We start from the raw sequence: 56,048 nt of genomic DNA, 5'->3' as shown, positions 1-56,048 counted from the left end.
TCGTTCGACCGAATGGTTCGGCTCGGCCGACAAGAACGGCTTCATGTACCGAAGCTGGATGAAGAACCAGGGCATTCCGGACCACGAGTTCGATGGCCGGCCGATCATCGGCATCTGCAACACCTGGTCGGAGCTCACGCCGTGCAACGCCCACTTCCGCAAGATCGCCGAGCACGTGAAGCGCGGCATCTCGGAGGCGGGCGGTTTCCCGGTCGAATTCCCGGTGTTCTCCAACGGCGAATCGAACCTGCGGCCCACCGCGATGCTCACGCGCAATCTTGCGAGCATGGACGTGGAAGAGGCCATCCGCGGCAACCCGGTCGATGCGGTGGTGCTGCTCACGGGCTGCGACAAGACCACGCCCGCGCTGCTGATGGGCGCGGCGAGCTGCGACATCCCGGCCATCGTGGTCACGGGCGGGCCGATGCTCAACGGCAAGCTCGACGGCAAGAACATCGGCTCTGGCACGGCCGTATGGCAGCTGCACGAATCGCTGAAGGCGGGCGAGATCAACCTGCACCAGTTCCTCTCGGCCGAAGGCGGCATGTCGCGCTCGGCAGGCACCTGCAACACCATGGGCACGGCTTCGACCATGGCCTGCATGGCCGAGGCGCTGGGCACTTCGCTGCCGCACAACGCAGCCATTCCGGCGGTCGATGCGCGGCGCTATGTGCTCGCGCAGATGTCGGGCATGCGCGCCGTGCAGATGGCGAAAGAAGGGCTCACGCTGTCGAAGATCCTCACGCGCGAGGCTTTCGAGAACGCGATTCGCGTGAATGCGGCCATCGGCGGATCGACCAATGCGGTGATTCACCTGAAGGCAATCGCGGGGCGCATCGGCGTCGATCTGGAGCTGGAAGACTGGACGCGCATCGGCAGCAACACGCCGACCATCGTCGACCTGATGCCTTCGGGGCGCTTCCTGATGGAGGAGTTCTACTACGCCGGCGGGTTGCCGGCTGTGCTGCGCCGGCTCGGCGAGAACGGTCTGCTGCCGCACCCCGATGCGCTGACCGTCAACGGCCATTCGATCTGGGACAACGTGCGCGATGCACCCAGCCTCGACGACGAAGTGATCCGCCCGCTGAGCAACCCGCTGATCGCCGATGGCGGCATCCGCATCCTGCGCGGCAACCTGTCGCCGCGCGGTGCGGTGCTCAAGCCCTCGGCCGCGTCGCCGGAGCTGCTGAAGCACCGCGGCAAGGCGGTGGTGTTCGAGAACCTGGAGCACTACAAGGCGCGCATCGTCGATGAAAACCTCGACGTCGATGCCAGCTCGGTGATGGTGCTGAAGAACTGCGGCCCCAAGGGCTACCCCGGCATGGCCGAGGTGGGCAACATGGGACTGCCGCCGAAGCTGCTGCGCCAGGGCGTGAAGGACATGGTGCGCATCTCGGATGCGCGCATGAGCGGCACGGCATATGGCACCGTGGTGCTGCACGTCGCGCCCGAGGCAGCGGATGGCGGACCGCTCGCGGCGGTGCGCGACGGCGACTGGATCGAGCTCGATTGCGATGCGGGGCGTTTGCATCTCGATATCAGCGACGAAGAGCTGGCGTCGCGCCTGGCGTCGCTGACCGCCTCCGACGCACAGCCGATGAGCACGCGCGGCGGCGGCTACCAGAAGCTCTACGTCAACCACGTGCTGCAGGCCGACGAAGGCTGCGATTTCGATTTTCTGGTCGGCTGCAGAGGCTCGGCCGTTCCCCGCCATTCACACTGATTCACCATGACACCCAGATACCGCGGCATCTTCCCGGTGGTGCCCACCACCTTCACCGAACAGGGCGCGCTCGACATCGAGAGCCAGAAGCGTTGCGTCGATTTCATGATCGATGCGGGCTCGGACGGCCTGTGCATCCTGGCGAACTTCTCGGAGCAGTTCGTGCTGTCCGACGAAGAGCGCGAGGTTCTGACGCGCACGATCCTCGAACACGTGAAAGGTCGCGTGCCGGTGATCGTGACCACCACGCACTACAGCACCAAGGTGTGTGCCGAACGCAGCCGCCGCGCGCAGGACATGGGCGCCGCGATGCTGATGGTGATGCCGCCGTACCACGGTGCGACTTTCCGCGTGCCCGAGCCGCAGATCTTCGAGTTCTATGCGCGGCTGTCGGACGCTGTGGGCATTCCGATCATGATCCAGGACGCGCCGGCCAGCGGCACGGTGCTGTCGGCGCCGTTCCTCGCGCGCATGGCCAAGGAGATCGAGCACGTCGCGTATTTCAAGATCGAAACCGCCGGCGCGGCCGCGAAGCTGCGCGAGCTGATTCGCCTGGGCGGCGACGCCATCGAAGGCCCGTGGGACGGCGAAGAGGCGATCACACTGATGCCCGACCTCGACGCCGGCGCGACCGGGTCGATGACCGGCGGCGGCTACCCGGACGGCATCCGGCCGATCATCGAGGCGCACCGATCAGGCGACCGCGACAAGGCCTTCGCGCTGTACCAGCAATGGCTGCCGCTGATCAACTACGAAAACCGGCAGGCGGGCCTGCTGGCTTGCAAATCGCTGATGAAGGAGGGCGGGGTGATCGCCTGCGAAGCGCCGCGTCACCCGTTGCCGGCGATGCACCACGACACGCGTGCCGGCCTGATCGAAACCGCAAAGCGGCTCGATCCGATGGTGTTGCGCTGGGGGAAGTAGGGACGGGGAAAGAGGCCGCTCAGGCCTCGGGGGTGCTGTTCTTTTCGAGTTCGCTGACCTGCAGCGACAGATCGAACAGCTTGGACTTGCTGGCGTAGTAGCGGTCGAGCCGCCATTCCTTCAGGATGTCCATTGCAAGCTGGAAGCTCTTGTAGTCGAGGTTGTAAAGCGTGACCAGTTCGAAGCTGCGTTCGGACTCTAGAGCCAACACGAGTTGGGCCAGGATCTTGGCCGATTCGTTGGCCGGGTCCGTTTCGATGAATCGGCGAGCGACCTTGATGGCATTCATGGGAAAGGATTCCTCGGTAGGCAGGGACCGAGAACTATAGCTAGCGTGCAACTGCCTTTTGTGACAGTAATGTGACAGTAGGGGCATCGCCAGCCCACTGAGTGGGCCTGGCGACACCTCGGGGGCAAAGCTCAATCAGCGCAGGGGCGCGGGCATCGGGCGAGGCATCGGCCGAGGCATGGGCATCGGCTCCGGTGCCATGGCCGGCGCGGGCATCACGATGGTGGTGACCGACTCGCGGATCACACCACCGCCCATCACGCTGCCGTCGACATTGGCCTGGGTGTTGCCGTTGCTGCCGAGCACGCGAGCCTCGCAGGCGGCGCGGTCGTCCGGTTGCTGCTGCAGGCCGCAGCGCGCGAGCGCATTGGCGCGGTAGTCAGGTGCGCTGGTCAGGCCGCCCTGGGCGGCTGCCTGGCGCGCGGCACCGGCTTCACGGATACAGGCGGCGCGGTCTTGCTGGTTGTGGCCGCAGACGGCCAGTTCCTGCTGGTAGATGCCGGGCGCTTCACCGCGGCGCGGCGATGCGGCCGAGACAGCGGTGGAGGCCGCCAGCGCGCCAACGGCGAGCACGGCGAAGAGCATTGAACGAGTGTTGCGAGTAGTGCTTTTCATGGATGACTCCTTGAAGCGAGCTGAAAAACCAGGGAAATGTTCGGCCTCCCATAGGAGGACAGGAGGCCGGGTTCGGTCAACGTGCCGGCAGGGTCTGCGGCGGCAGGGGCGTCACGGTTTCGCGGATCACGCCGCCGCCCATCACGCTGCCTTCGGTGGTGGTGCGTGCTCCGCCCTTGATGCGGGCTTCGCAGTCAGGCTGTTCGACGGCAGGCAATTCGCTGCAGCGGGCGAGGGCGTTGACCTGCTCGCGGGCTGGGCTGGGGCTGGTGAGACCGCTGCGTCCGGCTTCCTGACGGGCTGCGCCGGCTTCGCGCAGGCATGCGGCGCGGTCTTGCTGCACGCCGTCGCAGGTGGCGCGTTCCTTTTGCATGCGGGCGTCGGAGCCCGGTGCCTGTGCGCTGGCCGTCTGTGCGCCGAAAACGATGAAACCACTGGCGGCGAAGAGGGCCGTGGCAGAGAGGATCGAACGAACTGTTGTTGTCATGCGGGCTCCTGGTGAAGCCACGCCCTCCGGGAGGTGCGTGACCGGAGCCACAGTCTGGTGTCGGTCGGGGCCTGCGGTCTGTGGGACAGCCGCACCCATGAACTGGGCCGGACGCGCCCCTGCATGTGGGACGTGTCCGGCAAGCGGAGCTTCAGCCCGCTGCGATGCGCTGTGCGAGGTGAGCGAGCGCTTCCTCGACCTGATCGACAAGGATCAAAGACAGGTCGCCGGGCTGCAGACGGGCCAACGCCGTGTCGATGGCGACGAATTCGCCGCGGATCTCGTCGATATAGCGCGTGCGCGCTGCGCCCTGCAGGCCCTGACGCAGCAATGCCATGACCTCGCCGTCAGCGCGGCCGCGTTGCGCCGCATCCTGATAAAGGATCACGTCGTCGAAGGCCTGGCCGAGGATGGCCGTCTGGTCGCGGATGTCCGAATCGCGCCGGTCGCCTGCGCCGCTGATCACCACCGAGCGCTTCTTCGCCGGCATCGTGTCCACGGCAGACACCAGTGCGCGCATGGCGTCGGTGTTGTGGCCGTAGTCGGCGATCACGGTGGCACCGCGGTAGTCCATGACGTTGAAGCGTCCGGGTACGCCGGCCGCGTCGTTCATAAAGCTCGCGAGGCCGCTGCGGATGGTGTCCCAGTCCAGGCCCACGGCCCAGGCTGCGGCGACCGAGGCCATGACGTTGTCGACCTGGAAGCCGATGGTGCCGCCGCGCGTGATGGGCACGTCGCGCAGCGCGATGCGTTCGCGCCACGAGCCTTCGGCCGCGACCAGCGTGTCCTGGTCGACGTACACGGTGCGCTTGCCTTGCGCGCGGTGCGTGGCCATCACCGGGTGCATGCGGTCTGCGGTGAAGAAGATCACGTGGCCGGGGCAACCTGCTGCCATGGCCGCGACGTTCGGGTCGGCTGCGTTGAGCACCGCGTAGCCGTCGGCCGCCACGTTGCGCACGATCACGCGCTTGAGCACCGCGAGGTCTTCGACGGTGGTGATGTAGTTCAGGCCCAGGTGGTCGCCGCTGCCGATGTTGGTGACCACGGCCACCTGGCAGCGGTCGAAGCCGAGGCCTTCGCGCAGCACGCCGCCGCGGGCCACTTCGAACACGGCCGCATCCACGTCGGGGTGCATCAGCACGTTGCGCGCGCTCTTGGGGCCGCTGCAGTCGCCGCTGTCGGTCTGGCGGCCGTCGACGTACACGCCGTCGGTGTTGGTCATGCCGGTGCGCAGGCCGCTCGACGCGAGCAGGTGGTTGATGAGGCGCGCGGTGGTGGTCTTGCCGTTGGTGCCGGTCACGGCAACCACGGGAATGCGACCGTCGTCGCCATGGGCGAAGAGGGTGTCCATCACGGCTTCGCCGACTGCGCGGCCGCGGCCGAACGAGGGCGAGATGTGCATGCGCAGGCCGGGCGCGGCATTCACTTCGACCACGCCGCCGTGCTGCTCTTCGAGTGGGCGCAGCACGTTCTCGCAGACCATGTCGACGCCGCAGATGTGCAGGCCGACCATCTGCGCCGCATCGACAGCGCGCGCAGCCACTTCGGGGTGCACGGTGTCGGTCACGTCGGTGGCAGTGCCACCGGTGGAAAGGTTCGCGTTGTTGCGCAGCACCACGCGCTGGCCGCGTGCGGGCACGCTGTCGGGCGCGAGGCCCTGGGCTTCGAGCCGGCCGATGGCGATGTCGTCGAGGCGGATCTTGGTGAGCGAGGTGGCATGGCCCTCGCCGCGGCGCGGGTCGAGGTTCACGGTATCGACCAGCTGGCGCACCGTGGAGCTGCCGTCGCCGATCACCTGCGGCGGGTCGCGCCGCGCGGCGGCCACGAGGCGGTCGCCCACCACCAGCAGGCGGAAGTCGAAACCGGGGAGAAACTTCTCGACCATCACCTCGCCGTAAGCGGCGGCCGAGTCGTAGGCCGCGAACAGTTCTTCGCGCGAGTTGATGTTGACCGTGACGCCCTTGCCCTGGTTGCCGTCCTGCGGCTTCACCACCACCGGCAGGCCGATCTCATTGGCGGCGGCCCAGCCGTCTTCGGCGCTGCTGACGGGGCGGCCCAGCGGCACGGGCACGCCTGCGGCGTTGAGCAGCTGCTTGGTCAGTTCCTTGTCTTGTGCGATCGATTCGGCCACGCCGCTGGTGCTGTCGACTTCGGCGGCCTGGATGCGGCGCTGTTTCGAACCCCAGCCAAATTGCACGAGGCTGCCGCTGGTGAGTCGGCGGTACGGAATGCCGCGTGCCACGGCGGCATCGACGATGGAGCCGGTGCTCGGACCCAGGCGCTCGGATTCGTCGAGGTCGCGCAGCTCGGTGATGGCGGCGTTGGCGTCGAAGGCGGTGTCGGCCAGGGCGGCGGCGATGAGCTGCTCGGCCACTTCGATCGCGCGGCGGCCGACGGCTTCTTCGCTGTACTGGAACACGACCTGGTAGACGCCGTCTTCCACGGTGGGCGAGGTGTGGCCGAAGTTGACGGCGCAGCCGGCCTGGGCCTGCAGCGCCACCGCGGCGTTCTCGAGCACGTGGGCCAGCGCCAGCGGCTGGCCCAGCACCATCGGGTGCAGCTCGCCGATGGTGGGGAAGCGCGCGCGCAGGCGTGCCTCGAAGCCGGCCAGCTTGCTGATGGCGTTCTCGTCGCCTTCGCAGGCCACGACTGCCTCGATGGCGGTGTGGCGGCTCCAGAGATTGGGCCCGCGAAGGGCTCGGATGCGGGTGACTTTCATGGGGCGGCGAGGGCTACGGTCTTGTCGAGGCGATACGGAGCGATGCGATGCAAGGCTCAGTCAGGCGAATTGGGGTTGGGGTTGGAGCGGCTGGGTCTGCGACAGCTGCAGCGAGGCCAGCGCCGCCTGCAGGTCGGCCTCGAAGGCCTCCACGCCGGCGCCGATCAGGTTCAGCGGAATGCCCATGGCCCAGGCCGCGGCCACGGCGGCCAGCAGGCTTTCGAGGCTCACGCCGGCATGGGTGGCGCGCCACACGGTCAGCCGGCCGAGGCCCGGCAGGAACGATTCGCTGCTGCCGTTGGCCAGCACCACGCGGTCTTGCCGCACCAGTACTGCCTTGCCGCCAGCGGTCTGGTGCGCGGTGAGGTCGGCGGCCTGCGAGTCGGCCGAATACAGGATGACTGCGCCATCGCACAGCGGCGCAAGGCCGGCCACGCGCGGATCAGCCGCGTTCAGCACGGCGGTGCCTTCGGACAGCACCACGTCGACCTGCGTGCGCAGCACCTTGACCATCTGGTCGCTCTCGGTGATGTCGTAGTCGGCCAGCGCTTCAGAGCCGTCGAGGTCGGTGACGATGCCGACTTCGCAGCGGTCGTAGGAAAGGCCGTCGCGCAGGATGGTCTCGGCGCCGTTCTCGATCACCACTGCCTGCACGGCGCGGTTCACGAGCAGGCGGTGGCCGGCGTCCCAGTTGGCACTGTCGCGCGCATCGACGCGGCGGCGTTCGAGGAAAAGGCCGTCGCGGCAGGCGAGGCCGGTGTGGCGACCACCCAGGCCGATCAGCCAGGCCACGAGGCGCGCCAGCACGGCGGTGTCGCGCGAGCCGGCCACGCCGACCACGGGAATGCGCCCGGGCGCGTCGTTGGGGAACAGGTGGTCGCAGATGGCGCGGCCCACCGGGCGCGGCGAACCGACAGCCGGCTTCAGGTGCATCAGCAGGCCGGGGCCGGCGTTGACTTCGACGATTGCGCCGCGCTGCGGGCCCAGCGGCTTGGAAATATCTTGCGCCACAAGGTCGATGCCGGCGATGTCGAGGCCCACCACGCGCGCGGCCAGCACGGCGGCATGCGCGACTTCGGGGTGGACCTGGTCGGTGCAGTCGTTGGCCATGTTGCCGTTGCGCTGGATCGTGACCACGCGGCCGGCAGCCGGCACGGCGTCGGCGTCCAGCTCCTGGCGCTTGAGTTCGAGCTGCAGCTTGGCGTCGGTGTCGATCACGATCACGTCGAGCGGAAACTCTTCCTCGGCGCCGCGGCGCGGGTCGCTGTTGAGTTGCTTGTCGATGAGGTCGCGCACACTGCTCTGGCCGTCGCCGGTCACGGTGATGATCTCGCCGCGCGCGGCCGCCACCACCTCGCCGCCTACCACCAGCAGGCGGTGTTCGTGGCCGCGGATGAAGCGCTCGACCATCACGTCGCTGCCTTCGGGCTCGGCGACCGCGAAGGCGGCAAAGACTTCTTCGCGCGTCGTCAGCTCGAGCGACACACCGCGGCCGTGGTTGGCGTCAGAGGGTTTCACGACCACCGGCAGGCCGATGTCCTCGGCGGCTTCCCAGGCTTCTTCGGCATTGGCGACCACCTGGCCTTCGGGCACGGGCACGCCGCAGCTCGCGAGCAGGGACTTGGTCAGTTCCTTGTCGCTGGCGATCGATTCGCCGATGGCGCTGGTGTAGTCGGTCTCGGCGGTCCAGATGCGCTGCTGGTTGGCGCCGTAGCCCAGCTGCACCAGGTTGCCGCTGTTCAGGCGCATGTGCGGAATGCCGCGGTCGGTGGCGGCGGCCACGATGGCGGCGGTGCTCGGGCCGAGGTAGCAGTCTTCGACCTTGGCCTTGACCGCGTCGACGGCCTTCTGCACGTCTGCGGCGGTGAACGGGTCGTTGTTGATGGCGGCCATCAGCAACTTGTGGCCCTCGGCCAGCGCCACGCGGGCGACCTGCTCGTCACGCGCGCGGAAAACCATGCGGTAGACGCCGTGCTCCGAGGTGCTGCGGGTTTGCCCGAAGCCGGTCGGCATGCCGGCCAGGTTCAGCAGCTCGATGACGACGTGTTCGAGCACGTGGCCCGACCAGGTGCCTTCGGTCAGGCGCTGGATGAACCCGCCGCGCTCGCCCACGCCGCAGTGGTGCTCGATGAGCGCCGGCAGCAGGCCGGTCAGGCGGTCGGTGAAACCGTCGATCTTGTTGGAGGGGTAATCTTCCAGTTGGCCCAGATCGAGCCAGACTTCGAGCACCGGACGGTAGGTCCAGAGGTTGGGACCGCGCAAATAGTTGATGCGCAGCAGTTGGATGTCGTCGAAACGGGTCATGCAAACGTTCGATGTGCTTTGGCCGAGCACCACGGCGCCTTCAAGCGCGCCCATGGCGATCAGTCAGAATCGGCGCCCGACGAAGGGCGCCATGACGCGGTCCATGCGGCCCGCGACGGGCAAGAGTCAAAGAAACACAATGCAACATCACGATCCAGTCGGCACCCGGGAGGGCGAAACAGAGGCGGCTTCAGACGCGCTGAAAAACCGGCTCGCAGTCGCGGAAAACGTTCTGGTAATACTGTCGGTTGACCTCGACGACCAACTTCGCTTCGCTTCCGGCCTAGTGGCCCTGACTGACCAGAGGCTGATCGCCCTCGATCCGGGTGGCGAATGGCGTGAGTGGCCACTAACAGACGCGGCCCTCGAACTGCGCCTGTCCGACCACTCCGGCGTCGGAACCCTAGATTTGACGGGGCCTGCGGGCCGGTTGGGCCGCTGGCGCTACACCCTGGCCGGGCAGGCCGCGGCCCTGCGGCTGCTCAAGCTTTTCGGCCAGCGCATGGCTGGTGTCGCTAAGGAGACACCCGAAGTCATCGAAGTTGCCGATGGCGACGAACCGGGCGACACCGAGCTCCAGACCCCACCCTCGACCTGGGTGCTGCTGCGCCTGGGCCGCTTCGCCAAGCCCTATCGCAAGCAGCTGATTGCAGGGTTTCTGCTGACCCTGATCTCCACCGCCGCCACCCTGGTGCCGCCGTACCTGACCATCCCGCTGATGGACGACATCCTGATCCCGTTCCAGAACGGGCAGAAGATCGACACCATGCGCGTGGGCGTGTACCTGGGCGGCCTGCTGATCGCGGCGCTGGTCGGCTGGGGGCTGGGCTGGGCGCGCACCTACCTGCTCGCGCTGGTGTCCGAGCGCATCGGTGCCGACCTGCGCACCACCACCTACGAACACCTGCTGACCCTGCCGCTGGACTATTTCGGCGGCAAGCGCACCGGCGATCTGATGGCGCGCATCGGCTCAGAGACCGACCGCATCAACGTTTTCCTGTCGTTGCATGCGCTCGATTTCGCCAACGACGTGCTGATGATCGTGATGACCGCGGTCATCCTGTTTTCCATCAACCCGCTGCTGGCCGTGGTCACGCTGGTGCCGCTGCCCTTCATCGCCTGGATGATCCACGTGGTGCGCGACCGCCTGCGCACCGGCTTCGAGAAGATCGACCGCGTCTGGTCCGAGGTGACCAACGTGCTGGCCGACACCATTCCCGGCATCCGCGTGGTCAAGGCCTTTGCGCAGGAACGCCGCGAAGCCGAGCGCTTCCGCATCGCCAACGTCTACAACCTGCAGGTCAACGACAAGCTCAACCGCACCTGGTCGCTGTTCACGCCGACCGTGTCGCTGCTGACCGAAATCGGCCTGCTCGTGGTCTGGGCCTTCGGCATCTGGCAGGTGGCGCGCGGCAGCATCACGGTGGGTGTGCTCACCGCCTTCATCGCCTACATCGGCCGCTTCTATACGCGGCTCGACTCGATGAGCCGCATCGTCTCGGTCACGCAGAAGGCGGCGGCCGGCGCCAAGCGCATCTTCGACATCCTCGACCATGTGAGCAACGTGCCCGAGCCGGCCAATCCGGTGAAGGTGGAGCGCGTGCAGGGCCGCATCGAGATGAGCGGGCTGGGCTTCCGCTATGGCTCGCGCGCCGTGATCCATGACCTCGACCTGGTGATCGAGCCCGGCGAGATGATCGGCCTCGTGGGCCACAGCGGCTCGGGCAAGAGCACGCTGGTCAACCTCATCTGCCGCTTCTACGACGTGACCGACGGCGCCATCAAGGTCGACGGCACCGACATCCGCCGCTTCGCAGTGGCCGACTACCGGCGCCACGTGGGGCTGGTGCTGCAGGAGCCTTTCCTCTTCTTCGGCACCATCGCGCAGAACATCGCCTACGGCAAGCCCGACGCCACGCGCGAAGAAATCGTCGCCGCGGCCCGCGCAGCCCACGCACACGACTTCATCCTGCGGCTGCAGCACGGCTACGACTCGCTGGTGGGCGAGCGAGGGCAGGGCCTCTCGGGTGGCGAGCGCCAGCGCATCAGCATTGCGCGCGCGCTGCTGATCGACCCGCGCATCCTGATCCTCGACGAGGCCACCTCGGCGGTGGACACCGAGACCGAGAAGGAAATCCAGAAGGCGCTCGACAACCTCGTGCAGGGCCGCACCACCATCGCCATCGCGCACCGCCTGTCGACGCTGCGCAAGGCCGACCGGCTCGTGGTCATGGACCGCGGCGAAGTGGTCGAAGTGGGGCCGCACGATGCCTTGATGGCGAAGCAGGGCGCTTACTGGCGGCTTTACCAGGCGCAACTGCGCCAGGGCGACGACGATGCGAGCGAAGGTGCTGCCGACGAGCGCGCCAACGCGCAGGCGCCGCTGGCCATCAGCCACGCAGCTCATCCGGCGGGGGAAGCATGACCGAGCACAACACCCCATCTTTTGAACTTGAACGCGATGCCTTCGGCCGCCTGGTGCTGGCCGACGCGCAGGGCGAGCGCCATGTGGGCGTCGTGCCCGTGCGGGCCTTTCCGCTGAGCGCGCCTGGCCACGGCATTTCGCTGGTCGGCAGCGAAGGGCGCGAACTGGTCTGGATCGACAGCGTCGACCAACTGCCGGCGCAAGCCAAGGCGCTGCTTGAGGAAGAACTTGCAGTGCGCGATTTCGCGCCCACGCTGCTGCGCCTGCACGGCGTGTCGAGCTTCGGCGTGCCCAGCACCTGGACCATCAGCACCGACCGCGGCGACACCACCTTCGTGCTCAAGGCCGAGGAAGACATCCGCCGGCTCGAAGGCGGTGCGCTGCTGATTGCGAGCGCGCACGGTGTGCAGTTCCGCATTCCCGACGTGAAGACGCTCGACCGGGCTTCGCGCAAGCTGCTCGAGCGCTTCCTCTGAGGCGCCCGGCCCGGTTCGATCAGTCCAGCAGGTCGGAGTACTCGCCGCGCTCGTAGGCGTCGGCCGTTTGCCACGGCAGCGTCTTCGGCGCCGGGATGGCCGAAGCCGTCATCACATTGAGCGAGGTGCCGTGCGCATTGCGCTGCTCGATCTTGCGGGCGTAGCGGCCTGCCACGTCCCAGTCGATGCGCAGAGTGCTCTCGCCCTGCTGCACCTCGTAGCGCTGCACGCCCTTGTTGCCGGCCGTGCCCAGCGCCTTCATGTGCGGCAGGCTGGCGGGGTCGACGAGCCAGTAGGCATTGGCCCAAGAGCCGCCGTAGCCCACGTTGCCGTAGTTGGCCTTGTCGACCTCGATCAGCTTGCGCTGCTGGCGCAGCACCATGCCCACCTGCACCTTGCCGGCCGCATCGCGGCGCAGCCACAGTGGCGCGGCGGTGTTGTCGGCGTGCGAGTGGCCGATGTGCACCTTGCCTTCGCTGGCCTCGTGGTCGTGGTCGGCGCGCAGTGCGGGCGGTAGCTCGCGCTCGATCCACACCGTGCCCGCGCGGCGGAACATCAGGTCGGCGTAGCGGCTTTCGCGCTGAACGCCGTCCTTGCCGATCGTCAGCACATGGTGCTGGATGCGCAGGTTCTGGTCGGGCGCCGCGGCGTCACCCGCGGCGCTGGCTGCCAGCGGAAGCGCTGCGAGGGCCGTAGCCGCCAGCAGCGTCTTGAGTGTCGAGGGAACGCTCACAGGCCGGCCGCCTCTTTGACTTTGTTGAACACCTTGATGTTCTCCACGGTGCCCTTGAAGATCTTCGAGCCCGCGCCGCCGGCGAACAGCATCACGTCGCCGCCGCCATGGGTTTCCGCGCCGGGCGTGCCGAGGTTGATGCCGACTTCCTGCAGGAAGTTATCGTCCTCGGTATCCATCGCGGTCTGGTCGTCGCGCGAAGCCGCGCGTGCCGGTGCGATCCACGGCTTGTTGCCGTCTTCCGCATTGACCTGGCTGGAGCCCGTCGCGTTAGGCCGGCCGCCGTTGCCGAACACCAGCGTGGTGTAGGGCTTGCCATCGGTCGCCTTTGCCAGCTTGCCGTCGGAGTAGCTGTTGACCTTGCCGAGGATCGGGTTGCCGATCTTCGGATAGCCGTTGAAGGCGATCGCATGGTCATGGTCGGCCGTGACCACCACCAGCGTGTTCTTCAAGCCCGGGTCCTTCTTCTCCATGTAGTCGAGCGCGGTCTGGATGGCCGCGTCGAAGGCCAGCGTGTCTTCCAGCGCGCGCTTGGCATTGGTGCCGTGCAACGCGTGGTCGATGCGGCCGCCTTCCACCATCAGGAAGAAGCCCTTGTCGTTCTTGCTGAGCACGCCGAGCGCCTTCTCGGTCATGTCCGACAGGCTGGGCTGGTCGAGGCTCTGCTTCACGCGGTCGAGTTCGTAGGCCATTTCGCTCTGCGAGAACAGGCCCAGCAGCTTGCCGGTGGCAGCCGTGTCGACGGTCTTGAGCTTGGTGCCGGTGTCGACGTAGGTGTAGCCCTTGGCCTTCATCGCGGCCACCAGGTCGGCGCCGTCGGTGCGCTTGCTGCTGGGGTTGGTCGCGACTGGCAGGTAGTTGCGCTGGCCGCCGCCCATCAGCACGTCGATGCCGTCGAGCAGCTTGGGGTTGTAGTTGGCATGGCCCGGCACGCTCTGCTCGGCGATGGTGTTGTAGCCATTGCGATTGCAGATGTGCGAGTAGGTGGTGGCCGGCGTGGCATGGCCGACGCGCGTGGTCGACACCGCACCCACCGCGCGGCCCTTGGCCTTGGCGAGTTCGAGCAGCGTGTCGACGGCCTTGCCGTTGGTCGGCTGGCAGGTCGTGTCCTCGCCGTTGATGTACTGCTTGCCGGTGCTGTCGACGGCGGTGGTGTCGCCCGACATCGAGATCACCTCGTTGCGCATCTTCACGCCGGTCATGTAGGCGGCCATGGAGGGCGCACTGTCGGTGGTCTGGCCGTCGAGCGAGAAGGTCTTCACGCGCGCCGCGTACGGCAGCGACTGCATGACGAGGTTGGCGCGCTCGGGGCTCACCAGCGAGCCGGGCTTGGCGGCCAGCTGCTTCTCGCCCTTGTAGATGCGCGCGGCGGTCACCGTGACGGGACCCATGCCGTCGCCGAGGAAGAAGATGACGTTCTTGGCTTCGCCGGCGGCGTGGGCGGTGCCGGCGAGCGCGGCGAGGGTGCCTGCTGCAGCGCAGACAAGGGCGGCGGCCAGGCGGGTCTTCGGGGTCTTGCGGATGGTGCGGTTCATGGTCGTGTTCATGGTTGTGTGCGTCCTGGAGCGATGGCCGCCCCTCACAGGCCGACCGCCTTCTTGATGAGGGCGAACACGTCGGTGTTGGTGATCACGCCGGCGAAGTTGTCGGCGCCCAGGCCTTGCGCGCCGAGGAATACGTCGGCGCCGCCATGGGTTTCGGAGTCGCTGGCCGCATCCATCGGTACCACGGCTTCCTGTTTGTAATCGGCGTTTTCCACGTCGGCGTCGGCGATCGGGCCGCGCGTGGGGAGACGGCGCGGGCCGTTGCCGAAGCCGATGATGGTGTACGGGTTGCCGTCCACGTCCTTGCTGGTCTTGCTGGTGTCGACATAGTCCTTCACCAGGCCGAGCACGCCCGGCTTGCCGGCCTCGGTCTTGCCGGTGCGCGCGGCATAGCCGTTGAGCTGCAGCGTGTGGTCGTGGTCGGCCGTGACCACAACCAGCGTGTTCTTCAGGCCTGGATCGATGGCCTGCATCTTGTCGAGTGCGAGCTTGATGGCGTCGTCGAAGGCGCCGGTGTCCTGCAGTGCGCGGCGTGCATTGGTGGCGTGCAGCGCATGGTCGATGCGCCCGCCTTCCACCATCAGGAAGAAGCCCTTCTTGCGCGCGGCCAGCGCGTCGATGGCCTTGCCGGTCATCTCGGCCAGGCTCGGCTCCTTGGAGGCGACACGGTCGAGGTCGTAGGCCATGTGGCTCTTGGTGAAAAGGCCGGCGATCTTGGTGGTGCCGTCGGCCGGCAGCTTGTCGAACTCGGCCTTGTCGGCGGCGAAGCTGTATTTGGCGGTCTTCAGTTCGGCGATCAGGTCGCGCTTGTCGTTGCGCTTGCCGCCGGCTTCTTTGGCGATGAAGTAATCGGTGCCGCCGCCGAAGAACACGTCGACGCCGTCGCCCAGTTTGCCGTTGTAGCCGGCGCCGCCCGGCACGAGCGCGGCGGCGATGGTGTTTTCGGCGTCGCGGTGGCACACGTGCGAGTACGTGGCGGCGGGCGTGGCGTGCGTGATGCGGGTGGTGGTTACCACGCCGGTTGCGTAGCCCTTGGCCTTGCTCTGCTCCAGCAGTGTTTCAACGGCCTGGCCGTTGCCCGAGGGGCAGGTGCTGTCGAAGTTGACCTGGTAGGCCTTGCCCGCGGCGTCGGCGGCCTTGGTTTCGGGGCTCATCGAGATGACTTCGTTGTTCATCTTCACGCCGGTCATGTAGGCCGACATCGAAGGGGCGCTGTCGGTCACCTGCGCGTCGTTCGAATAGGTGTGGACGAAGGCCGTCTCGGGCAGCGTGTCCATCGTGAGGTCGCCGTCTTCGCCGACCTTGTAGATGCGTGCGGCGGTCATGGTGGTGATGCCCATGCCGTCGCCGAGGAAGAACAGGACATTCTTGGGTGCCTGCGCGGCCGGCGGCGGGGTCGTCGTCGGCGGAATGAACGGCAACACGACGCCGTTGTTGTTGCTGCCGCCGCAAGCGGACAGCAGTAATGAGACGCCCAGCAGCGCTGGGGCAATGAAGCGTTGGGTCATGCAAATCCCTCGGGTGGTTATTCGAGAGGTGCGCGCACCGCGCACCATTTCTGGAGATGCAATCTAAAGACGTCGAATGACCCGGCCGTGACGAGTTGAAAGCAGATTGAAAGTTCAGCTTTCCTCTTGAAATAAATACGCGATCTGTCTTCGGCGTGTCATGCACTCCGGGCTAGCGGAGGCGACTCAGCGCGACGCGAACCAGCGCAGCGTTACCGCGCCCGCTGCAGCCGCCACGCCGCTCACCAGCGTGCCCCACGCGATGTCGATGAACGACAGCGCCAGCGGCCAGTTGCGGATGACGGCCAGGTTGGTCAGGTCGTAGGTGGCGTAGCAGAAGAGGCCGAACAGGCCGCCCAGCAGCGCGGCCCGCATCACACCCTGCGCCTTCAGCCCCGGCACGATCGCGAACACCAGCAGGCCGATGGGGTACATTAGGTAGAAGAGGGCCGCGAAGCCCAGACGCGGGTTGGGCGACATCAGCTCGCCCATCGCCTCCTGGTACATGCCCTTGGCAACGACACCGAGCCAGGTCATGTCGACCACCAGCAGCACCACGAAGGTGACGGCCCATGCAGCCAGGTGTTTAGCGCTCATGCGTGGGATCGTATCCGCGGCTCTGCCCGGCCTGCGAAAATCGCACATTTGGACTACAGCGGCCCCGCCGTTGACGGATATGCCCCTGCACACCACCGCCCTCGTTCTGTTTTCCGGCGGCCAGGACTCGACCACCTGCCTTGCCGATGCGCTCTCGAAGTACCAGCGCGTCGAAACCCTGGGCTTCGACTACGGGCAGCGCCACCGCGTCGAGCTCGACGTGCGCGGCACCATCCTCTTGAAGATGCGCGAGCGCTTCCCTGATTGGGCGCCGCGCCTGGGCGAAGACCATGTGCTCACGCTCGCCGCGCTGGCGCAGCTCGGCGGCTCGTCGCTCACCGAAGAGGTCGCCTTCGCCATGCAGGCCGACGGCCTGCCCAACACCTTCGTGCCCGGGCGCAACCTGCTGTTTCTCACGCTGGCCGGGGCGTTGGCCTACCGGCGCGGGCTGCAGGTGATCGTCACCGGCGTCTGCGAAACCGACTTCTCGGGCTACCCCGACTGCCGCGACGACACCATGAAGGCGATGCAGCTAGCGCTGTCGCTGGGGCTGGAGCGACGCCTCGTCATCGAGACGCCGCTCATGTGGATCGACAAGGCCGAAACCTGGACCATGGCGCACCGCCTGGGCGGCGAGCCGCTGGTCGACCTGATCGTGGAAGAGACCCACACCTGCTACCTCGGCGACCGCGTGCACCGCCAGGCCTGGGGCTACGGCTGCGGCGAGTGCCCCGCCTGCGACCTGCGCAAGAAGGGTTGGGAGCGCTACGCCGCGGCGGGCTGAACTCCCGCAGAAGTGTTCAGCCGGTAGCGCGCGCCGCCGGTGGCGCCGTCTTCCTGCGGCACCAGCGTCCATCGCTGGTTGTGGAAGTCGCCCACGGCCGCACGGTGCGCGATCGACACCATCGCCCCGCCGGCGGCGTGCACCGTGGCGGCGAGCCGCTTGTAGAGCACGCTCTCGGCCTGCGCGTCGAGCGCGCTGGTGATCTCGTCGGCGAACAGCCATGCCGGTTTCTTGAGCAGCACCCGCGCGATGGCCAGGCGCTGCTGCTCGCCGCCGGAGAGCTTCTGGCTCCAGGCGTCGCTGTCGTCCAGGCGGCTCACGAGGTCGGGCAGCAGTGCGTCGGTCAGGGCCTGGCGCAGCTGGTCGTCGCTGAAGTTCGATGCGGGGTTGGGGTAGGTCAGCGCATCGCGCAGCTTGCCGTCGGGCACGTAGGGCCGCTGGGGCATGAAGGCGACGTTGTCGGGCACCTGCAGCTTGCCCTTCGAGAACGGCCAGATGCCCGCAAACGAGCGGAACAGCGTCGACTTGCCGCTGCCCGAGGGCCCTTGCAGCAGCACGCTGTCACCGGGTTTCACCGCCAGAGCGGCACCGGCGAGCAGCGGCGTGCCGTTCGGCAGCGCGACTGCGAGGTCGTCGGTTTGCAGCATCTGCGAGGGCGCGCGCTGCAGGGCATCGTCCCGCGAGGCGTGGGCCGTCATGCTGTCATCGAAACTGGTAAGGCGGTCGGTGGTGGCGCGCCACACGGCCACGCTGTCGTAGTTGTCGACGAACCAGCTGAGCGACTCCTGCACCTTGCCGAAGGCCGAGCCGATCTGCATCAGGTGGCCGAGCTGGAACGCGCCGCCAAAGTACTGCTGCGCTGCCACCAGGAACGGAAAAATCACCGCGGCCTGTCCGAAGAACGAGGTGAAGGTGACGAGGTTCTTCTGCTGCTTGATCAGCAGCAGGTAGTTGCGCAGCACATCGCCGAAGCGCAGGTCGAGCTGGCCGCGCTCGACCTTCTCGCCATGGTCCAGTGCGATGGCTTCGCTGTACTCCCGCACGCGCACCAGGTGATGCCGGAAATTGGCCTCGAAGCGCTGCTGCCTGAAGTTCAGGCCGATCAGCGGGCGGCCGATGAAATGCGTGACGACGGTGCCAACGATGGAATACCCAAGCGCCAGCCAGACCATCGCGCCGACGATCTGGTGGGTGGTGCCGTTGAAGGTGAACGAGAAATTGCCCGACAGCCCCCAGAGCAGGCCGATGAAGCTCAGGAGAGTGACGACGGCATTCAACAGGCCCATTGAGAGCGTCATCGTGGAGCTGGTGAAGATCTGCATGTCTTCCTGGAGGCGCTGGTCGGGGTTGTCCGGCGTGTGACCGTCCTTGTTGGCGTAGCGCGCCAGCTCCAGGTGATAGAAGGTGCGGTCCGCCATCCAGCGCGACAGGTAGCTGCGCGTCATCCAGGTGCGCCAGCGCAGCTGCAGCAGCTGGGTTATGTAGAACTTCAGCACCTGCACCGCGATGTTGAAGAAGGCAATCCAGCCGAACACGCGCACCTCGCGCCAGAAGGTCGTCACGTCCTTGTTCTGCAGCGCGTCGTAGAAGCGCCCATACCACTGGTTGCCCAGCACCGCCACATATACATAGAAGAGGTTGAGCGCGACGATGGTCAGCAGCATGGCGCGGGCGCGCCATTTCTCCTCTGACCGGAAGTAGGGCGCCGCGAGCGAGAAGACGCGGCGCAATACCTGGATGAACGTGCTTGCGCGCGCGGTGACGGGTGAAGACATGTGGTTTCCTCGCAGGCGCCCGTGCGGCGCCGGTCATCATGAAGAAACCATCGTAGACAAATGTTTCTTAAACCGGCCTGAAATCCGCCGGAAACCTGGCCCAGCCCTGAAAAATCGGCCCGTCAGTGCAGCATGACCCTGGCTGCAGTCGCCAGGAAGTGGGCCAGAGGCGGCGTCTGCAGCCCTTCGACCTTCGCCTCTTCGTCCCACAGCCGAAGCTGCACCGCGTCGCCCGACCAGCGGTGCGTGGCAAAGCGCTGAGCCGTTTCCGCGTCCATCACACCGCCCTGCAGGGCCAGGCTGCGCACCGAATCGGGCGAGAGCTTCGAGAAATAGTCGGGCCGCGTGGCGCACAGGTAGCGCTTGGCGTCCACATGCAGGCGGATCGGCTCCCGCACTTCGATGTCGAAGGCGCCGCGCAGCAGTGGCAATGCGATGTATTGATGGCGGTCGTCGATACCCAGTTGGGTAGGAGACTGCGATAGCGTCTGGTGCTCGGCGATCAGCAGGTGGCCCAGGTCATGCAGCAGCGCGGCGGTGACCAGTGAATCGCTCGCACCGGCCTGCTCCGCGAGCCAGGCGCATTGCAGCGCGTGTTCGAGCTGGGACACGGGCTCGCCCGCGTACGCGACTCCACCGCGCTCAGCGAACAGGCGGGCGATCTCGGCAAGGTCGAGTGTCATGAAAGCGAGGCGAAAACGCAGGGAATAACTCCGGTAGCTTGACCTGACGCAATGACATGCGGATGACGAGACCATCGCGAAATCGCCGGCCTCTGGTGCATTTTTGGGCACTTGGGTGTTTCTGGGGCATATGACAAATTCCTGTCACATGCCGGTGCCAGCATCGCCCGCATTCGCTGAACGGCACTTGCGTACTTTCGCTTGCCTGTTCGTGTGTCCCGCATCGCGTCCTTTCTATTTTTCCCAAGGGGAACCTCCACCATGCTGCACCGTCAACTCCGCTGGGCCTTCGTGCCGGCCGCCCTGTTCTCGCTGGCTTTCGCCGCATCGGCCCAGGGCCGCACCGAGCTGCTGGTCTACACCGCGCTCGAAGCCGACCAGGTGCAGGCCTACAAGGCCGCATTCGAAAAGGAGAACCCGAGCATCGAGCTGAAGTTCGTGCGCGACTCGACCGGCATCGTCACCGCCAAGCTGCTGGCCGAAAAGGCCAACCCGCAGGCCGACGTGGTGTGGGGCCTGGCCGCCACCTCGCTGATGCTGCTCGACAAGGAAGGCATGCTCCAGCCATACGCGCCCAAGGGCCTCGACGCCATCAAGCCGACCATGCGCGATGCGGCCAACCCTCCCAAGTGGGTCGGCATGGACGTGTGGTCCTCGGCCATCTGCTTCAACACCGCCGAAGCGCAAAAGAAGAACCTGCCCAAGCCCACCAGCTGGGCCGACCTGACCAACCCGGTCTACAAGGGCCAGATCACCATGCCCAACCCGGCCGCCTCGGGCACCGGCTACCTGATGGTGTCGGGCTGGATCCAGATGATGGGTGAAGAAAAAGCGTGGAAGTACATGGACGCGCTGCACCAGAACATCGGCATCTACAGCCAGTCGGGCAGCAAGCCCTGCCGCCAGGCCGGTGCAGGCGAATTCGCGCTCGGCATGTCCTTCGAATACCGCGCCAACAAGACCAAGCGCGACGGCGCTCCCATCGACATCGTGCTGCCGAAGGAAGGCCTGGGCTGGGATATGGAAGCCACCGGCATCATCAAGACCAGCAAGAAGCAGGACGCCGCCAAGGCGCTCGCCGACTGGGCCGTGACCAAGCAGGCCAACGAGCTGTATGCCAAGAACTTCGCTGTGCTCGCGCTGCCGGGCATCCAGGAAAAGCTCGAATTCGTGCCGGGTGACGTCGAGAAGCTGCTCGCCAAGAACGACTTCAACTGGGCGGCAGCCAACCGCGACCGCATCCTGACGGAGTGGTCGAAGCGCTACGAGTCCAAGTCGGAAAAGAAGCCGATGTAATGAGCTCGCCCCCAGTCTTCGCGCACTTCGTGTCGCTTCGCCAACCCCCTACCGGGGGCAACACCAGCGGCCCGGCAAAGCCGGTTCCGCGGTGTTCCTTGACTGAGGGGCTCTGACTATGAACAGCTTTCTTTCCCTCCGCGGCATCGGCAAGTCCTTTGGCGCCACCCGCGTGCTCGACGGCATCGATCTCGACATCGAGCCCGGCGAGTTCGTGTGCCTGCTCGGCCCCTCGGGCTGCGGCAAGACCACGCTGCTGCGCATCGTCTGCGGCATCGAGCGTGCCGACAGCGGCCAGATCTTGCTCGGCGGCCAGGACATCGCGGGCCTGCCGCCCGCGGCGCGCGGCTTCGGCGTGGTGTTCCAGTCGTACGCGCTGTTTCCCAATCTGACCGCTGCGCAGAACATCGCCTACGGCCTGCATCCCACGGGCGCACTGGCCCGCGAGATGGCCAAGCGTTCGCGCGAGATGCTCGACCTCGTCGGCCTCACCGCGCATGCCGACAAATACCCCGTCCAGCTCTCGGGCGGCCAGCAGCAGCGCATTGCACTGGCGCGCGCACTGGCGCCCAACCCGCGCCTGCTGCTGCTCGACGAGCCGCTCTCGGCGCTCGACGCGCAGGTGCGCGCCAGCCTGCGCAGCGAAATCCGCGCGCTGCAGAAGCGCCTGGGCATCGTCACCATCATGGTCACGCACGACCAGGAAGAAGCCCTCTCGATGGCCGACCGCGTGGTGCTGATGCACAACGGCCGCATCGAGCAGGCAGGCACGCCCGACGAGCTGTACCGCCAGCCGCGTACCCGCTTCGTGGCGGGCTTCGTGGGCCGCATGAACATGCTGCCGGCCACCGTGCTGGCCGACGGCAAGGTGCGCGTGCGCGACAGCGAGCTGTTCTGTGCACCCGGCAGCCTCAGCGTCGGGTCGCAGGCAACCGTGGGCATCCGGCCCGAGCACGTGGTCGTGAAGCGCTTCGGTACCGAGCTTGGCGCCAACAGCTTTGCGGCACGCCTGCTCGACACCGAGTTCTTCGGCAACCGCACCTCGGCCCGTCTGGCCTGCGAGCCGCTGGGCATCGAGATCGAGGCCGAGCTGCCCGCCGATGCACGCGGCGGCGGCAGCGATCCGCTGGTGCCCAGCAGCATGGTGCACATCCAGCTGCCCCTGAACGCGCTGTCGGTCCTGGCGAACTGAGCATGAGCAGTTCTCCCGACGCCATCGCCGTTGTGCCGGTGGTGGTGGCGCGCGCCAGCGCATTCGACCGCGAGCGCTGGCTGACGGGCGCTGCCGTGTTGCTGGTCGTGCTGCTGCTGGTGGTGATCGTCGCGCTGCCGGTCGGCGCATTGGTCGGCCAGAGCTTCTTCGACCATGCAGGCGCGTTCGTGGGCCTTGCCAACTTCGCGCGCTACCTCGACAACCCGGCGCTGGTGCAGTCGGCCTTCAACAGCCTGGGGCTCGCGGCGCTCAGCGCCGTGATCTGCACGGGCATCGCCTACGTGTACGCCTACGGGCTCACGCTGTCGTGCATGCCGGCCAAGGGCCTGCTGCGCGCGGTGGCGCTGGTGCCGCTGCTGGCGCCTTCGCTGCTGCCCGCGATCAGCCTTGTCTACCTGTTTGGCAACCAGGGCCTGTTCAAGGGGCTGCTGGGGGGCGCGTCGATCTACGGCCCGCTGGGCATCGTGCTCGGCTCGGTGTTCTGGACGCTGCCGCATGCGCTGCTGATTCTCACCACCGCCATGGCCACCTCCGACGGCCGGCTCTACGAGGCCGCGCAGACGCTGGGCGCCTCGCGCTGGCGCATCTTCCGCACGGTGACGCTGCCGGCCTCGCGCTACGGCCTGATCGTGGCCGCGATGGTGGTGTTCGTGCTGGTCATCACCGACTTCGGCGTGCCGAAGGTCGTGGGCGGCCAGACCGGCGTGCTCGCGACCGACATCTACAAGCAGGTGGTCGGGCAGCAGAACTTCCAGATGGGCGCTGTGGTCGGCCTTGTGCTGCTGATCCCGGCAGTGCTGTCGTTCCTGGTCGAGCGCCATGTGCGCAGCAAGCAGGCGGCGGCGCTGTCGGCGCGTGCCACGCCTTACCAGCCCGAGCCCGTGAAGGTGCGCGACCGCGCGCTGCTGGCCTTCTGCGTGCTCACGGCCTGCGGCATCCTGGTGATGATCGGCATGGCGGTGTTCGCCTCGCTGGCCACCTTCTGGCCCTACAACCTCGTGCCGTCGTTCAAGAACTACGACTTCAGCAACATGGACGGAGGCGGCTGGGGCAGCTACTTCAACTCGCTGCGGTTGGCCGTGTGCGCGGCGGTGGCGGGCGCGTTCATCACCTTCATCTCGGCATATCTGGTCGAGAAGCCGCGCCATTTCGGCCTGCTGCGCGAGCTGCTGAACCTGCTGGCCAACCTGCCGCTCGCGGTGCCGGGGCTGGTGCTGGGCGTGGGCTACATCTTCTTCTTCATCTCGCCTTCGAACCCGCTGCGCGCCATCTACGGCAGCATGACCATCCTCGTGGTGTGCACGGTGGCGCACTTCTTCTCGGTGGCGCACCTGACCTCGCTCACGGCGCTGCGCCAGCTCGACCGCGAATACGAGCTGGTGTCCGAGTCAATGGGCGTGCCGTTCTGGCGCACGCTATGGCGCGTGCACCTGCCGGTGGCGCTGCCGACCGTGCTGAACGTGGGCGGCTATTTCTTCGTCAATGCGATGACGACCGTGTCGGCCGTCGTGTTCCTCTACTCGCCGCAGACCACGCTCGCCGCCATCGCCGTGCTCAACATGGACGACGCCGGCGACGTCGCGCCCGCCGCCGCCATGGCCTCGCTGATCATGCTCACTGCCGCCATCGGCCGGGGCGTGTTCGCGCTGGCGGGGCAGTGGGCGCTCAAGCGCACGCAGGCCTGGAGACAACGATGATCGCTGCCCCCGCACACGACCCGGACAGCTTCGATCTCATCGTGGTCGGCGCCGGCATCGTCGGTCTGGCCCACGCCTACAGCGCCGTGCAGCGCGGCCTCAAGGTCTGCGTAGTCGAGCGTGATGCAGCCTGCATCGGCGCTTCGATCCGCAACTTCGGCTTCATCACCATCACTGGCCAGGCGCCGGGCGACATGTGGCGCCGCGCGATGCATTCCCGCGGTGTGTGGAACGAGGTCGCGCCGCAGGCCGGCATCGAGGTCGTGCACCGCAACCTCTGGCTCGCGGCCTATCGCCCCGAGGCGCACGACGTGCTCGAAGCCTTCATGCGCACGCCGATGGGCAAGGGCTGCGAACTGCTCGACGCCGCCGATGCGCAGGCCAAGGCGCCGACGCTGAGCCTGGCGGATGCGCGCTCGGTGCTTTTCAGCCCGCACGAACTGCGCGTCGAATCGCGCACCGCCATCGGCCTGCTGACCAAGTGGCTGGCCGAGGTGCACGGCGTGACGTTCCGTTTCAGCGAAGCCGTGCTCGAAGTCGAAACGCCCCGCGTGCGCACCTCGCGCGGCACGCTGCATGCCGCGCGCGTGGTGGTCTGCACCAACACCGACCTGCACGGCCTGTTCGCCGACCGCATTGCCGCACACGAGCTCACGTTGTGCCGCCTGCAGATGCTGCGCGTGAAGCCCGAAGCGGGCTTTCGTCTGCCGGGCTCCGTGATGATGGACCTGAGCCTCGTGCGCTACGAGGGCTACAGCACACTGCCCGAAGCCGCCGCGCTGCGCGCACGCCTGCAGCAGGAAGAGGCCGCATCGCTCGCTCACGGCATCCACCTGATCGTGGTGCAGAGCGCCGACGGCTCGCTGGTGGTCGGCGACTCGCACCACTACGCCGACGCGCCCGAGCCCTTCGCGATGGAAGAGGTCGACCAGCTCATCCTGCGCCACCTGCGCAGCACGCTGAACCTCGAGGCCGCGCAGATCACCGAGCGCTGGACCGGCGTGTACCCCTCATCGAAGACCACGCCCTGCGTGATCGACGCGCCCGACGACGCGACGCGCGTGGTGCTGGTCACCAGCGGCAGTGGGGCGAGCACCGGTTTCGGCATTGCGCACGACGTCTTCAACGCCTGGTGACGGCTGCAAGGCCGTTGCCTTCCTTCCGAACCTCTTCATCTCAGCCGCCATGAACGCCCACAACCACTCCCAGCTCCAGGCCGTCGTCTTCGACTGGGCCGGCACCATCCTCGATTTCGGCTCCTGCGCACCCATGGGTGCCTTCGTGAAGCTTTTCGAGCAGTTCGGCATAGACATCACCATCGCCGAGGCGCGTGGCCCGATGGGCGTGGCCAAGTGGGACCACATCAAGGCGCTGGGCACGCTGCCGCGCATCAATGCGCAGTGGGAAGCAAAGCACGGCCATGCGTTCAACGACGCCGATGCCGACAAGCTGTACGAAATCTTCACGCCCATGAACGCAGCCAGCGCGCGCGACCACGCCGACTTCATTCCGGGCGCGCTCGATGCAGTCGGCGTGCTGCGCCGGCGCGGCCTGAAGATAGGCTCGACCACCGGCTACAACCGCCCGATCATGGAAGTGGTCGTACCCATCGCCGCGGCCGGTGGTTATGCGCCCGACAACCTCGTGTGCGGCGGCGACCTCGCCGAAGGCCGCCCGTCGCCGCTCATGATGTACCGCTGCTTCGCCGACCTCGGTGTGTGGCCGCCGCACACCGTGGTGAAGGTCGACGACACCGGTGTCGGCCTGCAGGAAGGCCTCAACGCGGGCACCTGGGCCGTGGGCGTGGCCGTCAGCGGCAACGTGAACGGTCTCACGCTGGCCGAATGGCAGGCGCTCGACACCAACCAGCAGCAGGAGCGCCGCGCACGCGCCACCGCCGAGCTCGAAGCTGCCGGCGCGCACTACGTGATCGACAGCGTGGCAGACCTGCCGCAGGTGCTGGAAGACATCGAGCGGCGGCTGCAGCGCGGCGAGCGGCCTGTCGTCGCCTGACCTGTAGCCAGAAGAGGCAGCGTCCGACCTGACCGGGCTCTTTGCGTGCCTCGCGTTTTCGCGTCACGGGGTATCCTCGTCGCGGAGACAAAAATGAAGACAAACGAGACAACCGCCCATCAGGCGGATTCACGCTACGCCATGGTGCGCCTGGGCCTCACTCTGCTGGTCATGACGGTCGGCAGCAGCGGCATGTACGTGGTGTCGGTGATGCTGCCCGCGGTGCAGGCCGAGTTCGGCGTCGCGCGCGCAGATGCCTCGCTGCCCTACACGCTGCTGATGCTGGGCTTCGGCTTCGGCGGCGTGCTGATGGGCAAGCTGGCCGACCGCATCGGCGTGATGCGGCCACTGCTTATGGGCTCGGTGTTCCTCGGCGCGGGGTACATCGCGACTGGCCTCTCGGGCGGTATCGAGTCATTCACCATCGCGCAGGCGCTGCTGGTCGGCCTGCTCGGCAGCTCGGTGGCTTTTGCGCCGCTGGTGGCCGACACCTCGCTGTGGTTCGTCAAGCGGCGCGGCATCGCGGTGGCGGTGTGCGCGAGCGGCAACTATCTGGCGGGCGCGGTGTGGCCGCCGATCGCGCAGCACTTCGTCGAAATCGTGGGCTGGCGCCAGACCTACATCGGCATGGGCATCTTCTGCGGCCTGACGATGGCGCTGCTCGCCCTGTTCTTCCGCGCGCGGCCGCCCGCGCTGGCCGATGTACCGCCCGCCAACGCTTCGAACAGGGCCGCGGTGCGCGACATGACGCGCCCCTTCGGCCTGAGCATGGGTGCGGCGCAGAGCCTGCTGTGCGTTGCCGGCGTGGCCTGCTGCGTGGCGATGGCGATGCCGCAGGTGCACATCGTGGCCTACTGCGGCGACCTGGGCTACGGACCGGCGCAGGGCGCGATGATGCTGTCGCTGATGCTGGGCTTCGGCATCGTGAGCCGGCTGGCGTCGGGCGCCATCTGCGATCGCATCGGCGGACTGCGCACGCTGCTGCTGGGCGGCTTGCTGCAGTGCGTGGCGCTGCTGCTGTTTTTGCCCTTCGACGGGTTGGTGCCGCTCTACGTGATCTCGGCGCTGTTCGGGCTGTTCCAGGGCGGCATCGTGCCGTCGTACGCGATCATCGTGCGCGAGCACTTTCCGCCGAAGGAGGCGGGGGCGCGCGTGGGCACGGTGCTGATGTTCACGCTGTTCGGCATGGCGCTGGGCGGGTGGATGTCGGGCAAGGTGTTCGACCTCACGGGCAGCTACCACGCGGCCTTTCTGAACGGCATCGGCTGGAACCTGGTGAACGTGAGCATCGCGGCCTTCCTGCTGTTCAGGACGCTTCGGCAGCCAGCCGGCCGAGTGTCTGCATTGCCTGCTCGCTGAGCGCGCTCCACGGGTGGCCGTAGTTCAGCCGCAGGCAGTTGGTGAAGGCGCGCGTGGCCGAGAAGATCGGCCCGGGCGCGACGCTGATGCCCAGCTCCAGCGCCTTGCGGTGAATCTCCAGAGCGTTCGCCCGCGCAGGCAGCTCGACCCACAGGAAGTACCCGCCCAGCGGCCGCGTCGCGTGCGTGCCCGGCGGAAAATAATGGCCCACGGCTTGCGCGAAGGTGGCCTGCTGCATTGCCAGCGTTTGCCGCAGCTTGCGCAGGTGTTTGTCGAGCCCGCCCTTTTCGAGATAGCCCGCGAGCGCCAGCTGCGCGGGCGCCGAGGTGCTTAGCGTGGTCGTGAGCTTCTGTCGTGCGACTTTGCGCGCGAATCGACCGGCCGAGGTCCAGCCGATGCGATAGCCGGGCGCCAGGCATTTCGAGAACGACGAACAGTGCAGCACCAGCCCCTGCGTATCGAAGGCCTTGGCAGGCGCGGGACGGCGCTCGCCGAAGTAGAGCTCGGCGTATACGTCGTCCTCGATCAGAGGCAGTTCGTGCCGCGCGAGCAGCTCCACCAGCGCCTTCTTCTTCGCATCGGGCATCAGGCTGCCGAGCGGGTTCTGGAAGGTCGTCATGAGCCAGCAAGCGGTGGGCTTGTGCGCCGCGATGGCCAGTTCCAGCGCTTCGAGGTCGATGCCTTCACCCGGATGCGTCGGCACCTCGATGGCCCGCAGGCCCATGCGTTCCAGCGCCTGCAGTGCGGCGTAGAAGGTGGGCGACTCGACGATCACTGCGTCGCCCGGGCGTGTGACCGCCGCGAGGCAGAGATTCAGCGCTTCGAGCGCGCCGTTCGTAATGACGATCTCGTCGGCCGGCACCGGCATGCCGTCGGCCAGGTAGCGCAGCGCGATCTGCCGGCGTAGCGCCGCGCTGCCGGGCGTGAGGTCGTCCACCGTGCTCCATGGGTCGAGCGACTTGGCGCTGGCGGCCATGAACTGCCCGAGCCGCGCCAGCGGAAAAAGCAAGGGGCTCGGAAAGGCCGAGCCGAAGGGCACGACCTTGCGCGACATGCTGGCTTCGAGGATGTCGAAGACCTTGTCGCTCACGTCCAGCGACAGCGGCCCCTCGGCCGGGCGCGAGGTGAGGGTGGACTCGGGCGGCACATCGCGAAGGCCGCCACCGGCCACGTAGTAACCCGAGCGGTCGCGCGCACGCACCAGCCCGCGCGCCTCCAGCAGGTAGTAGGCCTGGAACACGGTCGATGCGCTGACCCCGCGGCTCTGCCCGGTGTGGCGCACCGAGGGCAGGCGGTCGCCGGTCTTCAGGGTGCCGTTGCGGATCGAGGCCTCGATGTCGGCGGCCAGGGCTTCATATCGCTTCATCGCAGGGTGTTCTTCATTCGGCAGCACTTTATCTGCACCGGTCAATTGAAGCGGATCTGCATCTGTTTTTTTGGGTCCGCCTGGGCCACACTTGGCTCCATGTCGAATCTCATGCGCGCGGTGCGCGCCGTTCTCTGGAGTTTCATCGGGCTGGGCGGTCGCCGCGCCGACGCCGACAAGCGGACCGCGCAAGTCGGCATCCTGCCGCTGATAGGCGTGGCGTTCGTGATGGTGCTGCTGCTGATCGCGGGGCTGCTGGCACTGGCGCACTACGCTGCGGGTACATGAAGCTGCGCATCTGCCTCGCCGTTGCCGGGCTGCTGCTTGCCGTGCAGGGCATGGCGGGCGCCGCGACGCCTGCCACGGTGCCCGACACCATCGAGCAGCGCGTGGCCGCCTGCATTGCCTGCCACGGCCGCGAGGGCGCGACCACCAACGCGGGCTACTTTCCGCGGCTGGCGGGCAAGCCGGCCGGCTACCTGTTCAACCAGCTCGTGAGCTTCAGGGACGGCCGGCGCTTCAACAGCGACATGGCGTACATGGTGCAGCACCTGTCGGATGCGTACCTGCGCGAGATGGCCGAATACTTCGCCGGGCTGCAGCTCCCTTACCCGCCGATTTCTCCCACCAGCGACGCGACGCCCGAACAGCTTCAGCGCGGCCGCCAGCTCGTGCGCGAAGGCGATGCCGCGCGCGGCATACCCGCCTGCGTGCAGTGCCACGGCGCGGCGCTCACGGGCGTGCAGCCGGCCATTCCGGGGCTGCTGGGGCTGCCGCGGCTGTATGTGTCGTCGCAGCTCGGCGCATGGCTCACGAGCGAGCGGCATGCACTGCCGCCCGACTGCATGGCCGACATCGGCCGGCGCATGAGCACCGCCGACATCAACGCCGTCGCGAGCTGGCTCGCCGTGCAGCCGATGCCGGCCGACACGAAGCCCGCGGCCTCGCTCCCCGCGCCGCTGCCCGTGACCTGCGGCGGCATGCCGAAGTGACGGAGCCGCGCCCATGAAACTCCGACACCTGGCCTGGACGCTGCTGACGCTGATCGTGCTCGGCGCAGCCGCCGCCGGCGGCATCGTGGCCATGAACCTGCGCGGCGAAGACCCGCTGCCCGCGCAAGCCGAAGCCTTCACCGCCACGCCGCAGCTCATCGAGCGCGGACGCTACCTCGCGCTGGCCGGCAACTGCGCGGGCTGCCACACCACGCGCGGTGGCCAGCCCTATGCGGGCGGCCTGCCGATCGAAACGCCCTTCGGCACCATCTATTCGAGCAACCTCACGCCCGACGACAAGGCTGGCATCGGCGGCTGGAGCAGCGCGCACTTCTGGCGCGCGATGCACAACGGCCGCAGCAAGGACGGGCGGCTGCTGTACCCGGCGTTTCCGTACCCCAACTTCACGCAGGTGACGCGCGAGGATTCGGACGCGATCTACGCCTACCTGCGCAGCGTGCCGCCCGCACCCGAGCCCAACAAGGCACACCGGCTGCGCTTCCCCTACGACACGCAGGCGGCGCTGGCCGTGTGGCGCGTGCTGTCGTTCAAGCCCGAGCCCTTCGTGGCCAATGCCGGCAAGCCGGCCGAATGGAACCGGGGTGCCTATCTGGTCAACGGCCTGGGCCATTGCATCGCCTGCCACGGCAGCCGCAATTCGCTGGGCGCGACCGAGACGAAGCTGGGGCTTTCGGGCGGCCTCATCGCCGTCGAGAACTGGTACGCGCCGTCGCTCAACGATCCGCATGAAGCCGGCGTGGCCGATTGGCCCGCGGCCGACGTGGTCGCGCTGCTCAAGAGCGGCGTTGCACCGCGCGGCTCGGTCATGGGTCCGATGGCCGACGTGGTGTTCCGCAGCACGCAGTACCTGAGCGAGGCCGACCTGACGGCCATGGCGAGCTACCTGAAGGACCTGCCCGACGCACCGAAGCCCGAGGCCGATGCCGTTGTCGCGAAGGCCCCCATCCGCCGCGATGCCGGCACCATGACGCGCGGCGCGAAGATCTACGACCAGCGCTGCGCCTACTGCCATGGCGACCAGGGGCAGGGCGCGGCCGGCGCCTATCCGCCGCTCGCAGGCAACCGCGCCGTCAACATGGCTCGGCCCACCAACCTGATCCAGGTGATCGCACACGGTGGCTTCCTGCCCTCGACGCCCGGCAATCCGCGTCCCTACGGCATGCCGCCGTTCGGCCAGACGCTGGATGCGGCCGAGGTCGCGGCCGTGCTCACCTATGTGCGCGGCTCATGGGGCAACGACAGCGCGCCCGTCACGCAGCTCGACACCATGCGCCGCTGAGCGGCGCCCGCATCTGCTTCAGATGTTCGTGCTCGAAGGGATGCGGCTCGGCAGCAGGTGCTCGTAGGGCCGCGTGCGCGTGGTGTTGCGCTGGCGGATGATGGCTTCGATGCCGACGAGCGCGTTGCGAAAGCGCTCCAGCGGACCGCCTTGCCCGGCGATTGCCGGGTCGAGCAGCACCGGCAGATGCGGGAACACGTTGTCCTTGTACTCGCCCAGCGGTCGGTAGTACACGCCGCCGAGGATGTGGAACAGCAGGATCTGCTCCTGCGCCGCCAGCCGCGAAGGCAGCATCTGCGACCAGCTCGCCTCGTTCTGGCCCGCACTGCTCGTCGGCGCCGGCACGCCACCTGCTCCCGCGCTGAAGGGCGCATAGGTCATCACAGAGTACTGCGGGAAGTTCACCGCCGCATGCTGCGCGCTGGCGTTGAAGATGATCGCGGTCAGCACGTCGATGAGCTGTGCGCGCGTGGTGATCGGCCGGAAGCCGTGCACCTTGCCGCTGGTCGCGAGCTCGGTGGCCCAGGCCTTGAGCTCGTAGTCGCCGGTCACGTCGGCGTCGCTCAGGTAGTAGGTGGCCACGTAGTCGCCGACCCATTGCGCGATGGCGTTCCACACCAGCAGCGCGTCGTCGCGGTACGGGTAGTCGGGCAGCGCCGCCGTGTCGTCCACGCCGCGCGTGCGCAGGTCGTTGGGCAGCATCATGCGGTCGTAGAAGTCGTAGGCCAGCCGGTCGCGCCCGCACTGCTGCTGCAGCGTCTCGATGGGCGCGGTGAGGATCACGTCGCCCGTGGTCAGCGGCGCCATGATGATCAGCGTCGCGAACTCGTTGATGAACATCGCGCCCTCCAGGTGCGGCGACAGCAGCCGGCTCAGCGGATGCGCGGTCGCGAACTGGCGCTGCGTGGCCATCGTGAAGGCCTCCGACATCAGGTGCGTGCGGCCCAGGTGCACGAACATCTCGTGGTAGTTGAAGTCAGCCACCTGCACCGCGGTCTTGGCCGATTGCCAGGCCCAGTAGGCCTCGGCGTTGGCGGTGTCGTCCACGCGCAGGAAGATCGGGCTCAGCGTCGGGTCTTGCCCGCACTGGATCGCGACCGGCACCAGCGAGCGGCCGGTCTTCGGTCGCGCGAACAGTGCGAGCGGCGCGTGGATGTAGGCGGTGCCCGTGAGAGGCTTGACCTGCGGGCCTGTCTGCGCCATGTCACCCAGGCCTTCGTAGTCGAGCAGGTAGAGCCGACCTGAGGCGGCCGCATCGGCGAGGCTGTCGTTGGCGCCCATCACCTGCCGGTACTGCGCGTCGCTCAGCGGGAACTTGGTGGGCAGTGCCGTCGCACGCTGGATCAGCATCGGGTTGGGCCCGGACACGCGCATGGCCGCGAACAGGTCGTTGTCGTGCAGCAGCTGCGAGATGGCGGGCTTCTCGATGGTGACGAACAGCGCGTCGTACTGCGCCACCGTCTTCGGTCCGTTCAGCGCGCCCAGCGGGCCTTGCGACAGCAGGTCGTGGTGAATCTGCTTGAGCTGCGTGGCGATGTCGCCCGCCGTACCGGTGAGCGTGCCCAGCAGGCTCAGCACCGCGGCCGGCAGCGTCGCCAATCCGCCGTTGGCGGCCAGCAGCTGGTCGAAGCTGGCCTGCAGGCCAGCCAGGCGCGTGCGCAGGTTGTCGAGCGACTGCAGGCTGCCCGAGGCCAGCGCGCTGGTGGCGAACGAGGCCGCGAAATTGGTGACGGCTTCCACGGCCTTCGCGATGGTCTTGAGCTGGTGCTCCAGCGCCGGCAGCTCGGTCGCCGGCACCACCGCGCCCATCGGCACGCCGGCCAGGTTGATGTGCGATTCGGTCCAGAGGTAAGTCGCCTGCCGCCCCACCAGCTCGAGCCGCCGCAGCGTGGCGCTGATCGGGTCGATCTTCTGCGGCAGCGTGGGCTTGAGCACCGGCAGGGCTGCCGATGCGATGGAGGGTTTGCCGGCCAGCAGGCCGAGGCCGCCCGCCGAGGCGGACCACTTGAGGATGTCTCTGCGCTTCATCGGGGAGTTCCCTGTTGTTGTGAGTCTTGGGAAGGCCGACGGGGGCGCTCGGCCACCGAATAGAACGGTCGTTCTATTCGGTCGGCGCATTCTGCGGAGGGGCTCCGGCGTTGGCAATAAGGGTTGGTGCCTAGGGTCCGAGGGCACTCAACCGGCGCTGCCGGGGGGGCTCAGGCCGTGTGCGGGTGCCGCGCGCCGTCGTAGAGCGTGCGTGCAAGGTCGCGATGCCTTGCCAGCAGCGGAGCCAGCTCCAGCCCGGTAAAGCCGCCGTCGCGGATGCGGACCACCCCGTTGATCACGCTCAGCGACACCGAACCCGGCGTGCAGAGCACCAGCGCCGCCACCGGGTCGTGCCCCGCACCCGCATGCGCGACCCCGCGCATGTCGAAGGCCAACATGGCCTGCCGTGCTTCGCCCAGCATGTGCGCGCCGTCGTTCGACGCGCTGCCGTCCACGCCCAGCCCCACGGGCACGCCCGCGCGGCGCATCGCGCCGATGGGCGCAATGCCCGAGGCCAGCCGCATGTTGGAGCAGGGGCAGTGCGCCACACCCGTGCCGGTGCGGCCGAACAGCGCGATGCCGGCTTCGTCGAGCTTCACGCAGTGCGCGTGCCACACGTCGCGGCCGACCCAGCCCAGGTCTTCGGCGTACTCGGCCGGCGTCATGCCGAACTTTTCGCGCGAGTACGCCACGTCGTTGTCGTTCTCGGCCAGGTGCGTGTGCAGCGACACGCCGCGTTCGCGCGCCAGCTCGGCCGAAAGCCGCATCAGGTCGCGTGACACCGAGAACGGCGAACACGGCGCGAGCACGATGCGGCGCATCGAGTGGCGCGAGGCGTCGTGCCAGCGGCCGATGAGGCGTTCGCTGTCGCGCAGGATGGCTTCTTCCGTTTCCACCACCTCGTCGGGCGGCAGGCCGCCTGCGCTGCGGCCCACGCTCATGCTGCCGCGCGCCGCATGAAAGCGCATGCCCATCGCATCGGCCGCCTCGATCGAATCGTCGAGCTTTGAGCCGTTGGGAAACAGGTAGAGATGGTCGCTGGTGGTGGTGCAGCCGGAGAGCATCAGCTCGGCCATCGCGGTCTGCGTGGACACGCGGATCATCTCGGGCGTGAGGCGCGCCCACAGCAGGTACAGATTGGTGAGCCAGCCGAACAGCTCGGCGTCTTGAGCTTCGGGCACGGCACGCGTGAGGCTCTGGTACATGTGGTGGTGCGCGTTGACCAGGCCCGGCATCACCACGTGGCCGTGCATGTCGATGGCCTCGGCCTGGCCGCTGCGCAGAGCCTCGTGATAAGCGATGGGAAGGTCGGCCGTGGGGCCCGCCCAGGCCACCGCGGGCCCGTCGCACACCACCGCGCCGTCGGCGATCTCGCGCCGCGCGGCGTCCATGGTGAGCAGAACGTCGGCATGTCGAAGAATCATCAGCATGCCGGCATTCTTGCCGGGGCTCAGAGCTCGGGCAAGCCCATCGCCGGATCGCTCACCGTGTGCTTGCCGGTTTCGACGCGGCCGGCGAAGCGACGGTAGAAGGCTGGGTCTGCATCGCAGGTAACAGCGAAGTCGTACCACTGGCCGCTGGCTGCGAGATCCCAGCGCTGGTCGACGTTGGCGCCGCCGTTCACCGTCGCGGTCCATGGCCCGTCTGTACGGTAGGCCTTGGCGACGATGGTGAACTTGCACGCGGCCTTGCCGTCGTTGCGCATGTTCAGGTAGACGTTGCCGTTGGTGATGTCGTAGCACACGCGTACTTCGGGTGCGGCGTTGCTCGTGCCCGGCGCAGTCACATTACCCTTGAACTGGCGATGGAAGCCGTTGGGCCCTAGCACCCACAGGTCATAGAGGCCGTTGTCTCCGGCGGCGGGCGTCCATGTGTCGTCGAGCGTCTTGCCCGCCTCGACCATGTAGCGGCGTGGCAGGCGATCGAGATGCTTCTTGTCGTACACGTGGAAGACCGCCGCTGCCTTGCCTGTGTTGGCGAACAGCAGCTGAAGCTTGCCGCCGGTCGCGTCGACCTTGGCGCTCGTGTGCAGTTCGTAGGGCAGGGCGCGCGAAGGCCGCGTGCCAGTGGCCTGCTGCGGCAATTGCGCGTTGGCTGGCGGCACCACCTGCGGCAGCACGTCCTGGTCGGCGCGGACCTTGTCGGCCTCGGCCTTGGTGCGGCTGCCCGCCAGCACCGGCAGCACCTCGGTGTTGGGCGTCGCGAAGTTGAAGGCGCTCGTGAGGTCGCCGCACACCGCGCGGCGGAACGGGCTGATGTTGTCTTCCTTCACGCCGAAACGCGCCTCGACGAAGCGCAGCACCGAGGTGTGGTCGAACACTTGCGAATTGACCCAGCCGCCGCGACTCCATGGCGAGATGACGTACATCGGCACGCGCATGCCGGGGCCGTACACGTTGCCGTCGGGCGTGGGCTGCGCGGTGGGAATGCCGGGCGGCGCGGGGTGCGTGAAGTACTCGTAGCTCATGTCCTGCGAAGGCAGCGTGCTCTTGCCAGCGAGCGTCGATGCATCGGGGTTGGGCGAAGGCGCGGAGGGCGAGGGCACGTGGTCGAAGTAGCCGTCGTTCTCGTCGAAGTTCACGAAGAGCACGGTCTTGCTCCACACCTCGGGCACGGCGGTGAGCGCGTCCAGAACCTGCTGGATGTACCAGGCGCCCTGCACCGGGCTCGACGGGCCGGGGTGTTCGGAGTACACGTCGGGCGGAATCACCCACGACACCTGCGGCAGCCGGCCGTTCTTCACGTCGGCGCGGAACGCATCCATGATCGCGCCCGCGTCGAAGGCTGCCTGGTCGGCCACCGGCAGCGTGTTGGCCGTGCCCTTGTAGAGCGGGTTGCCCACGTCGTCGCCGGGCGCGTAGGCCGGCGATGCGCCTTGCGGCAGCGAGGTGCTCACCGGCTTGCCCGAGGCTTCGTTCGCCTTGCGGTAAGGCTTGAAGCCCAGCAGCGGGTTGCAGCCGTAGTTGTTGGGAATGTTCTGGTAGACCATCCAGCTGACGTTGGCCTCCTGCAGCCGCTCGGCATACGTTTTCCATTCGTAGCCTTCGGTCGACGGGCCGGTGGAGCTCCAGGCATTGACGTTGTTCACGTAGGCCACGTTGGCGCCGGTGGGGCCGTTGGTGCCGGTCCAGTGGAAGGAGCGGTTGGCGTGCGTGCCGGTGTGCATCGCGCAGTGGTAGTCGTCGCAGATCGTGAAGGCATTGGCCAGCGCGAACTGGAACGGCAGCTCGGCTTCCTTCAGGTAGCCCATCGACTGCAGGTACGGCGTCTTGCCGGCCTTCTTGTAGCGCGGCCACTGGTACATGCGCCCGCCATCCCAGGCGTTGTGCGCATCGACCCAGGTGTGCGGCGTGCTCGACACGCGCTGGGCGCTGCCCTGCGTGCTGTCGAGGTAGTAGGGCAGCACCACGTTGCCGGCGTCGTCGAGCTGCTGCCAGACCTTGCGGTCGGCGGGCAGCGGAATGGTGAAGCGGTCGCCGAAGCCGCGCACGCCCATGAGCGTGCCGAAGTAGTGATCGAAGGCTCGGTTCTCCTGCATCAGGATGACGATGTGCTCGACGTCCTTGATGGTGCCCGTGGCGTTGTTGGCCGGAATGGCCAGCGCGCGGCGAATGCTCGGCGGGAACGCGCTGAGCGCGAGGGCGGCGGCGCCCGTGGTGGCAGTGCTGGTGAGAAATTTGCGGCGTGATGTCATGGGTGTGTTGTTGTGGTTCTTCATGGACAAGAGGTCAGGGTGCGCAGCGCTTCTCGGGCTGTACCCCGGTGTCGGGCGGCGTATTGGGCGGTGGCGTGGTGCCCGTGCCGGGCAGGCCGGCGAAGCCGCCACCGCCGCTGCCGCCACAGGCGGAGAGGGCGCAGGCCATGATGATGAGCGCGGACGCGAGGCACGCGCGCGGTGAGACGAGTCGCATAGGAAGATCCTCAGGATGGTCGTGGTGCTTTCGAGGCTAGAAAGCAGCGGTGACGTCGGGATGAATCCGCAATGACGAGGTGTAAGCGCGAGTTGCACGCGCGCCCACCCTGTCATCGAAAAGAACTAACGCTCAGAGGTCGGCCATGCCCATGGCCGGATCGCTCACCGTGTGCTTGCCGGTTTCGACGCGGCCGGCGAAGCGGCGGTAGTAGGTCGGATCTACATCACAGGTGACTGCGAAGTCGTACCACTGGCCGCTGTTCGCAAGCTCCCAGTGCTGATCGACGCTGGCACCGCCGTTCACCGTCGCGGTCCATGGGCCATCGTTGCGATAGGCCTTGGCGTTGATGGTGAACCGGCACGCCGTCTTGCCGTCGTTGCGCATGCTCAGGTAGACGTTGCCGTTGGTGATGTCGTAGCACACGCGAACTTCGGGCGTCGCATTGCTGGTGCGCAGTGCGTTGAGGTTGCCCTTGAAGTGGCGATGGAAGCCGTTGGGACCGAGCACCCACAGGTCGTAGGCGCCGGCGTCGTCGGTCATCGCGGCCCAGGTGTCGTCGAGCATCTTGCCGGCCTCGACCATGTAGCGGCGCGGCAGGCGATCAAGATGCAGCTTGTCGTACACATGGAACACGGCCGCGGCCTTGCCGGTGTTGGAGAACAGCAGCTGCAGCTTGCCATTGACCACGTCGGCCTTTGCGCTGGTGTGCAGTTCGTACGGCAGCGCGCGCGAGGGGCGGGTGCCGGTGGGTTGCCGCGGCAGCGCTGGCGTGATCGGCAGCGGAACCTGCGCCAGCGCTTCCTGGTCGATGCGCAGCTGGTCTGCCTCGGCCTGGGTCTTGCGTCCAGCGAGCGTGGGCAGCACTTCGCTGTTGGGCGTTGCGAAGTTGAAGGCGCTGGTCAGGTCGCCGGCAATCGCGCGGCGGAACGGCGAGATGTTCGTTTCCTTCACGCCGAATCGCGCTTCGAGGAAGCGCAGTACCGAGGTGTGGTCGAACACTTGAGAGTTGACCCAGCCGCCACGGCTCCACGGCGAGATGACGTACATCGGCACGCGCGGGCCGGGGCCGTAGACGCGGCCGTCCGGCTGGGGCACGTCGCCGGGTGTGCCGGGCACCAGCGGGTGGTTGTAGCGCTCGAACGCGACATCGGCGTCGCCGAGCGTGGTCTTGCCCGCCGCGCTCTTGTCGGGGTTGATCGAAGGCGCGGAAGGCGAGGGCACGTGGTCGAAGTAGCCGTCGTTCTCGTCGAAGTTGACGATGAACACCGTCTTGCTCCACACGTCGGGCGAGGCGGTGAGCGCATCAAGCACCTGCTGGATGTACCAGGCGCCCTGCACGGGGCTCGAAGGCCCGGGGTGCTCGGAGTACGCGGCCGGGGCCACGATCCATGACACCTGTGCGAGCTTGCCGCTGGCCACATCCTGCTTGAACGCGCCGAGCAGGCCGCCGTCGGGCATGGTGTTGGCGATGCCCTTGTAGAGCGGGTTGGCCGCGTCGTCGCTGGCGGGGTCGTAGGCCGGCAGCGTCGTGCCCACGGGTGGGCTGGCGTCGCCGTCGTAGCGCTCGTTGTTCTTGCCTGAAGCCTTGTTGGCCACCCGGTATTGCTGGAAGCCGGCCAGCGGGTTGTCGGTGAAGTTGTCGGGCAGGTTCTGGTAGACGATCCAGCTGACCTTGGCGTCCTGCAGGCGCTCAGGGTAGGTCTTCCAGTTACAGCCGAAGGTGGTCGAATCGACACCGGGGTTGTCGGTGGGGTCCCATGGAAACCGCAGGTTCTCCCAGGTGTTGTCCACCGAGGCGACGCCCGCCACACCGGTGCTGGTCTGGCCCGAAGGGCCGTTGGTGCCGCTCCAGTGGAACAGGCGGTTGGAGTTGGTGCCGGTGTGCATGCCGCAGTGGTAGCTGTCGCACACGGTGAAGGCGTTGGCCAGTGCGTACTGGAACTGCAGTTCGGCCTCTTGCAGATAGCCCATCGATTGCGTGAAGGGCGCCGTGTCGGTGGCCTTGTACTTCGGCCATTGGTTGAGGCGCCCGCCGTCCCAGGCGTCCTGTGCGTTGAGCCAGCTGTGCGGCGTGCCGCTCACGCGTTGCGCGTTGCCCAGGGTCTGGTCGAGGTGGTACGGCAGCACCACTTTGCCGTCGGCGTCGCTCTGCTCCCACACGCGGCGTCCGCCGATCAGCGGAATGGCGAAGCGGTCGCCGAAGCCGCGCACGCCCATGAGCATGCCGAAGTAGTGGTCGAACGAGCGGTTCTCCTGCATCAGGATCACGACATGCTCGACGTCCTGGATGGTGCCGGTCTTGTTGTTGGCGGGAATGGCGAGCGCGCGGCGGATGCTCGGCGGAAAAGCCGAGAGTGCGAGAGCGGCAGCGCCAGTCGTGGCTGTGCCCGTGAGGAATTTGCGGCGGGAGGTCATTGAGTTGTTCCTGGCGGCGCTCACGGAGCGCAGCGCATCTCGGGCTTCGGGGTGTTGTCGGGCGGGGTGGGGGTGGTCGGCGTCGTCGGCGTGCCGCCGAAGAAGCCACCACCGCTGCCACCACCGCACGCCGAGAGCGCACAGGCAAGGAACAGCACGGGCGCAAGCCGCGTGCGAAGAAAAAGAAGTCGCATGGATCGGTCCTTTGTTATGTGGTTCTGGAAGGCGCGTGAGGGGGCGCACCTGGGCCACGAGACTAGGGAGAACCCGTTACCAACTGGTTAACTCGCGGTGACGCAGAGAAGTCAGGCGCGTGACAACGCCCCGCCCAGTGGCGGCGTCGAAATCAGTGGAATGACGGCGTGGCGCGGCCTGGCGCCGCGTTCAGGCGCAGAGCTCAGGGCTCGTTGCTGATACCGCTCGATACATGCCCGGCGGGCACGTGGCGCGAGGCCGCATCGACATGACCGGTCTGGTCATCGAAGAAGAAGTCGGGTTCGAACTCGCGCAGGAACTCGCCCTTGGGCAGGCCGCCGAGGAACATGGCCTCGTCGACGCGGATGTTCCACTTCATGAGCGTGCGGATCGCGCGCTCGTGCGCCGGTGCACTACGCGCGGTGACGAGCGCGGTGCGGATGCGCATCTGCGCATTGCCGGCCATCTGCAGCCGGTGCAGCGCCATCAGCAGCGGCTTGAACGGGCCTTCGGGCAAGGGCAGGTCGGCCTTGCTGAGCTCGTGGGCCTGGAAGGCATCGAGCCCCTCGGCCTGGAACACGCGCTCGGCCTCGTCCGAGAACAGCACCGCGTCGCCGTCGAAGGCAATGCGCACTTCGTTCGGCCAGGCGTCGCTGGCTTTTACCGATTCGACCAGCACGCGCGCGGCCGGAAAGCCCGCGATGAGCGCCTCGCGCACGTCTTGCGCATTGACCGAGAGGAAGAGGTGCGCGCGCAGCGGGCGCAGGTAGCCGAAGGGCGGGCGGCCCTGCGTGAACACGCCGCGCTGCAGCTTGATGTCGGCCGCCGCGCTCGATTTGAAGATGCGCATGCCCGAGACCGGGTCGTTGCGCGAAAGAATCACCACCTCGACACGCTGCACGCCGTCTTCGTTGAAGCGAAGCAGCTTGCGGATCAGCGAGTAGGCAATGCCTGGCGCGGCCGGCACGTCGATGCGGTCGAGCTGCAGCTTCATGTAGCCCTCGTTGTCCCCGGCCTCGAAGATCTTGTTTTCTTCTTCGAGATTGAACAGGGCACGCGAGGAGATCGCGACCACGAGCTTGTCTTCGAGCGTTACGGGCATGGTGCGCCTTGCTGGCTGGCCGTTGTTACTTGACGAACTGGTTCAGCTGGATGATAGGCAGCATCACGGCCAGAACAATCAGCATCACCACCCCGCCCATCGCCACGATCAGCAGCGGCTCGAGGATGGTCGCCAGGTGCATCGCGCGGCGCTGCACTTCGGCGCTGAGTTGATTGGCCGCGCGTTGCAGCATCAGCGGCAGGGTGCCGGTCTGCTCGCCGAGGCGCGCGAACATCGACACCAGGCCCGGAAAGCGCTTCTTCTGCGCCAGCGCCGAGGCCAGCGGCGCGCCTTCGCGCACCAGCACCAGCGCGTCGAGCGCGTCGGCACGCATCGCGCGGTTGCTCAGCGTTTCGGAAGCCGCCTGCAGCGCACGCAGGATCGGCACGCCGGCCGTGGCCAGCATGGCGAGCGTGCTCGCGAAGCGCGCCGCGTTGTAGCCGCGCGCAAGCTTGCCGACCAGCGGCAGCTTGAGCCAGACCGCGTCGAACTTCAGGCGGAAGGCCTCTTGTGCCAGCGCCACCCGCACACCGATGGCCGCGAGCACGACCGCGCACAGCATCCACCAGCCGTAGTTGCGCACGCCCGCGCTCAGCGACAGCATCACGGTGGTGAGGAACGGCAGCGAGCGCTTGGTGCCCGCGAACACCTGCGCCACCTGCGGCACCACGTAGCTCACGAGGAAGATCACGATCACGATCGCCACCAGCGTGACGATGGCCGGGTACAGCGCCGCGCCTATCAGCTTCTGCTGCAGCGCCTGGCGCTCTTCGAGGTCGTCGGCAAGGCGGTCGAGCACAAGGCCGAGGTTGCCGCTCTGCTCGCCGGCGCCGATCACGGCCGTGTAGATGGGCGAGAACTCGCGCGGGTGCGCCGACAGCGCACGCGCGAACGGCGAGCCCGCGTTGACTTCGGCGCGCAGCGACGCGACAAGGTTGCGCTGCTGCTCGGACTCGGCTTCGTCGGTGAGTGCCGTGAGCGCGCGTTCCAGCGGCAGGCCCGACGAGACGAGGCCCGCGAGCTGCCGCGTCCACACCGCGAGGCCGGTGGAATTGAAGACGCGCTTGCCGCCGCCGAGCCAGCGGCTGAGGGTGCTGCGCTGGCCGGTGCCGTTGACGTGGTCGCTGCCGACCGGCTTGACCGACAGCGGAATGAGCGCCTGCGCTCGCAGCAGGCTGCGCGCGCTGCGGGCGGTGTCGGCCTCGAGCACGCCTTCGCGGCTCTGGCCGCTGGCGTCGATGGCTTCGAAGGAATAGGCGGGCATGGGGAGCGCCGGAGCGGCTTAGTCGCGCGTGACGCGCAGCAACTCGGCGCGCGAAGTGACGCCGGCCTGCACCAGCCGTTCGCCGTCTTCGCGCATCAGGCGCAGGCCGCCACGCGCGCCGGCCTTGAGCAGTTCGCTCTCGGCCGCCTTGCTGTGGATCAGCCCTTGCACGGTTTCGTCGGCCACAAGCAGCTCGAAGATGCCGGTGCGGCCCTGGTAGCCGGTCTGGCCGCACACTTCGCAGCCCGCGCCGGCACACACCGTGCACACCTTGCGCACGAGGCGCTGTGCGAGCACGCCGAGCAGCGATGAGCTCAGAAGAAAAGGCTCCACGCCCATGTCGGTCAGGCGCGTGACGGCACTGACCGAGTCGTTCGTGTGCAGCGTGGCCAGCACAAGGTGGCCGGTCAGCGAGGCCTGGATGGCGATCTGCGCAGTCTCGAAGTCGCGGATTTCGCCGATCATGATGACGTCCGGGTCCTGCCGCAGGATCGCGCGCAGGGCCTTGGCGAAGGTGAGTTCGATCTTGGCGTTGATCTGCGTCTGGCCCACGCCCGGCAGCTCGTACTCGATGGGGTCTTCCACCGTCATGATGTTGCTGCGGCTCGCGTCGAGCCGGGCCAGCGCGGCGTACAGCGTGGTGGTCTTGCCCGAGCCCGTGGGGCCGGTCACGAGGATGATGCCGTGCGGCTGCGAGATGAGCTTCTCGAAGCGCTCCAGCGTGTCGCCCTGCATGCCCACCGATTCGAGCGTGAGCTTCGATTCGCTCTTGTCCAGCAGGCGCAGCACTGCGCGTTCGCCGTGCGCGCTCGGCAGCGTCGACACCCGCACGTCGACCGCGCGCGTGCCGATGCGCAAGGAGATGCGCCCGTCCTGCGGCAGCCGCTTCTCGGAGATGTCGAGGTCGGCCATGATCTTCAGGCGCGATATCAGCGCGGCGTGCAGCGCGCGGTTGGGCTGCACCACTTCGCGCAGCGTGCCGTCGATGCGAAAGCGCACGGACGAGGTGCGTTCGTAGGGCTCGATGTGGATGTCGCTCGCGCCGTCGCGCGCGGCCTGCGTGAGCAGTGCGTTCAGCATGCGGATGATGGGCGCGTCGCCAGCGCTCGCCAGCAAGTCTTCGACCGCGGGCAGCTCCTGCATCATGCGCGAGAGGTCGGCGTCGTTCTGCACTTCGCTCACCACCGCGGCGGCGCTCGACTCGCCCTGCGCGTAAGCCGCGCTGATGCGCTGCGCCAGCGCGCCGTCGGCCAGCACCTCGAAGGCCTGCACGCCGTACTTGCGCGACACCTCGCCGACCGCGCTGCGCGCCGGGTGGCTCGACATCCACAGCGTGTAGCGGCCGTCGTCGGTCTCCTCGAGCAAAAGCTGCTGGCTGCGTGCGAAGGCGTAGGGCAGGGGGTAGCGCATGGACATCAATGCAGTATCAAGGCAGTTCGCGCGTGCTCACGGGGTCGGCGGTCGGCGGCAGGGCGCCGCGCAGGGTGCTCGGCGCCAGCTTGCGGTTGTCGGCGGGCAGAGCGGGCGGCGGGATCAGCTGGGTGCCTTGCTCGCGCAGGCCGCCCCGGCTGTTGCTGCTTGTGCCCAACGGCGGCGACTCCGGCAGCACGGGTGCGGCATTCACGTTGCGCAGCATCACGTTGTCGGTGTTGGGCTGGGTCGCCTGCTGCAGGCCACGGATCTGGTCGTAGCGATCGAATGCGAAGGCTTCGGTCGCCGTGGCGTCGCGCATCACCACCGGGCGCAGGAACATCATCAGGTTGTTCTTGACGCGCGAGCGGTTCTCGCTCTTGAACAGGTTGCCGACCACCGGGATGTCGCCGGCGAAGGGCACCTTTTCAGTGTTGGTGCCGTAGGTGTCCGACAGCAGGCCGCCGAGCATGACGAGCCCGCCGTCTTCCACCAGCACGCTGGATTCGAGCGAGCGCTTGTTGGTGGTGGGACCGTTGGGGTCGGTGGTGGTGCCGGGTGCGACGTTCGAGATCTCCTGGAAGATCGTCATCTTCACGGTGCCGTTCTCGTTGATGGTCGGACGCACGCGCAGGGTGAGGCCGACGTCCTTGCGCTCGACGGTGGTGAACGGGTTCACGCCCACCGAGCCCGAGGTGCTGGCGTAGGAGCCGGTCGGGAACGGCACGTTCTGGCCGATGACGATCTTGGCTTCTTCGTTGTCCAGCGTCAGCAGGTTGGGCGTCGAGAGCACGTTGGCGTCGTTGTCGTTGCTGAAGAAATTCGCCACCGCGCCCAGGATGTACTGGCCGCCGATCTTGCCGGCAATGCCGAGGTTCAGGCCAGACTGGACCGACGTTGCCAGGCCGGAGGCATCCTTGGTGGCCAGCGCCTGGGTCAGCGCCAGGATGTTGCCGCCGTTGAGGGTGGAGTTGGTGCCGATGACGGCGTTGTTGCCCAGCGCGCTTTGCCACTGCACGCCGAACTTGGCGGCCTTGGTGGCGTTGACCTCGACGATCAGCGCCTCGATCATGACCTGCGCGCGCCGGCCATCGAGCTTGTCGATCACGGCGCGCATCTGGCGGTACTGCGGCTCGGGCGCGGTGATGATCAGCGAGTTGGTCGTCGGGTCGGCCTGGATCTGGCCACCGGTCGAGGGCTGGTTCGCGTTGTTCAGCGGCGCGTTGGCGGCCGCCGAGCCACCGCTCTGGCTGCCGCCGCTGTTCAGGTTCACCTGCATGGCTTGCGGCGTGCTCTGCTGGGGCGTCGCACCGCCACCCGCGGCGCCGGCCGCGCCCGGCGTTGTGTTCTGCTGGTTTGCCGCCATCGCGGCGCGCAGCGTGGCGGCGAGGCGCACCGCGTCGGCATTCTTCAGGTAGACCACGTAGATGTTGCCGGCCAAGCCATTGCTGCTTTCGGTCGGCGCGCGGTCGAGCTTCTCGACCAGCGTGCGCACCAGCGCCACGCGCGCCGGGTTGGCCGCGCGCAAGATCAGCGAGTTGCTGCGCGGGTCGGCCATGAGCGTGGTGCGGAACGACGCATCGGTCGCACCGGGTGCGGCGCCGCCCGGAGCGCCGGAGCCGCCGCCGTCGACCAGACGCTGCACCAGCGGCACCATGTCGGTGGCCACGGAGTGCTTGAGCTGGATGACCTCGATGTCGGACGCGTTCGGCACGTCGAGCGACGCGATGATGCGCGCCAGCCGGCGCATGTTGTCGGCGTAGTCGGTGATCACGAGCGAGTTGTTGCCCGGGTTCACGTTGATGGTGTTGTTCGGCGGAATCAGCGGGCGCAGCACCGGCAGCAGGTTGTTCGGCGACTCGTAGTTGAGCCGGAAGATCTGCGTGACGATCTGGTTGCTGCCGCTCGACGCCGTGGCGCTGATGGATGTGTTGACGGTGCTGCTCTGCAGCTTGGCGTCGGCCTCGGGCACCACCTTGTAGAGGCCGTCGGCCTCCACCACTGCGAAGCCCTGCAGGCGCAGCGCCGAGGCGAACTGGTTGAAGGCGGCGGCCGGCTGGATGGCGCGGTCGGTGACGAGGTTCATCGTGCCCTTGACGCGCGGGTCGACCACCACGTCGCGGCCCGTGACCACCGCCATGGTGCGGGCCACGGCCTCGATGTCGGCGTTGGAGAAGTTCAGCGTGATCGGCTCGCCGCGGCGCGGCGCATCGCCGGTCTGCGCGAACGCGGCGGGTGCGCCCTGCAGGAACGTGGCGGCGATCAGCACGCGCACGGCGAGTGCGACGGTGCCGGTCGAAAACAGTGGCTTCATCATGAGGATCAACCCAGGGTGATGATCGAACGCGCGTTCTCGCGCCGTCCGATGATGTTCAACAAATTGGAAAGCGCGTCTTCGCGGCCGGGCGCGGCACTGGCTTCGCCGTTGAAGCGGAAGGAAGTGCCGTTCCAGCTGCCGCTGCCGTTCAGTTCGAGGCTGCCCTCGCGCGTGCTGAGCAGCAGCGTGGGGCGGGTGCCGCCTTCGAGCGTGAGCCGGTAGCTGCCCATCGGCCGCAGGGTCGACAGGCTGGAGGAAACATCAGTGGCGTCGAGCGTGGCCTGGCCGGCAACGCGCAGCGCGGGGCCGTCCCACTGCATCGAGAAGGCCTTGGTGGACAGGTCGAGCGCGCCTTCGAGCTTGAGCGTGTTCCAGGGCGCGCCCAGGCCGGTGAGCAGGGTGGCGGGCCAGCGCGAGCGGCTGTCCTGCCATGCGAGCTGCATGCCGCCCGCGCGCGGACTGGCCTTGAGTTCAAGCGGCTGCGCGGCGCAGCAGGGCAGATCGAGGCTGGCGGAGATGCCGCTCCAGCCCGGGCGCATGCGCCAGTGCAGCAGGCCGGGCAGCGACACCGCCTGCGCGCCGCCGGCGCCGCTGGCGAAGACCACGGCGGCCGTGCCGTTCCAGACGGTTCCGCGTGGGTTGGCCAGCACGAGGCGGCCATGGCTCCAGTTCGACAGTGCGGCCGACAGCCAGCGCGCCGGCGCGAACAGCACCACCGCCAGCAGCGCGCCGACCGTGATGCCGAGCAGGGCCCAGCGCCAGCCGCGGCGCGGCCGGGGTTCGGAGATCGGAGGGCGGGTCAGCATGCGGGCCTGTTGCTCATCGCGCTCATCGCGCCGCGGGGAGCGCCATGACGACGGTGCCGTCCCAGCGGACCTGCGGCGTCTTCGGCGTGTCCTTTGCGCCGGGCGACGGTGCGGCCGGCGCTGCGGTCGGTGCGCGGGTCAGGTGGACTTCGCGCGGCACGGCATGCGCGTTGCCGCGGGCCTGGCCAAGCCATTGGGCGACGGTGGCAGCGGGCGCGGACCGCAGCGAGACGGCAGCAGCGCCGTCGCCGCCGGTCGTCACGAGCTGCGCGTTGCCGGCGCCGAAGCTGTCGCGCACCGAGGTCTCGAGCGCGCGCAGCGCGTCGTCGCGGTTCAGGCGCGGCTGCGATTGCAGTGCCTTTGCGCGGTTCTGCAAGGTGGCCATCTGCTGCAGCTGCGCATCGAGTTGCGCGTGTTCGGCCGGTGCCGCGGCCAGCGTGCGCAGCGCGGGGGCGAGCGCAATCCACCAAAGCAAGGCCAGTGCCACGAGTGCGGCGGCGGCGTAGACCATGCGGCGCTCGCGCACCTCCAGGGTGGCCCAGTGGGCCTTGAGCTGTTCGCTGAAATTCATCGGTTGGCCTCGGCCTGCACCAGCAGGAGGTCGCCTTCAGTGCGCACGTTGTAGCCGCGCGGCGCCATCGCGCCGGTGATCTGCGAGACCTCCGACGGCTGCAGCCCGAGGCCGCGCAGGCGCAGCTGACCGGCGCTGTAGTCGACCGCGCTCGGCACCTTGCCGGGCGGCAGGTTGGCGGCGAGCGCGCCGACCATGGGTTCGAAGTCGCTGCCCGCCACGTCGCCCACGGCCTGCTGCAATGCGGCAACTTCGCGCTGCATCTGCACCGGCGCGTCGACCACGATCTTCACCGAGGGGAAGGTCTGGGTCAGCATGGCCTTGGCGGCCTGGCGTTTCGATTCGAGCGCGCTGCGTTCCTTCCAGGCCCAGGCGTTGAGGCCGACCAGCTGGGTCAGCAGCAGCACGACCACGCCCCAGCGCGCTGCACGCCACTCGGGCGCATAGCGCAGTGTTTGCAGGACCGACGCGAATTTCTTGCCGGCGCGTGCGCGGCCGGTCGCGGCGAGGTCGAACTGCGCGAGCTCCCAGGGCGTGCGCGCGGCCTGCAGCCAGCGCTGCGGCGATTGCACTATGGGCACGCGGCGTTCGAGCAACTGCTCGGCCGCTTCGGCCACGGCGGGCTCGGTGGTGATGACGGCGGTGTCCAGCGGCAGGCCGCCCGACAGGGCCAGCCCGGCGCCGGCCAGCGGCAGCGAGACCACGCCGTCGGCGTCGCACACCGTGAGCTGCGGCGCCTCGGGCTCGCCAGTGACCAGCAGCAGCGGCGGGCCGTCGGCCGGCTGCGGTGCGAACTCAGGGACGATGCGTACCACGCGCCGGTCGGCCGCTTCGAGCCCTTGCACGACGCTGCGCAGCCAGATGCGGTTGCAGGCCGCGACCCACACGGGCGCGCCGGCCTTGGCATCGGGTTCGAGCGCGAAGTGCAGGGCCTCGGGTTCGTCGAGCAGGTGCTCTTCGAGCAGGCCGTCGAGCACTGCGCGCAGCTTCGACGCGCTGCCCATGCTGCCCTTGGGCAGCGTGACGCGGTGCCACGAGAGCGCGACGGAAGGAATGCCGAGCATGACCTCAGCGCTCGAGGGCAGGAGCGCCAGCAACGCACGGCCCTGGTTGCGCAATGCAATGCCGTCGTCGCCTGCCTGGGCCCAGTCGTACTCGCCCGCGGCATCGGCCGGAGGGAGGGGGGCAATGAGCAGCAGGGGAGTCATGTGGATCTTGGAAAAGCCGGTGATTGTAGGTGCGCGTCTGACAGGCGGACGCTCTTGTTTCGATAGCGTGTTGCGCAGACGCCATGCGCATTCGAAGGCTTTTTGTCTACAAATAGTGCATCGAAATCAGGGTTTGACCGTAGTGTCCGTTGCGCCGGCGCCGCGGGTGCGCCAGATCGTCGTTACCGTGACACCGTTGCGCTGTAGAAGCGAGCGCTCCTCGACGTAGGTGCGCTCCAGCCGCAGCCTGCCGTAGACCTCGAAGTACTGCGTGCCCACGCCGTGCTGCGCCGCATTGAAGGGCGTGCTGCCGCTGGGCAGCGCGGCGTTGGCGGCGGCAATGTCCTTGAAGAAGGCGCGCGTGCGGCGCTCCACCAGTTGGCGCGCGCTGGCGATGTTGAGCGACTCCATGCTGGCGCTGATGGCTTCGGCGCTCGCGGTGTTGAGGTTGAGCGTGGTCTTCACCGGCAGGATCGTCACGTACGGTTCGAGCGCGGCGGCGGTCGAGGGCGACAGGCCCAGCCACACCAGCTGCGAGACCTGCTGCGGCATCAGCGGCGCGGCGCTGGGATCGCCGGCGTCGCTGCTGCTGTTGCCGTCGGTCGCGGTGCCCGTGGCAAGGGCGGCCACCAGGCCCGTGGTCATCCGGCTGAGTTCCGACGCCGGCAGGCCCAGCAGGTTGAACAGCCGGGTGAAGGTAGCCACGCTGGCGGGCACTGGCTTGCCGTTGTCGACCAGCGACAGCACGTTGAGCTTGGACTGCGCATCGACGATGCGGCCCGAAAGGAAGGCGTCGGGCAGTCCTTCGAGGCTGTCGCTCGACACGTTCTTGTCGGCCGCCAGGAAGCTCGTGAGCCGCGCTTCCTCGAGCGGCACGGCCCAGGGCTCTGCCAGGTTGTCGGGGCCGCCGGTGCGGCCGTCTTCGCTGAGGATCAGGCGCGACCAGTCGAGCGCTCCGACCAGCACCCACGCAGCCTGCACGCGCGCGCGCTCGGCACCTTCGACCTCGGCCGCGCGCCATTGCTGCCACAGCGCCGCGGCGGCGAAGGTGGCCACGAGCATCACGGTCAGCATCGCGGCGAGCAGGGCGGCGCCGGACTGGTGCTTCTTTGTTGCCGTCATGATGATTTCGCCGATCCGACGGTCGGCTTGACCCAGTCGCGCGTGAGAGTGCCCGAGAGGCCGTCTCCGGGCGGTAGCGTGATGACGAGGCGCACGCCGTCGGGCATGGCGACGACGGGGCCCGCGGGATTGTTGGGGTTGGGCGCGACGGCGGGCAACTGGCTGGCCGGCACCCAGGTGTTGTCGCGGAAGAAATAGAGCTGCCAGTTGCTGGCTGGCACCAGCGGCACGTCGCTGTAGCCGCCTCCGGCTGCGCTCGCGCCGCCGTCCTGTGCCCAGGCGGCGGCGAAGTTCCAGGCCTGCTGCCACTCGCCGCGCGTGGTGAAGGGCTGCGATTGCCAGCGCCGCCAGCGCACGCCGTCGGAGTCGGACTTCAGCATCCAGGCCACCACCTGCACCGAAGGCGCCGCGTCGTCGCTGCCACGGCGCGTGAGCCGCAGCACGCGGCCGTCCCAGTCGATCGGGCGGGTCTGCGCGAGCGTGGTCACGGCATCGAGGTCGGCGCCCCACTGCGCGAGCGTGGCCTGTAGCGTGAGGACGGCATCGGCGCGCTGCTGGTTCTGCGTGGTGGCGCGGGACATGCTGTCGAGCCCGCGCCAGCTGATGAGCGAGAGCAGGGCCATCACTGCGATGGCGACGAGCAGTTCGATCAGCGTGAAGCCGCGGGACCTGGGGGCGAGCATCAGTACCTCCCCACGATGGTGGAGATGCGCAGGATCGGCGCGTCGGCTTCGTCGCGCACCTGCACGTCGACGCGCCGGAAATTCGGGTTCAGCGTGGACGTGGTCGAAGTGGTCACGTTGAACGAGACGCCGGCCTGCAGGCAGATGGAGCCCGAGTCGCCGATTGCCGGCATCTGCCGCGACAGGCGAGCCTTGGCGAGTTCGTTCTCCGCGCACAGGTCGGCCAGCACGAGGTCGGACTGGCGCTGTGCATTGCGCGTGAGCGACATGGTGGCCTGCGAACCCGCGGCCAGCGCCAGCGCGACGATGCCGAGTGCGATCAGCACTTCGATCAGCGTGAAGCCGCCGATGCGGGAGGACGGGGCAGGGCGTCGCGCACTCATTGCACGGCCGAAACGGTGAAGGGGCGAACGCCGTCGGTCGCAATGCGCAGCGCGCGCGCGGGCGGGCCGGCGGAATAGAGCATGACCTGCTGCGCCGCGATGATCGGATCGGGCCCGAGTTGCAGCGCGGGAACCAGCGTGCCGTTGGCGAGAGAGGTCTGTGCGGTGATGCCCTCGGCGGCCCAGTTGGCGGGCAGTGCGCCAGGCGGGAGGCCGTCGAACACGAAGCTGCCCTCGACGGGCCGCCACCGCACCACGATGCCGCTGGCGCGCGACTGGGCGCGGGCCGATTCGAGCAGGGCGGCGAGCCGGTCGGCTTCGCGGTCGAGCTTGGCAGCGTTGGTGTCGCGTATCGCGAAGCTGACGGCGGCGGTGGCGATCGCGATGATGGCAATCACCACGATCAGCTCCAGCAGCGTGAAGCCGCGGGTCGGGTGGATGTGGGGGCGTGGATACCGGTTGCGGCGCAGCGCGCCCGAGCCGCTATTGCCAGCTGCCGATGTCGGCATTCTTGCCCTCGCCGCCGCTCTGGCCGTCGGCGCCGAACGAGAGCACGTCGATCTCGCCCTTGATGCCCGGATTCATGTACTGGTACGGATGGCCCCAGGGGTCGTTGGGCAGCTTCTCGACGTAGGCCTTCCAGTTGGGTGCGGCCGGACCGGTGGTCGGGCGCGTGAGCAGCGCCTGCAGGCCCTGCTCGGCGGTGGGGTAGCGCTGGTTGTCCAGACGGTAGAGCTTGAGTGCCTGCATCAGGTTGTTGATGTCGGTGCGGGCGGCCGTCACGCGGGCGTCGTCGGCGCGCTCGATCACGTTCGGCACGATGAGCGCCGCCAGCACGCCGATGATGACCAGCACGACCATCAGTTCGATCAGCGTGAAGCCGCGTTGGGCGGTGCGGGTGGCGGCACGGAGGAATTTGTTCATAGCTTGGGCGGACATGATTCGGAAAGCGCGCTGCATGATAATCCGCAGCCATGACAAGTCCCTACTCAGCCGCTCGCTGGCATGCCCCACTTGCAACGACGGGGCTTTGGGCGCTGGCGGCCGGTGCCGCGGTGTTCTGGGCGCTGCGCCTGGCTTCGCCGACCGACGCCGTGGCGGCGGCCGCGACGATGCCGCGGCCTTCGGTGACGGCCGATTCGGATGCGGTGGCCCGGTTGCTGGGCGTGCTGCCCGCGTCACGCACCGCTCAGGTGGCGCCCGAAGCGGCCAGCCGCTTTGCGCTGTCGGGTGTGGTGGCCGACCCTTCGAAGCAGGGGGCCGCGTTGATCTCCATCGACGGCAAGCCGCCGCGGCCGTTCCGTGTCGGTTCGGTGGTCGGCGACAACTATGTGCTGCAGTCAGTGGGTCTGCGCTCGGCGACCATCGGCACGCAGGCCGACGGCCCGGCGGCGTTCACGCTGCAATTGCCGGTGCGCGCGCCGATCAGTGTTTCCAGCCCCGGGTTGCCGGCAGTGCCTATGTCTGCGCCGCCTGGGCCTCTGCCTGCGACGATGCCCGCCGTGGTGGCCCCGCCGCAGTTGCCGCAACAACAGCAGCAACCGGGTGGACCGCCGCCGCAACAGGCACCCGCGCAGTAGCAGCGGACAGCTGAACGAGCGAGCGACCCACCAACGATCGAAGCCGGCCTTGAGCCGGCTTCTGCTTTTTCAGGCCTGCAGAAAGAGCCGGTACGCCGGGTTGGCTGTTTCCTCGACGTAGGGGTAGCCCAGCGTTTCGAGGAAGGCGTCGAACTCGGCTGCTTCGCCGGCTGGCACCTGCAGGCCCACGAGGATGCGGCCGTAGTCGGCGCCCTGGTTGCGGTAGTGGAACAGGCTGATGTTCCAGTTCGGCTGCATCAGGCTCAGGAACTTGAGCAGCGCGCCAGGGCGCTCGGGAAACACGAAGCGCAGCAGGCGCTCGTCGTGTGCGAGGCCGGTGCGTCCGCCCACCAGGTGCCGCAGATGTTCTTTCGCAAGCTCGTCGTGCGTGAGGTCGAGCGTGTTGAATCCGTGCTCGTCGAAGGTCCGCGCGATGAAGGCCGACTCGCCGCGCGCCGAGGTCGTGAGACCGACGAACACATGCGCCTTGGCTGCGTCGCTTATGCGGTAGTTGAACTCGGTCACGTTGCGCGGTGCGCCACCGCCCGTGGCTTCGGCATCGCTCGCGGGCATCTCGCCGATCAATTCGCAGAAGCGGCGGAAGCTGCCGCGCTCTTCGGGCATGGTGACGGCGAACAATGCCTCACGCTCTTCACCGACTTCGGCGCGTTCGGCAACGAAGCGCAGCCGGTCGAAATTCATGTTGGCGCCGCACAGGATGGCCGCATAGGTCTCGCCGTGGCGACCGTGCTGTGCAACGTATTCCTTGATGGCCGCAACTGCCAGCGCACCAGCGGGCTCGACGATGCTGCGCGTGTCCACGAAGATGTCCTTGATGGCGGCGCAAACGGCATCGGTGTCGACGGCGATGTATTCGTCGACCAGCTCGCTGGCGATGCGGAAGGTTTCCTCGCCGACCAGCTTGACCGCCGTGCCGTCGGAGAACAGGCCGACGTCGGAGAGGTTCACGCGTTGATGGGCCGCGACCGATTGCATCATCGCGTCGGAGTCGTTCATCTGCACGCCGATCACCTTGATCTCGGGTCGCACGGCCTTGATGTAGTTGGCCACGCCGGAGATCAAGCCGCCTCCGCCGATCGCGACGAACACCGCATCGAGCGGGCCCTGGTGCTGTCGCAGGATTTCCATTGCGATGGTGCCCTGGCCCGCGATGACATCGGGGTCGTCGAAGGGATGCACGAAAGTCAGGTTTTGTTGTGCCTGCAATTCGAGTGCGTGCAGATAGGCATCCGAATAGCTGTCGCCATGCAGCACGATTTCGCCGCCGAAACCACGCACCGCATCGATTTTCAGTTTGGGCGTGGTCACAGGCATCACGATCACCGCGCGCGTGCCGAGTTTGCGCGCACCCAATGCAACGCCTTGCGCGTGATTTCCAGCCGATGCGCAAATTACGCCGCTTGCCAATTGCGCAGCACTCAGATGCGCCATCTTGTTATAGGCGCCGCGCAGTTTGAAGCTGAAGACCGGTTGCTGGTCTTCGCGCTTGAGCAGCACGGTGTTGCCGAGCCGTTCGCTGAGCGCGCGCGCCTTCTCGAGCGCTGATTCGACGGCAACGTCGTAGACCCGAGCGTTAAGTATTTTTCTGAGATAGTCGGCGGGCGTGAGCGCCGGATTAACAGGCGCATTGCGCACGATTTTTTCCATGGGAGTTTTCATTTGCTAACTGTTGATGATAAGAGGCATCGGGATTGCATGCGAGATATGACATGGACACAAATGTCATAAACCTCTTCAGCAAAGCCCCAGCTGCAAATGATTCGGGATTTTTTGGACGCGCGTATCCCGCGATTCATCCGACCGCCAATCAATTTACAAATGAGCAGAATCTGTTATCAATTTCTGTCAGTGACCTTTCGAAAGGGCTGATGCAGGCGGAGGCCGCGCGCGTTCAGCGAAAAGAAATTGGGCGTGCCACATGGCAGGTGATGGGCAACAGATTGCGTGCGCACATCGTTCCGCTGCTGGGCGATGTGTCGGCGCAGTCGTTTGCAACCGCCGACGCGCAACGCTTGATCGATCACCTCGGAGAGCAAGGTTTCACCAGCACGACGATTGCCCAGTACCTGGTGCTGTTGCGCAAGGTGGTGATGCACGGCGTGCACATCGGTGTGCTTCGCGATGCGCCTCCTTTTCCAAAGGTCAAGGTGCGCAGCCAGCCGCGCGGCAGCTTCAGCGTTGCGGAGTACCGGACGATCATCAAGACCGCGCGCAGCTTGCGTGGGCACTCGCATCCGGTGCTCGATCAACTCGCGGCCGGCGAACGTTTCTGGATTGCGCGCGAACTGCTCGTCATGCCGGACGAGCTGCCCTGGCTGATCCGCTGGATGGTGAACACCTTCGTGCGTCCGAGCGACATCAAGCTCATGAAGCACAAGCACATCGAGGTCGTGCGCGGCAAGCACGTCTATCTGCGGATGAACCTGCCGGAGACCAAGCGGCACAGTCAGCCCATCGTGAGCCTGTGTCCTGCGGTGCGGGTCTACGAATGCTTGCTCGCGTATCGCGGCGAGCATGGGTATGACGGGGCGGAGGACTACATCTTCCTGCCGCAGCTGAAGAACCGCGAGCATGCGCTGGCGGTGCTCAACTTCTTCTTTCACTGGGTGCTCGAAAAGGCGGGGCTCGAGAAAGGGCCACTGGGTCAATCGAGAACGCTGTATTGCCTGCGCCATACCGCGATCACGCTGCGGCTCTTGTACGGGCAAGGGATCGACATGCTGACCTTGGCACGCAATGCGCGCACGAGCGTCAACATGGTCGAGCGTTTCTACGCATCGGTGTTGAGCGGAGAAATGAATGTGGGGCTGCTGCAAAGCCGGCGTAGCCGGGCGAGCTGAGAAAGAGAAAGAAGGGGAGCAAGGACAAAAAGCCGCCCGGCGTGAGCCGGGCGACTTGAGGCTTTGCTGATTCGAACTGGCAAGAGCCAGCATCGGGATCAAACGAAGAAGATCAGAACGCGTGACGAATGCCGAAGTCGTAGCCCGTCGAGGTCTTCGGCGTGAACACGCCAGCAGCCGCGTTGTAGAAAGCCGGGCCACCCACGGTCAATGCTGCGCCGTTCTTGTTGCTCACGCGAGCAACCGTGGCGTAAAGGGCGGTGCGCTTCGACAGGTTGTGCACGTAGCCGAGTGCCAGTTTGTTGGCCTTCGGGTCGCGTTGGTTGGCGGTGACTGGCAGGTTGTAGTCGTACTTGACGGCCGAGTAGGACGCCCTGATCAAACCAGCACCAACCGGCACGGTCACGCCAAGCAGATAGCCGTTCAGATCGACGTCGGGGCGGCCGCCGGCGATGGGGGTGATTTCATAGTCGCGCGAGTTCTTGGCACGTGACAGTTCACCGAACAGCTTCACGGGGCCGAAGTCATACGAGGCACCCAGGTTGAAGGTCTTTACAGAGTCGGTGGTGCCGGCGTAGTACTGGTCGCCGACCGTGCTGTTGCCGTAGGCGACCGCCACGTCCAGAGGACCGTTGGCGTAGCCGAAGCGACCACCGATGTAACGGCCTGCGCGGCTCTTCGACGTTGCGCTGTCCTTCGGGGTGAAACCGCCGTTGCTGTACTTGTCGTTCTCGTGGAACGCGTACATCACCTGGCCATAGAAGCCACCCAGGTTCGACGGCAGGAAGTAGCCGATCGAATTGCTGGCGCGGGAGTAGTTCTGGTTGCCGCCGAAGCCGCCGGTGTCCTTGGCGCCGTTGGTTACAGCGTTGAAGCCGTTGGCCGTGTTGATCAGGTTCGAGCCAACGCCGTTGGTGCCGAACGGATCGAACACGGTGTCGTTCCAGAACGTCGGGGTGTAGTCGCGACCCAGGCGAAGTTCACCGAAACCACCCGACAGGCTCACGGTCGAGCGACGTACGAAGGTTGCGAGGCCGGTTGCGCCGTCGTCATTGGCAATCGGGGCTTCGAGCCAGAAGCTGGCTGCCAGGCCGCCACCCAGATCTTCCGTACCACGGAAGCCCAGGCGGCTGGTGTTGTAGCCAGAGTTGGCCAGCGCCGTACGGCTGACCTTCACGCTGCCCAGATTCGTGGGCCTCAGGTCACGCGAACTGGACGAGTAGCCGCTGATCGACGCGTCGACCACACCGAACAGCGTGACGGACGACTGAGCCGAGGCAACACCGGCAACAGCCAGGGCAGCCAGAGCAACTAGAGATTTTTTCATTGCAAGTTTCTCCAAGGTTAAACATAGGGCTCCGGTGCGA

Annotated in this window: 48 protein-coding genes (1 of these 48 running past the window's edge); 16 read left to right on the top strand and 32 right to left on the bottom strand. The window is 67.4% G+C overall.

The features are described 5' to 3' along the window. Nucleotides 1-1,723: the 3' portion of an IlvD/Edd family dehydratase gene (locus tag ACSFCA_RS23490; RefSeq protein WP_258351104.1), read on the top strand. 14 nt of this gene lie to the left of the window's left edge; only the last 1,723 of its 1,737 coding nucleotides appear in the window; its start codon lies off the left edge, out of view; its stop codon occupies nucleotides 1,721-1,723. Nucleotides 1,724-1,729: 6 nt separating this feature from the next. After that, nucleotides 1,730-2,647, top strand: a complete 918-nt coding sequence (locus ACSFCA_RS23485; RefSeq protein WP_435460965.1) for a dihydrodipicolinate synthase family protein — start codon at nucleotides 1,730-1,732, stop codon at nucleotides 2,645-2,647. 19 nt (nucleotides 2,648-2,666) lie between these two features. Here ACSFCA_RS23485 and ACSFCA_RS23480 read toward each other — a convergent pair whose 3' ends face one another. The 5 genes from ACSFCA_RS23480 to ACSFCA_RS23460 form a co-directional block, all read right to left on the bottom strand. Continuing rightward, nucleotides 2,667-2,936 (bottom strand): hypothetical protein, encoded by a 270-nt coding sequence (locus tag ACSFCA_RS23480; protein WP_435460964.1) that lies wholly within the window; start codon nucleotides 2,934-2,936, stop codon nucleotides 2,667-2,669. Nucleotides 2,937-3,071: 135 nt separating this feature from the next. After that, nucleotides 3,072-3,551: a hypothetical protein gene (locus tag ACSFCA_RS23475; protein ID WP_435460963.1), complete on the bottom strand. Its 480-nt coding sequence runs from the start codon at nucleotides 3,549-3,551 to the stop codon at nucleotides 3,072-3,074. A 76-nt stretch (nucleotides 3,552-3,627) separates the two neighbouring features. Beyond that, nucleotides 3,628-4,038: a hypothetical protein gene (locus tag ACSFCA_RS23470; RefSeq protein WP_093048219.1), complete on the bottom strand. Its 411-nt coding sequence runs from the start codon at nucleotides 4,036-4,038 to the stop codon at nucleotides 3,628-3,630. 151 nt (nucleotides 4,039-4,189) lie between these two features. Then, the gene (gene cphA, locus ACSFCA_RS23465) at nucleotides 4,190-6,757 is read right to left on the bottom strand and encodes a cyanophycin synthetase (RefSeq protein WP_435460962.1); all 2,568 of its coding nucleotides are present in this window, start codon (nucleotides 6,755-6,757) and stop codon (nucleotides 4,190-4,192) included. A gap of 60 nt (nucleotides 6,758-6,817) precedes the next feature. Beyond that, complete coding sequence (locus ACSFCA_RS23460; protein WP_435460961.1) at nucleotides 6,818-9,061, bottom strand: cyanophycin synthetase; 2,244 nt, start codon at nucleotides 9,059-9,061, stop codon at nucleotides 6,818-6,820. A gap of 139 nt (nucleotides 9,062-9,200) precedes the next feature. On the opposite strand from ACSFCA_RS23460, the gene ACSFCA_RS23455 reads away from it, so the two are divergent. Together ACSFCA_RS23455 and ACSFCA_RS23450 are read left to right on the top strand one after the other, a co-directional pair. Beyond that, the gene (locus ACSFCA_RS23455) at nucleotides 9,201-11,486 is read left to right on the top strand and encodes a cyanophycin metabolism-associated ABC transporter (protein WP_435460960.1); all 2,286 of its coding nucleotides are present in this window, start codon (nucleotides 9,201-9,203) and stop codon (nucleotides 11,484-11,486) included. Beyond that, nucleotides 11,483-11,962 (top strand): cyanophycin metabolism-associated DUF1854 family protein, encoded by a 480-nt coding sequence (locus ACSFCA_RS23450; protein WP_258351097.1) that lies wholly within the window; start codon nucleotides 11,483-11,485, stop codon nucleotides 11,960-11,962. The genes ACSFCA_RS23455 and ACSFCA_RS23450 overlap by 4 nt, the downstream gene beginning before the upstream one ends. A gap of 19 nt (nucleotides 11,963-11,981) precedes the next feature. Here the strand turns inward: ACSFCA_RS23450 and ACSFCA_RS23445 are convergent, their stop codons facing one another. The 4 genes from ACSFCA_RS23445 to ACSFCA_RS23430 all read right to left on the bottom strand — a co-directional run bounded on the left by ACSFCA_RS23445 (nucleotide 11,982) and on the right by ACSFCA_RS23430 (nucleotide 16,344). Then, on the bottom strand, nucleotides 11,982-12,695 hold the full coding sequence (locus tag ACSFCA_RS23445) for a hypothetical protein (RefSeq protein WP_435460959.1): 714 nt from the start codon (nucleotides 12,693-12,695) through the stop codon (nucleotides 11,982-11,984). Next, a complete protein-coding gene (locus ACSFCA_RS23440) occupies nucleotides 12,692-14,242 on the bottom strand; it encodes an alkaline phosphatase (RefSeq protein WP_435460958.1) in 1,551 nt (516 codons plus the stop codon). Before ACSFCA_RS23440 ends, ACSFCA_RS23445 begins: the two co-directional genes overlap by 4 nt. A 32-nt stretch (nucleotides 14,243-14,274) precedes the next feature. Next, entirely contained in the window at nucleotides 14,275-15,747 is a 1,473-nt protein-coding gene (locus ACSFCA_RS23435; protein ID WP_258351095.1) for an alkaline phosphatase, read from the bottom strand. A 186-nt stretch (nucleotides 15,748-15,933) separates the two neighbouring features. Beyond that, nucleotides 15,934-16,344 carry a DUF2177 family protein gene (locus ACSFCA_RS23430; protein ID WP_435460957.1) on the bottom strand — a complete coding sequence of 137 codons (411 nt, stop codon included), beginning with the start codon at nucleotides 16,342-16,344 and terminating at the stop codon, nucleotides 15,934-15,936. Between the two features lie 79 nt (nucleotides 16,345-16,423). Here ACSFCA_RS23430 and queC point away from each other — a divergent pair, with 79 nt between their 5' ends. Next, nucleotides 16,424-17,128 carry a 7-cyano-7-deazaguanine synthase QueC gene (gene queC / locus ACSFCA_RS23425; RefSeq protein ID WP_258351093.1) on the top strand — a complete coding sequence of 235 codons (705 nt, stop codon included), beginning with the start codon at nucleotides 16,424-16,426 and terminating at the stop codon, nucleotides 17,126-17,128. Here the strand turns inward: queC and ACSFCA_RS23420 are convergent. Both ACSFCA_RS23420 and ACSFCA_RS23415 read right to left on the bottom strand, forming a co-directional pair. Further along, nucleotides 17,110-18,903, bottom strand: a complete 1,794-nt coding sequence (locus tag ACSFCA_RS23420; RefSeq protein ID WP_435460956.1) for an ABC transporter ATP-binding protein/permease — start codon at nucleotides 18,901-18,903, stop codon at nucleotides 17,110-17,112. The genes queC and ACSFCA_RS23420 overlap by 19 nt on opposite strands. Nucleotides 18,904-19,025: 122 nt before the next feature. Beyond that, entirely contained in the window at nucleotides 19,026-19,586 is a 561-nt protein-coding gene (locus ACSFCA_RS23415) for a phosphonate degradation HD-domain oxygenase (RefSeq protein ID WP_258351091.1), read from the bottom strand. 261 nt (nucleotides 19,587-19,847) lie between these two features. Here ACSFCA_RS23415 and ACSFCA_RS23410 point away from each other — a divergent pair, with 261 nt between their 5' ends. The 6 genes from ACSFCA_RS23410 (at nucleotide 19,848) to ACSFCA_RS23385 (ending at nucleotide 27,164) form a co-directional block, all read left to right on the top strand. Next, nucleotides 19,848-20,882 (top strand): putative 2-aminoethylphosphonate ABC transporter substrate-binding protein, encoded by a 1,035-nt coding sequence (locus tag ACSFCA_RS23410; RefSeq protein ID WP_435460955.1) that lies wholly within the window; start codon nucleotides 19,848-19,850, stop codon nucleotides 20,880-20,882. Between the two features lie 118 nt (nucleotides 20,883-21,000). After that, nucleotides 21,001-22,074, top strand: coding sequence for an ABC transporter ATP-binding protein (locus ACSFCA_RS23405; protein WP_435460954.1), 1,074 nt, complete (start codon nucleotides 21,001-21,003; stop codon nucleotides 22,072-22,074). Between the two features lie 2 nt (nucleotides 22,075-22,076). Further along, complete coding sequence (locus ACSFCA_RS23400; protein WP_435460953.1) at nucleotides 22,077-23,792, top strand: putative 2-aminoethylphosphonate ABC transporter permease subunit; 1,716 nt, start codon at nucleotides 22,077-22,079, stop codon at nucleotides 23,790-23,792. Beyond that, nucleotides 23,789-24,928 carry a TIGR03364 family FAD-dependent oxidoreductase gene (locus ACSFCA_RS23395; RefSeq protein WP_435460952.1) on the top strand — a complete coding sequence of 380 codons (1,140 nt, stop codon included), beginning with the start codon at nucleotides 23,789-23,791 and terminating at the stop codon, nucleotides 24,926-24,928. Before ACSFCA_RS23400 ends, ACSFCA_RS23395 begins: the two co-directional genes overlap by 4 nt. A 49-nt stretch (nucleotides 24,929-24,977) precedes the next feature. Continuing rightward, entirely contained in the window at nucleotides 24,978-25,805 is an 828-nt protein-coding gene (phnX, locus tag ACSFCA_RS23390) for a phosphonoacetaldehyde hydrolase (RefSeq protein WP_435460951.1), read from the top strand. Between the two features lie 93 nt (nucleotides 25,806-25,898). Continuing rightward, nucleotides 25,899-27,164, top strand: coding sequence for an MFS transporter (locus ACSFCA_RS23385; RefSeq protein WP_435460950.1), 1,266 nt, complete (start codon nucleotides 25,899-25,901; stop codon nucleotides 27,162-27,164). Here ACSFCA_RS23385 and ACSFCA_RS23380 read toward each other — a convergent pair. Further along, nucleotides 27,112-28,530, bottom strand: coding sequence for an aminotransferase-like domain-containing protein (locus ACSFCA_RS23380; protein ID WP_435460949.1), 1,419 nt, complete (start codon nucleotides 28,528-28,530; stop codon nucleotides 27,112-27,114). The genes ACSFCA_RS23385 and ACSFCA_RS23380 overlap by 53 nt on opposite strands. Before the next feature lie 99 nt (nucleotides 28,531-28,629). On the opposite strand from ACSFCA_RS23380, the gene ACSFCA_RS23375 reads away from it, so the two are divergent. From ACSFCA_RS23375 to ACSFCA_RS23365, 3 genes are read left to right on the top strand one after another with little or no spacing between them, the layout of a single operon-like run. Next, a complete protein-coding gene (locus ACSFCA_RS23375; protein WP_093050271.1) occupies nucleotides 28,630-28,818 on the top strand; it encodes a DUF2970 domain-containing protein in 189 nt (62 codons plus the stop codon). Further along, nucleotides 28,815-29,522: a c-type cytochrome gene (locus ACSFCA_RS23370; protein ID WP_435460948.1), complete on the top strand. Its 708-nt coding sequence runs from the start codon at nucleotides 28,815-28,817 to the stop codon at nucleotides 29,520-29,522. The genes ACSFCA_RS23375 and ACSFCA_RS23370 overlap by 4 nt, the downstream gene beginning before the upstream one ends. 13 nt (nucleotides 29,523-29,535) lie before the next feature. Next, nucleotides 29,536-30,822, top strand: a complete 1,287-nt coding sequence (locus tag ACSFCA_RS23365) for a c-type cytochrome (RefSeq protein ID WP_435460947.1) — start codon at nucleotides 29,536-29,538, stop codon at nucleotides 30,820-30,822. Between the two features lie 18 nt (nucleotides 30,823-30,840). Here the strand turns inward: ACSFCA_RS23365 and ACSFCA_RS23360 are convergent, their stop codons facing one another. The 18 genes from ACSFCA_RS23360 to gspG form a co-directional block, all read right to left on the bottom strand. After that, nucleotides 30,841-32,850 carry a lipoxygenase family protein gene (locus ACSFCA_RS23360; protein ID WP_435460946.1) on the bottom strand — a complete coding sequence of 670 codons (2,010 nt, stop codon included), beginning with the start codon at nucleotides 32,848-32,850 and terminating at the stop codon, nucleotides 30,841-30,843. A 170-nt stretch (nucleotides 32,851-33,020) separates the two neighbouring features. Then, entirely contained in the window at nucleotides 33,021-34,280 is a 1,260-nt protein-coding gene (locus ACSFCA_RS23355; protein ID WP_435460945.1) for an 8-oxoguanine deaminase, read from the bottom strand. A 20-nt stretch (nucleotides 34,281-34,300) separates the two neighbouring features. Beyond that, the gene (locus tag ACSFCA_RS23350; protein ID WP_435460944.1) at nucleotides 34,301-36,544 is read right to left on the bottom strand and encodes a phosphocholine-specific phospholipase C; all 2,244 of its coding nucleotides are present in this window, start codon (nucleotides 36,542-36,544) and stop codon (nucleotides 34,301-34,303) included. A 34-nt stretch (nucleotides 36,545-36,578) separates the two neighbouring features. Then, nucleotides 36,579-36,761 (bottom strand): hypothetical protein, encoded by a 183-nt coding sequence (locus tag ACSFCA_RS23345; RefSeq protein ID WP_258351075.1) that lies wholly within the window; start codon nucleotides 36,759-36,761, stop codon nucleotides 36,579-36,581. 132 nt (nucleotides 36,762-36,893) lie between these two features. Beyond that, the gene (locus ACSFCA_RS23340) at nucleotides 36,894-39,179 is read right to left on the bottom strand and encodes a phosphocholine-specific phospholipase C (protein WP_258351074.1); all 2,286 of its coding nucleotides are present in this window, start codon (nucleotides 39,177-39,179) and stop codon (nucleotides 36,894-36,896) included. 20 nt (nucleotides 39,180-39,199) lie between these two features. Continuing rightward, nucleotides 39,200-39,373: a hypothetical protein gene (locus ACSFCA_RS23335; RefSeq protein ID WP_435460943.1), complete on the bottom strand. Its 174-nt coding sequence runs from the start codon at nucleotides 39,371-39,373 to the stop codon at nucleotides 39,200-39,202. 203 nt (nucleotides 39,374-39,576) lie between these two features. Continuing rightward, on the bottom strand, nucleotides 39,577-40,476 hold the full coding sequence (locus tag ACSFCA_RS23330) for a 5'-nucleotidase (RefSeq protein WP_056509256.1): 900 nt from the start codon (nucleotides 40,474-40,476) through the stop codon (nucleotides 39,577-39,579). A gap of 25 nt (nucleotides 40,477-40,501) precedes the next feature. Further along, entirely contained in the window at nucleotides 40,502-41,740 is a 1,239-nt protein-coding gene (gene gspF, locus ACSFCA_RS23325) for a type II secretion system inner membrane protein GspF (RefSeq protein WP_435460942.1), read from the bottom strand. An 18-nt stretch (nucleotides 41,741-41,758) separates the two neighbouring features. Beyond that, nucleotides 41,759-43,150 (bottom strand): GspE/PulE family protein, encoded by a 1,392-nt coding sequence (locus ACSFCA_RS23320; protein WP_093048284.1) that lies wholly within the window; start codon nucleotides 43,148-43,150, stop codon nucleotides 41,759-41,761. A 16-nt stretch (nucleotides 43,151-43,166) separates the two neighbouring features. Then, complete coding sequence (gene gspD / locus ACSFCA_RS23315; RefSeq protein WP_435460941.1) at nucleotides 43,167-45,467, bottom strand: type II secretion system secretin GspD; 2,301 nt, start codon at nucleotides 45,465-45,467, stop codon at nucleotides 43,167-43,169. Between the two features lie 5 nt (nucleotides 45,468-45,472). Then, nucleotides 45,473-46,273, bottom strand: a complete 801-nt coding sequence (gene gspN, locus ACSFCA_RS23310) for a type II secretion system protein N (protein ID WP_258351071.1) — start codon at nucleotides 46,271-46,273, stop codon at nucleotides 45,473-45,475. A gap of 22 nt (nucleotides 46,274-46,295) precedes the next feature. Continuing rightward, on the bottom strand, nucleotides 46,296-46,844 hold the full coding sequence (gene gspM / locus ACSFCA_RS23305; protein WP_435460940.1) for a type II secretion system protein GspM: 549 nt from the start codon (nucleotides 46,842-46,844) through the stop codon (nucleotides 46,296-46,298). Continuing rightward, nucleotides 46,841-48,052, bottom strand: a complete 1,212-nt coding sequence (gspL, locus tag ACSFCA_RS23300) for a type II secretion system protein GspL (protein ID WP_435460939.1) — start codon at nucleotides 48,050-48,052, stop codon at nucleotides 46,841-46,843. The genes gspM and gspL overlap by 4 nt, the downstream gene beginning before the upstream one ends. A 126-nt stretch (nucleotides 48,053-48,178) precedes the next feature. Next, nucleotides 48,179-49,174 carry a type II secretion system minor pseudopilin GspK gene (gene gspK / locus ACSFCA_RS23295; RefSeq protein WP_435460938.1) on the bottom strand — a complete coding sequence of 332 codons (996 nt, stop codon included), beginning with the start codon at nucleotides 49,172-49,174 and terminating at the stop codon, nucleotides 48,179-48,181. Beyond that, a complete protein-coding gene (locus ACSFCA_RS23290) occupies nucleotides 49,171-49,857 on the bottom strand; it encodes a PulJ/GspJ family protein (protein WP_258351067.1) in 687 nt (228 codons plus the stop codon). The genes gspK and ACSFCA_RS23290 overlap by 4 nt, the downstream gene beginning before the upstream one ends. After that, nucleotides 49,857-50,240 (bottom strand): type II secretion system minor pseudopilin GspI, encoded by a 384-nt coding sequence (gene gspI / locus ACSFCA_RS23285; RefSeq protein WP_258351066.1) that lies wholly within the window; start codon nucleotides 50,238-50,240, stop codon nucleotides 49,857-49,859. Before gspI ends, ACSFCA_RS23290 begins: the two co-directional genes overlap by 1 nt. Then, complete coding sequence (locus ACSFCA_RS23280) at nucleotides 50,237-50,749, bottom strand: prepilin-type N-terminal cleavage/methylation domain-containing protein (RefSeq protein ID WP_258351065.1); 513 nt, start codon at nucleotides 50,747-50,749, stop codon at nucleotides 50,237-50,239. The genes gspI and ACSFCA_RS23280 overlap by 4 nt, the downstream gene beginning before the upstream one ends. Continuing rightward, nucleotides 50,724-51,164 (bottom strand): type II secretion system major pseudopilin GspG, encoded by a 441-nt coding sequence (gene gspG, locus ACSFCA_RS23275; protein ID WP_093048308.1) that lies wholly within the window; start codon nucleotides 51,162-51,164, stop codon nucleotides 50,724-50,726. The genes ACSFCA_RS23280 and gspG overlap by 26 nt, the downstream gene beginning before the upstream one ends. 50 nt (nucleotides 51,165-51,214) lie before the next feature. Between gspG and ACSFCA_RS23270 the strand changes: the two genes are divergently transcribed. After that, entirely contained in the window at nucleotides 51,215-51,820 is a 606-nt protein-coding gene (locus ACSFCA_RS23270; RefSeq protein WP_435460937.1) for a type II secretion system protein N, read from the top strand. A 69-nt stretch (nucleotides 51,821-51,889) separates the two neighbouring features. Here ACSFCA_RS23270 and ilvA read toward each other — a convergent pair whose 3' ends face one another. Next, entirely contained in the window at nucleotides 51,890-53,500 is a 1,611-nt protein-coding gene (ilvA, locus tag ACSFCA_RS23265; protein ID WP_258351063.1) for a threonine ammonia-lyase, biosynthetic, read from the bottom strand. A gap of 50 nt (nucleotides 53,501-53,550) precedes the next feature. Between ilvA and ACSFCA_RS23260 the strand changes: the two genes are divergently transcribed. Continuing rightward, on the top strand, nucleotides 53,551-54,681 hold the full coding sequence (locus tag ACSFCA_RS23260; protein WP_435460936.1) for a hypothetical protein: 1,131 nt from the start codon (nucleotides 53,551-53,553) through the stop codon (nucleotides 54,679-54,681). Nucleotides 54,682-54,793: 112 nt separating this feature from the next. On the opposite strand, the gene ACSFCA_RS23255 is transcribed toward ACSFCA_RS23260, so the two are convergent. Next, the gene (locus ACSFCA_RS23255; protein WP_435460935.1) at nucleotides 54,794-56,008 is read right to left on the bottom strand and encodes a porin; all 1,215 of its coding nucleotides are present in this window, start codon (nucleotides 56,006-56,008) and stop codon (nucleotides 54,794-54,796) included. Nucleotides 56,009-56,048: the final 40 nt, after the last annotated feature.

The organism is Variovorax multivorans, assembly GCF_051216835.1.
GTDB lineage: Bacteria > Pseudomonadota > Gammaproteobacteria > Burkholderiales > Burkholderiaceae_C > Variovorax.
Note: the sequence above shows the minus strand (reverse complement) of the source record. Positions and strands in the feature narration are given on the sequence as shown.

Bases quoted from the DNA above. Each gene is read 5' to 3' on its own strand.
- gspF (WP_435460942.1), bottom strand. From the start codon at position 41,740: ATGCCCGCCTATTCCTTCGAAGCCATCGACGCCAGCGGCCAGAGCCGC.
- ACSFCA_RS23260 (WP_435460936.1), top strand. From the start codon at position 53,551: ATGGACACAAATGTCATAAACCTCTTCAGCAAAGCCCCAGCTGCAAAT.
- ACSFCA_RS23360 (WP_435460946.1), bottom strand. From the start codon at position 32,850: ATGAAGCGCAGAGACATCCTCAAGTGGTCCGCCTCGGCGGGCGGCCTC.
- gspD (WP_435460941.1), bottom strand. From the start codon at position 45,467: ATGATGAAGCCACTGTTTTCGACCGGCACCGTCGCACTCGCCGTGCGC.
- ACSFCA_RS23410 (WP_435460955.1), top strand. From the start codon at position 19,848: ATGCTGCACCGTCAACTCCGCTGGGCCTTCGTGCCGGCCGCCCTGTTC.
- ACSFCA_RS23255 (WP_435460935.1), bottom strand. From the start codon at position 56,008: ATGAAAAAATCTCTAGTTGCTCTGGCTGCCCTGGCTGTTGCCGGTGTT.
- ACSFCA_RS23450 (WP_258351097.1), top strand. From the start codon at position 11,483: ATGACCGAGCACAACACCCCATCTTTTGAACTTGAACGCGATGCCTTC.
- ACSFCA_RS23470 (WP_093048219.1), bottom strand. From the start codon at position 4,038: ATGACAACAACAGTTCGTTCGATCCTCTCTGCCACGGCCCTCTTCGCC.
- ACSFCA_RS23460 (WP_435460961.1), bottom strand. From the start codon at position 9,061: ATGACCCGTTTCGACGACATCCAACTGCTGCGCATCAACTATTTGCGC.
- ACSFCA_RS23280 (WP_258351065.1), bottom strand. From the start codon at position 50,749: ATGCCGACATCGGCAGCTGGCAATAGCGGCTCGGGCGCGCTGCGCCGC.
- ACSFCA_RS23330 (WP_056509256.1), bottom strand. From the start codon at position 40,476: ATGCCCGTAACGCTCGAAGACAAGCTCGTGGTCGCGATCTCCTCGCGT.
- ACSFCA_RS23370 (WP_435460948.1), top strand. From the start codon at position 28,815: ATGAAGCTGCGCATCTGCCTCGCCGTTGCCGGGCTGCTGCTTGCCGTG.
- queC (WP_258351093.1), top strand. From the start codon at position 16,424: ATGCCCCTGCACACCACCGCCCTCGTTCTGTTTTCCGGCGGCCAGGAC.
- ACSFCA_RS23405 (WP_435460954.1), top strand. From the start codon at position 21,001: ATGAACAGCTTTCTTTCCCTCCGCGGCATCGGCAAGTCCTTTGGCGCC.
- ACSFCA_RS23320 (WP_093048284.1), bottom strand. From the start codon at position 43,150: ATGCGCTACCCCCTGCCCTACGCCTTCGCACGCAGCCAGCAGCTTTTG.
- ACSFCA_RS23365 (WP_435460947.1), top strand. From the start codon at position 29,536: ATGAAACTCCGACACCTGGCCTGGACGCTGCTGACGCTGATCGTGCTC.
- ACSFCA_RS23270 (WP_435460937.1), top strand. From the start codon at position 51,215: ATGACAAGTCCCTACTCAGCCGCTCGCTGGCATGCCCCACTTGCAACG.
- ilvA (WP_258351063.1), bottom strand. From the start codon at position 53,500: ATGAAAACTCCCATGGAAAAAATCGTGCGCAATGCGCCTGTTAATCCG.
- ACSFCA_RS23400 (WP_435460953.1), top strand. From the start codon at position 22,077: ATGAGCAGTTCTCCCGACGCCATCGCCGTTGTGCCGGTGGTGGTGGCG.
- ACSFCA_RS23385 (WP_435460950.1), top strand. From the start codon at position 25,899: ATGAAGACAAACGAGACAACCGCCCATCAGGCGGATTCACGCTACGCC.
- ACSFCA_RS23335 (WP_435460943.1), bottom strand. From the start codon at position 39,373: ATGCGACTTCTTTTTCTTCGCACGCGGCTTGCGCCCGTGCTGTTCCTT.
- ACSFCA_RS23375 (WP_093050271.1), top strand. From the start codon at position 28,630: ATGTCGAATCTCATGCGCGCGGTGCGCGCCGTTCTCTGGAGTTTCATC.
- ACSFCA_RS23345 (WP_258351075.1), bottom strand. From the start codon at position 36,761: ATGCGACTCGTCTCACCGCGCGCGTGCCTCGCGTCCGCGCTCATCATC.
- gspM (WP_435460940.1), bottom strand. From the start codon at position 46,844: ATGAATTTCAGCGAACAGCTCAAGGCCCACTGGGCCACCCTGGAGGTG.
- ACSFCA_RS23485 (WP_435460965.1), top strand. From the start codon at position 1,730: ATGACACCCAGATACCGCGGCATCTTCCCGGTGGTGCCCACCACCTTC.
- ACSFCA_RS23415 (WP_258351091.1), bottom strand. From the start codon at position 19,586: ATGACACTCGACCTTGCCGAGATCGCCCGCCTGTTCGCTGAGCGCGGT.
- ACSFCA_RS23455 (WP_435460960.1), top strand. From the start codon at position 9,201: ATGCAACATCACGATCCAGTCGGCACCCGGGAGGGCGAAACAGAGGCG.
- ACSFCA_RS23355 (WP_435460945.1), bottom strand. From the start codon at position 34,280: ATGCTGATGATTCTTCGACATGCCGACGTTCTGCTCACCATGGACGCC.
- ACSFCA_RS23290 (WP_258351067.1), bottom strand. From the start codon at position 49,857: ATGCTCGCCCCCAGGTCCCGCGGCTTCACGCTGATCGAACTGCTCGTC.
- cphA (WP_435460962.1), bottom strand. From the start codon at position 6,757: ATGAAAGTCACCCGCATCCGAGCCCTTCGCGGGCCCAATCTCTGGAGC.
- ACSFCA_RS23380 (WP_435460949.1), bottom strand. From the start codon at position 28,530: ATGAAGCGATATGAAGCCCTGGCCGCCGACATCGAGGCCTCGATCCGC.
- ACSFCA_RS23340 (WP_258351074.1), bottom strand. From the start codon at position 39,179: ATGACCTCCCGCCGCAAATTCCTCACGGGCACAGCCACGACTGGCGCT.
- gspK (WP_435460938.1), bottom strand. From the start codon at position 49,174: ATGACGGCAACAAAGAAGCACCAGTCCGGCGCCGCCCTGCTCGCCGCG.
- ACSFCA_RS23480 (WP_435460964.1), bottom strand. From the start codon at position 2,936: ATGAATGCCATCAAGGTCGCTCGCCGATTCATCGAAACGGACCCGGCC.
- ACSFCA_RS23475 (WP_435460963.1), bottom strand. From the start codon at position 3,551: ATGAAAAGCACTACTCGCAACACTCGTTCAATGCTCTTCGCCGTGCTC.
- ACSFCA_RS23440 (WP_435460958.1), bottom strand. From the start codon at position 14,242: ATGAACACGACCATGAACCGCACCATCCGCAAGACCCCGAAGACCCGC.
- ACSFCA_RS23395 (WP_435460952.1), top strand. From the start codon at position 23,789: ATGATCGCTGCCCCCGCACACGACCCGGACAGCTTCGATCTCATCGTG.
- ACSFCA_RS23430 (WP_435460957.1), bottom strand. From the start codon at position 16,344: ATGAGCGCTAAACACCTGGCTGCATGGGCCGTCACCTTCGTGGTGCTG.
- gspG (WP_093048308.1), bottom strand. From the start codon at position 51,164: ATGAACAAATTCCTCCGTGCCGCCACCCGCACCGCCCAACGCGGCTTC.
- gspL (WP_435460939.1), bottom strand. From the start codon at position 48,052: ATGACTCCCCTGCTGCTCATTGCCCCCCTCCCTCCGGCCGATGCCGCG.
- gspN (WP_258351071.1), bottom strand. From the start codon at position 46,273: ATGCTGACCCGCCCTCCGATCTCCGAACCCCGGCCGCGCCGCGGCTGG.
- phnX (WP_435460951.1), top strand. From the start codon at position 24,978: ATGAACGCCCACAACCACTCCCAGCTCCAGGCCGTCGTCTTCGACTGG.
- ACSFCA_RS23435 (WP_258351095.1), bottom strand. From the start codon at position 15,747: ATGACCCAACGCTTCATTGCCCCAGCGCTGCTGGGCGTCTCATTACTG.
- ACSFCA_RS23420 (WP_435460956.1), bottom strand. From the start codon at position 18,903: ATGTCTTCACCCGTCACCGCGCGCGCAAGCACGTTCATCCAGGTATTG.
- ACSFCA_RS23350 (WP_435460944.1), bottom strand. From the start codon at position 36,544: ATGACATCACGCCGCAAATTTCTCACCAGCACTGCCACCACGGGCGCC.
- gspI (WP_258351066.1), bottom strand. From the start codon at position 50,240: ATGAGTGCGCGACGCCCTGCCCCGTCCTCCCGCATCGGCGGCTTCACG.